Annotated in this window: 54 protein-coding genes, 1 other RNA gene and 1 pseudogene (1 of these 56 only partly in view); 31 read left to right on the forward strand and 25 right to left on the reverse strand. The window is 49.8% G+C overall.

Features of this window, described 5'->3' with window-relative positions:
- Positions 1-61 precede the first annotated feature (61 nt).
- Positions 62-1,240, reverse strand: coding sequence for a phosphoglycerate kinase (locus HMPREF3022_RS08985; RefSeq protein ID WP_036493913.1), 1,179 nt, complete (start codon positions 1,238-1,240; stop codon positions 62-64).
- 194 nt (positions 1,241-1,434) lie between these two features.
- Between HMPREF3022_RS08985 and HMPREF3022_RS08990 the strand changes: the two genes are divergently transcribed.
- The 3 genes from HMPREF3022_RS08990 to HMPREF3022_RS09000 all read left to right on the forward strand — a co-directional run bounded on the left by HMPREF3022_RS08990 (position 1,435) and on the right by HMPREF3022_RS09000 (position 4,674).
- On the forward strand, positions 1,435-2,784 hold the full coding sequence (locus HMPREF3022_RS08990; protein WP_049333151.1) for a M16 family metallopeptidase: 1,350 nt from the start codon (positions 1,435-1,437) through the stop codon (positions 2,782-2,784).
- 58 nt (positions 2,785-2,842) lie between these two features.
- Positions 2,843-4,141 (forward strand): M16 family metallopeptidase, encoded by a 1,299-nt coding sequence (locus HMPREF3022_RS08995; protein WP_070765508.1) that lies wholly within the window; start codon positions 2,843-2,845, stop codon positions 4,139-4,141.
- 128 nt (positions 4,142-4,269) lie between these two features.
- Positions 4,270-4,674, forward strand: coding sequence for a DUF2628 domain-containing protein (locus HMPREF3022_RS09000; RefSeq protein WP_049333146.1), 405 nt, complete (start codon positions 4,270-4,272; stop codon positions 4,672-4,674).
- A gap of 77 nt (positions 4,675-4,751) precedes the next feature.
- Here HMPREF3022_RS09000 and glmS read toward each other — a convergent pair whose 3' ends face one another.
- From glmS to HMPREF3022_RS09020, 4 genes are all read right to left on the reverse strand, one after another.
- Entirely contained in the window at positions 4,752-6,590 is a 1,839-nt protein-coding gene (gene glmS, locus HMPREF3022_RS09005) for a glutamine--fructose-6-phosphate transaminase (isomerizing) (RefSeq protein WP_049333144.1), read from the reverse strand.
- Positions 6,591-6,752: 162 nt separating this feature from the next.
- Complete coding sequence (glmU, locus tag HMPREF3022_RS09010) at positions 6,753-8,126, reverse strand: bifunctional UDP-N-acetylglucosamine diphosphorylase/glucosamine-1-phosphate N-acetyltransferase GlmU (RefSeq protein ID WP_070765509.1); 1,374 nt, start codon at positions 8,124-8,126, stop codon at positions 6,753-6,755.
- Between the two features lie 98 nt (positions 8,127-8,224).
- Complete coding sequence (locus tag HMPREF3022_RS09015; protein WP_070765679.1) at positions 8,225-8,509, reverse strand: membrane lipoprotein lipid attachment site-containing protein; 285 nt, start codon at positions 8,507-8,509, stop codon at positions 8,225-8,227.
- Between the two features lie 61 nt (positions 8,510-8,570).
- Positions 8,571-9,218, reverse strand: coding sequence for a pyrimidine 5'-nucleotidase (locus HMPREF3022_RS09020; protein WP_049333140.1), 648 nt, complete (start codon positions 9,216-9,218; stop codon positions 8,571-8,573).
- Between the two features lie 64 nt (positions 9,219-9,282).
- Between HMPREF3022_RS09020 and HMPREF3022_RS09025 the strand changes: the two genes are divergently transcribed.
- From HMPREF3022_RS09025 to HMPREF3022_RS09035, 3 genes are all read left to right on the forward strand, one after another.
- Entirely contained in the window at positions 9,283-10,284 is a 1,002-nt protein-coding gene (locus HMPREF3022_RS09025; protein WP_049333137.1) for a thiamine ABC transporter substrate-binding protein, read from the forward strand.
- A 112-nt stretch (positions 10,285-10,396) separates the two neighbouring features.
- A complete protein-coding gene (locus tag HMPREF3022_RS09030) occupies positions 10,397-11,242 on the forward strand; it encodes a mechanosensitive ion channel family protein (protein WP_049333135.1) in 846 nt (281 codons plus the stop codon).
- Between the two features lie 75 nt (positions 11,243-11,317).
- On the forward strand, positions 11,318-11,785 hold the full coding sequence (locus HMPREF3022_RS09035) for a CinA family protein (protein WP_070765510.1): 468 nt from the start codon (positions 11,318-11,320) through the stop codon (positions 11,783-11,785).
- A gap of 78 nt (positions 11,786-11,863) precedes the next feature.
- Here HMPREF3022_RS09035 and efeB read toward each other — a convergent pair whose 3' ends face one another.
- The 3 genes from efeB to efeU all read right to left on the reverse strand — a co-directional run bounded on the left by efeB (position 11,864) and on the right by efeU (position 15,268).
- Entirely contained in the window at positions 11,864-13,129 is a 1,266-nt protein-coding gene (efeB, locus tag HMPREF3022_RS09040) for an iron uptake transporter deferrochelatase/peroxidase subunit (protein ID WP_049344915.1), read from the reverse strand.
- A 135-nt stretch (positions 13,130-13,264) separates the two neighbouring features.
- Positions 13,265-14,431 carry an iron uptake system protein EfeO gene (efeO, locus tag HMPREF3022_RS09045; RefSeq protein WP_049333129.1) on the reverse strand — a complete coding sequence of 389 codons (1,167 nt, stop codon included), beginning with the start codon at positions 14,429-14,431 and terminating at the stop codon, positions 13,265-13,267.
- Between the two features lie 12 nt (positions 14,432-14,443).
- On the reverse strand, positions 14,444-15,268 hold the full coding sequence (gene efeU, locus HMPREF3022_RS09050) for an iron uptake transporter permease EfeU (RefSeq protein WP_036492490.1): 825 nt from the start codon (positions 15,266-15,268) through the stop codon (positions 14,444-14,446).
- A 395-nt stretch (positions 15,269-15,663) separates the two neighbouring features.
- Here efeU and HMPREF3022_RS09055 point away from each other — a divergent pair, with 395 nt between their 5' ends.
- The 3 genes from HMPREF3022_RS09055 to HMPREF3022_RS09065 all read left to right on the forward strand — a co-directional run bounded on the left by HMPREF3022_RS09055 (position 15,664) and on the right by HMPREF3022_RS09065 (position 17,682).
- On the forward strand, positions 15,664-16,839 hold the full coding sequence (locus HMPREF3022_RS09055; RefSeq protein ID WP_070765511.1) for a cytochrome-c peroxidase: 1,176 nt from the start codon (positions 15,664-15,666) through the stop codon (positions 16,837-16,839).
- Positions 16,840-16,978: 139 nt separating this feature from the next.
- Positions 16,979-17,308, forward strand: a complete 330-nt coding sequence (locus HMPREF3022_RS09060; protein ID WP_094192864.1) for an FKBP-type peptidyl-prolyl cis-trans isomerase — start codon at positions 16,979-16,981, stop codon at positions 17,306-17,308.
- Positions 17,309-17,433: 125 nt separating this feature from the next.
- The gene (locus tag HMPREF3022_RS09065; RefSeq protein ID WP_003686612.1) at positions 17,434-17,682 is read left to right on the forward strand and encodes a BolA family protein; all 249 of its coding nucleotides are present in this window, start codon (positions 17,434-17,436) and stop codon (positions 17,680-17,682) included.
- A gap of 66 nt (positions 17,683-17,748) precedes the next feature.
- Here the strand turns inward: HMPREF3022_RS09065 and HMPREF3022_RS09070 are convergent, their stop codons facing one another.
- Together HMPREF3022_RS09070 and bioH are read right to left on the reverse strand one after the other, a co-directional pair.
- On the reverse strand, positions 17,749-18,555 hold the full coding sequence (locus tag HMPREF3022_RS09070) for a class I SAM-dependent methyltransferase (RefSeq protein ID WP_070765512.1): 807 nt from the start codon (positions 18,553-18,555) through the stop codon (positions 17,749-17,751).
- 60 nt (positions 18,556-18,615) lie between these two features.
- On the reverse strand, positions 18,616-19,362 hold the full coding sequence (gene bioH, locus HMPREF3022_RS09075) for a pimeloyl-ACP methyl ester esterase BioH (RefSeq protein WP_070765513.1): 747 nt from the start codon (positions 19,360-19,362) through the stop codon (positions 18,616-18,618).
- On the opposite strand from bioH, the gene HMPREF3022_RS09080 reads away from it, so the two are divergent.
- The 7 genes from HMPREF3022_RS09080 to rnpB all read left to right on the forward strand — a co-directional run bounded on the left by HMPREF3022_RS09080 (position 19,361) and on the right by rnpB (position 23,484).
- Positions 19,361-20,077: a ComF family protein gene (locus HMPREF3022_RS09080; protein WP_070765514.1), complete on the forward strand. Its 717-nt coding sequence runs from the start codon at positions 19,361-19,363 to the stop codon at positions 20,075-20,077. The two genes, bioH and HMPREF3022_RS09080, sit on opposite strands and share 2 nt — an antisense overlap.
- A gap of 64 nt (positions 20,078-20,141) precedes the next feature.
- Positions 20,142-20,606: a tRNA (uridine(34)/cytosine(34)/5-carboxymethylaminomethyluridine(34)-2'-O)-methyltransferase TrmL gene (gene trmL, locus HMPREF3022_RS09085; RefSeq protein ID WP_036492475.1), complete on the forward strand. Its 465-nt coding sequence runs from the start codon at positions 20,142-20,144 to the stop codon at positions 20,604-20,606.
- Between the two features lie 48 nt (positions 20,607-20,654).
- Entirely contained in the window at positions 20,655-21,374 is a 720-nt protein-coding gene (locus HMPREF3022_RS09090) for a septal ring lytic transglycosylase RlpA family protein (RefSeq protein ID WP_070765515.1), read from the forward strand.
- 98 nt (positions 21,375-21,472) lie between these two features.
- The gene (ruvA, locus tag HMPREF3022_RS09095) at positions 21,473-22,057 is read left to right on the forward strand and encodes a Holliday junction branch migration protein RuvA (protein ID WP_049349161.1); all 585 of its coding nucleotides are present in this window, start codon (positions 21,473-21,475) and stop codon (positions 22,055-22,057) included.
- A gap of 13 nt (positions 22,058-22,070) precedes the next feature.
- Positions 22,071-22,304: a methionine-binding protein gene (locus HMPREF3022_RS09100; protein WP_070765516.1), complete on the forward strand. Its 234-nt coding sequence runs from the start codon at positions 22,071-22,073 to the stop codon at positions 22,302-22,304.
- 54 nt (positions 22,305-22,358) lie between these two features.
- The gene (locus HMPREF3022_RS09105; protein ID WP_070606574.1) at positions 22,359-23,069 is read left to right on the forward strand and encodes a hypothetical protein; all 711 of its coding nucleotides are present in this window, start codon (positions 22,359-22,361) and stop codon (positions 23,067-23,069) included.
- Between the two features lie 53 nt (positions 23,070-23,122).
- Positions 23,123-23,484, forward strand: an RNA gene (rnpB, locus tag HMPREF3022_RS09110) — RNase P RNA component class A.
- Positions 23,485-23,591: 107 nt separating this feature from the next.
- Here the strand turns inward: rnpB and HMPREF3022_RS09115 are convergent.
- The 4 genes and pseudogenes from HMPREF3022_RS09115 to HMPREF3022_RS11425 form a co-directional block, all read right to left on the reverse strand.
- Entirely contained in the window at positions 23,592-24,914 is a 1,323-nt protein-coding gene (locus tag HMPREF3022_RS09115; RefSeq protein WP_070765517.1) for a murein transglycosylase A, read from the reverse strand.
- Positions 24,915-25,004: 90 nt separating this feature from the next.
- A pseudogene (locus HMPREF3022_RS09120) lies at positions 25,005-25,362 on the reverse strand (RDD family protein); the annotation flags it as partial.
- 36 nt (positions 25,363-25,398) lie between these two features.
- Positions 25,399-27,228, reverse strand: a complete 1,830-nt coding sequence (locus HMPREF3022_RS09125; protein ID WP_070765680.1) for a monovalent cation:proton antiporter-2 (CPA2) family protein — start codon at positions 27,226-27,228, stop codon at positions 25,399-25,401.
- A gap of 19 nt (positions 27,229-27,247) precedes the next feature.
- Entirely contained in the window at positions 27,248-27,466 is a 219-nt protein-coding gene (locus tag HMPREF3022_RS11425) for a hypothetical protein (RefSeq protein ID WP_283119069.1), read from the reverse strand.
- A 241-nt stretch (positions 27,467-27,707) separates the two neighbouring features.
- Here HMPREF3022_RS11425 and asd point away from each other — a divergent pair, with 241 nt between their 5' ends.
- The gene (gene asd, locus HMPREF3022_RS09130) at positions 27,708-28,823 is read left to right on the forward strand and encodes an aspartate-semialdehyde dehydrogenase (protein WP_063076326.1); all 1,116 of its coding nucleotides are present in this window, start codon (positions 27,708-27,710) and stop codon (positions 28,821-28,823) included.
- Between the two features lie 89 nt (positions 28,824-28,912).
- On the opposite strand, the gene HMPREF3022_RS09135 is transcribed toward asd, so the two are convergent.
- Positions 28,913-29,710: a factor H-binding protein gene (locus HMPREF3022_RS09135; protein ID WP_070765518.1), complete on the reverse strand. Its 798-nt coding sequence runs from the start codon at positions 29,708-29,710 to the stop codon at positions 28,913-28,915.
- 197 nt (positions 29,711-29,907) lie between these two features.
- Between HMPREF3022_RS09135 and HMPREF3022_RS09140 the strand changes: the two genes are divergently transcribed.
- Positions 29,908-30,390 (forward strand): dihydrofolate reductase, encoded by a 483-nt coding sequence (locus HMPREF3022_RS09140; RefSeq protein WP_049333102.1) that lies wholly within the window; start codon positions 29,908-29,910, stop codon positions 30,388-30,390.
- Positions 30,391-30,472: 82 nt separating this feature from the next.
- Here the strand turns inward: HMPREF3022_RS09140 and HMPREF3022_RS09145 are convergent, their stop codons facing one another.
- The gene (locus HMPREF3022_RS09145) at positions 30,473-30,739 is read right to left on the reverse strand and encodes a DUF3079 domain-containing protein (RefSeq protein ID WP_003686685.1); all 267 of its coding nucleotides are present in this window, start codon (positions 30,737-30,739) and stop codon (positions 30,473-30,475) included.
- 167 nt (positions 30,740-30,906) lie between these two features.
- Here HMPREF3022_RS09145 and HMPREF3022_RS09150 point away from each other — a divergent pair, with 167 nt between their 5' ends.
- Complete coding sequence (locus HMPREF3022_RS09150) at positions 30,907-31,362, forward strand: GNAT family N-acetyltransferase (RefSeq protein ID WP_049333100.1); 456 nt, start codon at positions 30,907-30,909, stop codon at positions 31,360-31,362.
- Between the two features lie 69 nt (positions 31,363-31,431).
- Here the strand turns inward: HMPREF3022_RS09150 and dinG are convergent, their stop codons facing one another.
- Together dinG and HMPREF3022_RS09160 are read right to left on the reverse strand one after the other, a co-directional pair.
- Entirely contained in the window at positions 31,432-33,582 is a 2,151-nt protein-coding gene (dinG, locus tag HMPREF3022_RS09155; RefSeq protein ID WP_049333099.1) for an ATP-dependent DNA helicase DinG, read from the reverse strand.
- Between the two features lie 164 nt (positions 33,583-33,746).
- Positions 33,747-33,965, reverse strand: a complete 219-nt coding sequence (locus HMPREF3022_RS09160; RefSeq protein WP_070826381.1) for a DUF2061 domain-containing protein — start codon at positions 33,963-33,965, stop codon at positions 33,747-33,749.
- A gap of 128 nt (positions 33,966-34,093) precedes the next feature.
- Between HMPREF3022_RS09160 and HMPREF3022_RS09165 the strand changes: the two genes are divergently transcribed.
- Complete coding sequence (locus tag HMPREF3022_RS09165; protein WP_049333097.1) at positions 34,094-35,044, forward strand: D-2-hydroxyacid dehydrogenase; 951 nt, start codon at positions 34,094-34,096, stop codon at positions 35,042-35,044.
- A 195-nt stretch (positions 35,045-35,239) separates the two neighbouring features.
- On the opposite strand, the gene gnd is transcribed toward HMPREF3022_RS09165, so the two are convergent.
- On the reverse strand, positions 35,240-36,688 hold the full coding sequence (gene gnd, locus HMPREF3022_RS09170) for a decarboxylating NADP(+)-dependent phosphogluconate dehydrogenase (protein WP_049333095.1): 1,449 nt from the start codon (positions 36,686-36,688) through the stop codon (positions 35,240-35,242).
- 482 nt (positions 36,689-37,170) lie between these two features.
- On the opposite strand from gnd, the gene ggt reads away from it, so the two are divergent.
- Positions 37,171-38,940 carry a gamma-glutamyltransferase gene (ggt, locus tag HMPREF3022_RS09175; RefSeq protein WP_049333093.1) on the forward strand — a complete coding sequence of 590 codons (1,770 nt, stop codon included), beginning with the start codon at positions 37,171-37,173 and terminating at the stop codon, positions 38,938-38,940.
- A 239-nt stretch (positions 38,941-39,179) separates the two neighbouring features.
- Here ggt and lpxC read toward each other — a convergent pair whose 3' ends face one another.
- Positions 39,180-40,094 (reverse strand): UDP-3-O-acyl-N-acetylglucosamine deacetylase, encoded by a 915-nt coding sequence (gene lpxC, locus HMPREF3022_RS09180; protein WP_070765519.1) that lies wholly within the window; start codon positions 40,092-40,094, stop codon positions 39,180-39,182.
- Positions 40,095-40,744: 650 nt separating this feature from the next.
- Here lpxC and gap point away from each other — a divergent pair.
- Complete coding sequence (gene gap / locus HMPREF3022_RS09185) at positions 40,745-41,749, forward strand: type I glyceraldehyde-3-phosphate dehydrogenase (protein ID WP_049333089.1); 1,005 nt, start codon at positions 40,745-40,747, stop codon at positions 41,747-41,749.
- 303 nt (positions 41,750-42,052) lie between these two features.
- Here the strand turns inward: gap and HMPREF3022_RS09190 are convergent, their stop codons facing one another.
- Positions 42,053-42,322, reverse strand: a complete 270-nt coding sequence (locus tag HMPREF3022_RS09190) for a hypothetical protein (protein WP_049333086.1) — start codon at positions 42,320-42,322, stop codon at positions 42,053-42,055.
- Between the two features lie 177 nt (positions 42,323-42,499).
- Positions 42,500-43,177: a tRNA (N6-threonylcarbamoyladenosine(37)-N6)-methyltransferase TrmO gene (gene tsaA / locus HMPREF3022_RS09195; protein ID WP_070765520.1), complete on the reverse strand. Its 678-nt coding sequence runs from the start codon at positions 43,175-43,177 to the stop codon at positions 42,500-42,502.
- A 170-nt stretch (positions 43,178-43,347) separates the two neighbouring features.
- Between tsaA and HMPREF3022_RS09200 the strand changes: the two genes are divergently transcribed.
- The 5 genes from HMPREF3022_RS09200 to HMPREF3022_RS09220 all read left to right on the forward strand — a co-directional run bounded on the left by HMPREF3022_RS09200 (position 43,348) and on the right by HMPREF3022_RS09220 (position 47,548).
- Entirely contained in the window at positions 43,348-43,983 is a 636-nt protein-coding gene (locus HMPREF3022_RS09200) for a nicotinamidase (protein WP_070765521.1), read from the forward strand.
- A 46-nt stretch (positions 43,984-44,029) separates the two neighbouring features.
- Positions 44,030-44,998 (forward strand): lipopolysaccharide heptosyltransferase I, encoded by a 969-nt coding sequence (gene waaC, locus HMPREF3022_RS09205; protein WP_070765522.1) that lies wholly within the window; start codon positions 44,030-44,032, stop codon positions 44,996-44,998.
- Between the two features lie 184 nt (positions 44,999-45,182).
- Positions 45,183-45,932: an electron transfer flavoprotein subunit beta/FixA family protein gene (locus tag HMPREF3022_RS09210; RefSeq protein WP_049333075.1), complete on the forward strand. Its 750-nt coding sequence runs from the start codon at positions 45,183-45,185 to the stop codon at positions 45,930-45,932.
- A gap of 10 nt (positions 45,933-45,942) precedes the next feature.
- Positions 45,943-46,875, forward strand: coding sequence for an electron transfer flavoprotein subunit alpha/FixB family protein (locus HMPREF3022_RS09215; RefSeq protein WP_070765523.1), 933 nt, complete (start codon positions 45,943-45,945; stop codon positions 46,873-46,875).
- A 61-nt stretch (positions 46,876-46,936) separates the two neighbouring features.
- Entirely contained in the window at positions 46,937-47,548 is a 612-nt protein-coding gene (locus tag HMPREF3022_RS09220; RefSeq protein WP_049333071.1) for an IMPACT family protein, read from the forward strand.
- 54 nt (positions 47,549-47,602) lie between these two features.
- Here HMPREF3022_RS09220 and HMPREF3022_RS09225 read toward each other — a convergent pair whose 3' ends face one another.
- Positions 47,603-47,914 (reverse strand): DUF4298 domain-containing protein, encoded by a 312-nt coding sequence (locus tag HMPREF3022_RS09225; RefSeq protein ID WP_003747758.1) that lies wholly within the window; start codon positions 47,912-47,914, stop codon positions 47,603-47,605.
- Between the two features lie 140 nt (positions 47,915-48,054).
- Between HMPREF3022_RS09225 and purD the strand changes: the two genes are divergently transcribed.
- Both purD and HMPREF3022_RS09235 read left to right on the forward strand, forming a co-directional pair.
- The gene (gene purD / locus HMPREF3022_RS09230) at positions 48,055-49,326 is read left to right on the forward strand and encodes a phosphoribosylamine--glycine ligase (protein WP_070765524.1); all 1,272 of its coding nucleotides are present in this window, start codon (positions 48,055-48,057) and stop codon (positions 49,324-49,326) included.
- A gap of 72 nt (positions 49,327-49,398) precedes the next feature.
- Entirely contained in the window at positions 49,399-49,968 is a 570-nt protein-coding gene (locus HMPREF3022_RS09235; RefSeq protein ID WP_049333173.1) for an L-threonylcarbamoyladenylate synthase, read from the forward strand.
- Positions 49,969-50,345: 377 nt separating this feature from the next.
- Here HMPREF3022_RS09235 and HMPREF3022_RS09240 read toward each other — a convergent pair whose 3' ends face one another.
- Positions 50,346-50,786: a surface-adhesin E family protein gene (locus HMPREF3022_RS09240; protein ID WP_049333067.1), complete on the reverse strand. Its 441-nt coding sequence runs from the start codon at positions 50,784-50,786 to the stop codon at positions 50,346-50,348.
- A 212-nt stretch (positions 50,787-50,998) separates the two neighbouring features.
- Between HMPREF3022_RS09240 and purB the strand changes: the two genes are divergently transcribed.
- Positions 50,999-52,369 (forward strand): adenylosuccinate lyase, encoded by a 1,371-nt coding sequence (purB, locus tag HMPREF3022_RS09245; RefSeq protein WP_049333065.1) that lies wholly within the window; start codon positions 50,999-51,001, stop codon positions 52,367-52,369.
- 129 nt (positions 52,370-52,498) lie between these two features.
- Here the strand turns inward: purB and msrAB are convergent, their stop codons facing one another.
- Complete coding sequence (gene msrAB, locus HMPREF3022_RS09250; protein ID WP_049333062.1) at positions 52,499-54,067, reverse strand: bifunctional peptide-methionine (S)-S-oxide reductase MsrA/peptide-methionine (R)-S-oxide reductase MsrB; 1,569 nt, start codon at positions 54,065-54,067, stop codon at positions 52,499-52,501.
- A gap of 145 nt (positions 54,068-54,212) precedes the next feature.
- On the opposite strand from msrAB, the gene ftsY reads away from it, so the two are divergent.
- Positions 54,213-55,305, forward strand: partial view of a signal recognition particle-docking protein FtsY gene (gene ftsY / locus HMPREF3022_RS09255; protein WP_049333059.1) — the 5' portion only. The gene runs 320 nt beyond the window's last position; the window shows 1,093 of its 1,413 coding nt (coding positions 1-1,093); its start codon is at positions 54,213-54,215; the stop codon falls past the right edge of the window.

Raw genomic sequence — 55,305 nt, forward strand, 5'->3', positions numbered from 1 at the left:
GTCTGAAACCTGATTTCCAGATTTCAGACGGCCTTTATTCAGCCATCGATATTAAAACCGATTACGCGCCGCGTTTTTCCAAAGCGGCTACGGCAGGCAACTCTTTGCCTTCCAAGAATTCGAGGAATGCGCCGCCGCCGGTGGAAATGTAGCTGATTTGGTCGGTTACGCCGAATTTGGCAATCGCCGCCAGAGTGTCGCCGCCGCCTGCAATCGAGAACGCATCGCTTTGGGCAATCGCTTCGGCCAATACTTTGGTACCGCCGGCAAATTGGTCAAACTCAAACACGCCGACCGGGCCGTTCCATACGACAGTGCCTGCGGCTTTGAGCAGCTCGGCCAAAGCAGCGGCGGATTTCGGGCCGATGTCCAAAATCATGTCGTCTTCGGCAACGTCGGCAATGTCTTTCACCACAGCTTCCGCATCGGCGGCAAAGGCTTTAGCGACAACCACATCGGTCGGCAGCGGTACAGAGCCGCCTTTGGCCGCCATTTTCGCCATGATTTTTTTGGATTCTTCCACCAAATCGTGTTCGGCCAAAGATTTGCCGATGGCTTTGCCTTCTGCCAGTAAGAATGTGTTGGCAATGCCGCCGCCGACAATGAGTTGGTCGACTTTGTCGGCCAAAGATTCGAGGATGGTCAGCTTGGTGGACACTTTGCTGCCGGCAACGATGGCAACCATCGGATGAGCCGGTTGTTTCAGGGCTTTGCCCAAAGCGTCGAGTTCGCCCGCCATCAATACGCCGGCGCAGGCAACCGGTGCGGCTTGGGCAACGGCTTCAGTCGAAGCTTGGGCGCGGTGGGCGGTACCGAATGCGTCATTGACGAACACATCGCACAAAGAAGCGTAGGCTTTGCCCAGCTCCAAGTCGTTTTTCTTCTCGCCTTTGTTGATGCGCACGTTTTGCAACATCACGACATCACCGGCGTTCAAAGTCGGTTTGTTTTCACGCCAGTCGTTCAATACTTTCACGTCTTTGCCCAACAGTTTGCCCAAATGCGCGGCAACAGGCGCCACATCGTCTTCAGGATGGAATTCGCCTTCGGTCGGACGGCCGAGGTGGGTCATCACGATCACAGACGCGCCGTTGTCCAAGCAGTATTTGATGGATGCGAGCGAAGCGCGGATACGGGTGTCGTCGCTGATGTTGCCGTCTTTAAACGGTACGTTCATATCGGCGCGGATCAGAACGGTTTTGCCTTGAACATTTTGTTCGGTCAGTTTCAAAAATGCCATGATGATTCCTTTGTGATGGTTGGAAACGGGAATGTTTGGGATTATCCGCGAATGAGGCGCGACGGTAAAGATTGGCAACGGCCGCGCTTGATGTGAATCAGCAGATAAGGCCCGGGCCGTCTGAAACATTCGGCCAATCTTTGTAGATTTTCCGCTATACTTTGGCGATTGATTTTCATTTTACGGATTAAACCATGTTACGCCGAATTGCTTTAATGCTTGCCTTTGCGCTGCCTGTCGCCTCATGGGCGCAGACGCTTTCTGAAACCCTGCCCAACGGTCTGAAAATCATCGTCAAAGAAGACCATCGCGCACCTGTGGCCATTTCGCAGATTTGGTACAAAATCGGCAGCGTGGATGAGAAACCGGGCAAAAGCGGCCTGAGCCACGCTTTGGAACACATGATGTTTAAAGGCACGAAAGACGTTCCCTCCGGCGAGTTCAATCGCCGCGTGTCCGAGCTGGGTGGGCAAAACAATGCCTATACCAACCGCAATGAAACGGTGTATTACGAAAACGTCGCCGCCGCCAACCTGCCCGAGATTCTGAAGCTCGAAGCCGACCGCATGCACAACCTCAACTTCAGTGACAAAGAATTCCTCAACGAGATGAACGTCATCCGTGAAGAACGCCGCCAACGCACGGAAGACACGGCCGACGGCAAAATGTGGGAGCAAGCCTATCTTGCCGCCTTTACCCAACCGTCCATGCGCGCCTCCGTCATCGGCTACATGAAAGATTTGCACACCCTAAAAGCCGACGACTTGCGCGCGTGGTACAAACAATATTACGCGCCCAACAATGCCGTATTGGTCATTGTCGGCGATGTCGATGCCAAACAAACGCTTCAGACGGCCGCCAAACTCTTTGGCGATATTCCGGCCAAAGCCCAGCCGCCGCGCAACAAACTCCATACCGAACCCTATTTGCGCAAGCCTGTTACGGTCAAAGCCACTTCTCCGGTTACACACCAGCCGCTGATTGCCATCAACTTCCGTGTGCCGAAACTCCAAAAACTCGATGACACGATGCCTTTCGCCCTCGACATCCTCTCCGATATTTTGGCAGGCAACGCATCCAGCCGTTTTGATAAAAACCTCGTGCGCGGCAAGCAAACCGCATTGAACGCAGGAACGCATTACGACATCATCAGCCGTGAAATGCCGCTGTTCAGCGTAATGGCCATGCCTGCCGAAGGCGTGAAAACCGATACTCTGATTGCCCAGCTGCGCCAAGAGATCAAAGACATTGCCGACCACGGCGTTTCCGAAGAAGAATTGCAGCGCGTCAAAACCCAGGCAGCAGTCAACGAAATCTACGCCAAAGACTCCATGTCTTCCCAAGCCTCCATGATGGGCCGCCTCGAAGCGCGCGGTTTCCAATATACCGACGAACAAGAAATCCACCGCCGCTTACAGGCAGTCAGTGCGCAAGAAGTACAGGCCGCCGCCCGAATGTTGACCGACGAGCGCATGAGTACCGTCATCATCGAGCCGCAAAAACCTGCCGCCGCGCCAAGCAAAAAAGCTGCCAAACGCCGATAAACATCAGGCCGTCTGAAAGCCCATACCCTTTCAGACGGCCTTAACAGAAAGCCACAACATGAAACCCACCCTGCTCGCCCTTGCCCTCCTCCTGCCCTTAAGCGTCCAAGCCGCCACCGACATCCAACGCTGGCGCAACCGCGACGGCACCCAAATCCTCCTTGTCGAACGCCACGAAAACCCCATCATCGACCTTGAAGTCAGCTTCAAGGGCGCAGGCAGCGTCGCCAATCCGGACGGCAAAAGCCAAGTTGCCGAATTTACCGCCGCCCTTCTGACCGACGGCACCCAAGAGCTGGACGAAGAAGCCTTTAATGCCGAAGCCGACAACATCGGCGCACAAATCAGCAGCGACAGCAATGCCGAAAGCGCGTCCGCAGGCTTCCGCAGCCTCAGCAAAGCCGACATCCGCGACAAAGCCGCCAACTTGCTCAACCACTCGCTAACCCGTCCACGCTTTGACGAAGCCGTTTTCCGCCGCCGTCAAACCCAATCCATCACCGGCTTGCAACAACAAGAAACCACTCCCGACTACACCGCCACGCGCGAACTGACCAAACTCATCTATCCGAACCATCCCTACGGCAGCGGCGCAAACATAACCGTTGACAGCCTCAAACGCGTTAGTCTGGACGACATCCGCGCCTTCCACCGCACCCACTACGGCAAAGACAACGCCATCGTCGCCATCGTCGGCGACCTCAACCGCAAACAGGCAGAGCAACTGGTCGAGCGCGTCCTCAAAGATCTGCCGGCCAAAGCCACCGCAACCCACGCCATTCCACCCGTTCCCAAACAAACCGCCCAACGCCGCGACATCCCCTTTGCCGGCACACAGGCACAAGTCCTGCTCGGCACCTCACTCTTCAAACACCACGACCCCGACTATTACGCCCTCGTTGCCGGCAACTACATCCTCGGCGGCGGCGGCTTCGACAGCCGCCTCATGAAAGTTTTGCGCGACCAACACGGCTACACCTACGGCGTATACAGCAGCCTCGCCCCGGCGACAGAAGAAGGCACGTTTGCCGTTTCCTACTCCACCCAAAAGAAAAACACCAAAGCCTCACTGGCCGACACCCAAGCCGTCATCGAGCAGTTTATCGCCGAAGGCCCGACCGAAGCCGAGCTGAAACAGGCCAAGGCCAACATCGTCGGCGGCTTCCCCCTGCGCTATGATTCCAACGACAAACTGCTCAACTACCTGAGCCTGATCGGCCTCTACGACCTGCCCAACGACTACTTGGAAGCCTACCCCAAAGCCATTAACAGCCTGACCGTCGAACAAGTCCGCGACGCATGGCAACGCCGCATCAAATTCAAAGACCTTAACACCGTCGTTGTCGGTGCAGAATAAAACGCTTTAAAACAACAGGCCGTCTGAAAGATTTTTCAGACGGCCTGTTGTTTGACAATTATTCAGATTAGTTATGCACTATGATACAATTTCTTACTTTTTAAATATTAATCATAAAAGGGGTTTTCATGAAAGTATATAAGATATTTAAAGATTCAATAGGCCAATATGAAGCGGTCAAACAAGGCTGGTCTTGGCCTGCATTTTTCTTTGAAGGTATCTGGGCATGTGTAAAAAAAATTTGGGGATTAGGTATTGTGCTAATTATTTTAGCTCTATTTGCATTTGCTCCAATCCCAATTTCAGTTACTGATACTGGAGAAATGGAAATTTCTGGTAGCGCAATTTTTCTGATAATAATTAAGCTTGCATCTCTCATAATTAAATTTATTCTTGGAGCATATGGAAATGAGCTACGTGAAAAAAATTTGATAAGCCGAGGCTATCAGTATCAAAAAAAAGATACTGAATTTATTATTGCTCAGAATCCTCAAATGGCCATTATTCAGTATATTTCAAAATACGAAAAATAAATCGGATTCTTAAAACATAAAGGCCGTCTGAAACCTGTTTCAAGGTTTCAGACGGCCTTTTTGAACCGGTCAATTGCTTATTCAACCGTTACCGATTTAGCCAAGTTGCGCGGTTTGTCCACGTCTGTACCGCGTGCGAGGGCGGCGTGGTAAGACAGGAGTTGCACGGGGATGGTGTGCACAATCGGCGAGAGTACGCCGACGTGGCGTGGGGCGCGGATAACGTGCACGCCTTCGGTGGCGTTGAAGTTGCTGTCAAGGTCGGCGAAGACAAAGAGTTCGCCGCCGCGTGCGCCGACTTCCTGCATATTGGCTTTCACTTTGTCCAACAGGCTGTCGTTCGGAGCAATTACGACAACAGGCATGTTCTCGTCCACCAAGGCCAACGGGCCGTGTTTCAGCTCACCCGCAGGATAAGCTTCGGCGTGGATATAGGTAATCTCTTTCAGCTTCAATGCGCCTTCAAGAGCGATTGGGAAGTGGATGCCGCGACCCAGGAAGAGTGCGCTGGTTTTCTTGGCAAATTTTTGTGCCCAAGCGGCGATTTGCGGTTCAAGATTGAGAACGTGCTGAATGCTGCCGGGCAGTTGGCGCAATTCTTCAACGTATGCAGCTGCTTGCTCATCGGAAACCAGACCGCGCTGTTTACCCAGGGTAACGGCCAGGCCGAACAGGACAACCAGTTGGGTCGTGAACGCTTTGGTAGAGGCAACGCCGATTTCTGCACCGGCGCGTGTGTACAGTACCAATTCGCTTTCGCGCGGCAGGGCGGATTCCATCACGTTACAAATAGACAAGCTGTGTTTGTGTCCCAAGGATTGCGCGTATTTCAGGGCTTCCATGGTGTCCAAAGTTTCGCCGGATTGGGAAATGGTGATGACCAATTGTTTCGGATCGGCAATCACGTCGCGGTAGCGGTATTCGCTGGCGATTTCGACATCGGTCGGCACTTTGGCGATGGATTCGAGCCAGTATTTGGCGGTCAGCGCGGCATAGTAGGACGTACCGCAGGCAAGGATTTTGATGCTGTGGATATCGTCGAACACTTCGCGTGCATTTGCACCGAAGTTTTCAGGTTCGAAACCGCCGTCCAAGAAGACTTCGGCAGTATCGGCGATGGCGCGGGGCTGTTCGTGGATTTCTTTTTGCATGAAGTGGCTGTATGGGCCCAACTCCAAAGAAGCCAAAGACAATTCGGACACTTTAATCGCGCGCTCGGTTTGCGCACCGGTTTTATCGAGCAATTTTTCGATGCCGTTTGCGTTCAGCAGGGCGATGTCGCCGTCTTCCAAGTAAGCGATGCGGCGGGTAAAGGCGATCACGGCGGATACGTCGGAAGCGATAAAGGTTTCTTGCTCGCCCAAGGCCACCAACAGCGGGCAGCCCATGCGCGCAACAACCATTTCTTCAGGGTTGTCTTGTGCGATAACGGCAATGGCGTATGCACCGTGGAAACGGGCAGTCGCAGCTTGGACGGCTTCAAACAGTTTGCCGCCGTTTTGTGTGTATTCGTGGTTGACGCTGTGGGCGATGACTTCGGTATCGGTTTGTGATTCGAAGGTATAACCCAACGCTTGCAGGCGTTCGCGTTCGGCTTCGAAGTTTTCGATGATGCCGTTGTGGACGACAGCAATCATGCCGCCGGAAATGTGGGGATGGGCATTAGGCTCGGTTACACCGCCGTGGGTTGCCCAACGGGTATGGCCGATGCCGATATGGCCGAACACGCCTTTTTCGCGTGCTGCATCTTCCATCAGCTGCACACGGCCGACACGGCGGACGCGTTTGATTTTGCCGTCCATGTTGACGGCGATACCCGACGAATCGTAGCCTCGGTATTCAAGGCGTTTGAGACCGTCGGTCAGAAAATCGACTACATTGTGATTGGCGCGAATAGCACCTACGATACCGCACATATAAGTTCCTTAGTATCAAAAGTTTGAGAAAATGACTGCTGCTCCGGCTCCCGAAAGCGGCAGTCGGAAAACGCCGTTTTATATTCATTAAAACGGCAAATCTGGATTTCAGACTGCCTGTTGTTTCTCAAGGCCGTCTGAAAACAAATATAAAGATCAACCTTACTTCTTATCGCCTTTTTCCGGACGCACCCAGCCTTCGATGACGGTTTGGCGTGAACGGGCAAGAACGAGTTTGCCGTCTTCGCAGTTACGGGTAATCGCGCTGCCCGCGCCTGTCGTCACTTTGTTGCCGAGGGTAACGGGAGCAACCAGTACACAGTTTGAACCGATGCGCACTTCGTCGCCGATGACGGTTTTGTGTTTGTTCACGCCGTCGTAGTTGGCAATAATCGTGCCGGCGCCGAAGTTGGTTTTGCTGCCGATTTCGGCATCACCGATGTAGGTGAGGTGGTTGGCTTTGGTGCCGTTGCCGATGGTGGCGTTTTTAACTTCGACGAAGTTGCCGATGTGTACGTCGTCGGCCAGTTTGGCTTGCGGACGCAGGCGGGCGTATGGGCCGATTTGGTTGTTTTCGCCGACTTCGCAACCTTCAAAATGGGAGAATGGGGCGATTTTGGTGTTGGCACCGATTTTGGCGTTTTTAATCACGCAGTTGGCACCGATTTCGACGTTGTCGCCGAGCTCGACTTCTCCTTCGATCACGACGTTGACGTCAATCACGACATCTTGTCCGTGTTTCAGACGGCCTCGTAAATCAAAACGCGCCGGATCGCGCAGGGTTACGCCTGCTTTGAGTAATTCTTGCGCCTGCTCGGTTTGGAAAATACGCTCGAGTTCGGCCAGTTGGAGTTTGTTGTTCACGCCGGCGGCCAGATAGGAGGCGCGGACTTGGACGGGATGAACTTTAATACCGTCGGCAACGGCTTTGGCGATGAGGTCGGTCAGATAGTATTCGCCTTGGGCATTGTTGCTGGAAAGGCTGTTCAACCAAGCTTCGAGTTTGGCGTTGGGCAGAACCAAAATGCCGGTATTGATTTCTTTCACGGCTTTTTGGGCGGCATCGGCATCTTTTTCTTCGACAATGGCGGTTACGCTGCCGTTGCTGTCGCGGATGATGCGGCCCAAACCTGTCGGGTCGTTGGGCACGTCGGTCAACAGGCCGACTTCGTCGCCTGCGGCTTCGAGCAGGATTTCAAGGGTGGCTGCGTCAATCAGGGGGACGTCGCCGTACAACACCAGCGTGCGGCCTTCGGCAGACAGGTGCGGCAGGGCGGTTTTGACGGCGTGGCCGGTACCGAGCTGTTCGGTTTGTTCAACCCAAACGACATCGCGTTTGACGGTGTCCAAGACTTGCTCTTTGCCGTGGCCGATGACGACGCAGATGTTTTGGGGATTCAGGGAGGCGGCGGTGTCGATAACGCGCTCAACCATGGGAAGGCCGCCGATGCGGTGCAGCACTTTGGGCATTTTGGAGTACATGCGTGTGCCTTTGCCGGCGGCAAGGATGACGATATTTAAAGCTGTCTGAGCCATGATACGGTTTCCGTTGTCGTTGTTTGAGGCCGTCTGAAAAGTGTGGCAACAAGTGTTGGTTGTTTTTCACTCCGTTTCAGACGGCCTTGGGGATATTGTTATTCGGTTGCTGGCTGTTGGTTGGCAAATTGCGGTTTTTGCCAGTGCTGGCCGCGTTCGCCGTGTTCAGCATGATCCGCTTGATTGGATTGGACGGCGCGGCGCTCAGGGCGGAATTGGTTGTAATTCATGTTTTTAGAATAAGTACCGTCCTGATAAACGATAGGCGTGCCGGTAGCATATTTTTGGCGTACGGCGGTACGGCCGGATTCGTTGGTGTAGGTTTCCCAAGAGCAACCGGCCAAAACGGCGGCGGCGGTCAGAATTAAAGCGAATTTACGCATGATGTTGTCCTTGTTTTTAAATGTCGGCAATACCGTGTATTGTACTTGTTTTTTCAAAACTTCACGGCAGTTTTGTGCAAAATTCAAGCAAACCCTGCATATCTTTCGCTATGCCGTCGGCAAATGGCAACGGATGGGCTTTTTCGCCGTACCAAACGGTCTTCATGCCCAAGGCTTTGGCTTGGTGCAGATTGTCGGCGCTGTCGTCCACCATAATGCACTGTTCGGGTTTGACGCCCAATAGGCGGCAGACGTTGAGATAGGCCTGCGGATTGGGTTTGTAGAGCAGGCCGAAGTCGTCCGTGCCGAACAAGCCGTCAAAATGCGCTTCCAAGCCCAACGCCTCAACCAATGCGCGGACATAAAACGAAGGCCCGTTGGAAAATACGGCTTTTCGCCCTTTCAGACGGCCTAAAACGTCATCAGTTCCATCCATACCCTCCACCTTTGCCAAAATTTGCTTAAGCGGGTGACTTTCACGCAAAAATTCATCGATATCGACTTCGGGATGGTGGATTTGCAAACCGGCAAGCGTCGCGCCGTATCGGTGCCAATAATCTTGGCGCAGGTGGGAGGCGGCTTCTTCGGAAAGTTTCAGACGGCCTGCCATGTATTCGGTCATGGCGCGGTTGATGATGTAGAAAATGCCGGCTTCGGCATTGTGCAAAGTATTGTCGAGGTCAAACAGCCAAACGGGGGAATGATTCATATCGTGCCTTGATATGCAGATTTTGTTATGATATTTCGTATTTTACCCGTACAAAGGAAAGAGAATGAAACTGAAATTGTCCGCCCTCGCCCTGTTGCTGGCTTCGGCAAACCTGTACGCCCAAACCGAAGTGCGTCTGGCCGTGCACAAATCCTTCAGCCTACCCCAATCTGTCATCGTGCAATTTGAAAAAGCCAACGATGCCAAAGTGTCCGTCATCAAGGCAGGCAGCGGCAACGAAATGCTCAACAAGCTGATTTTGAGCAAAGCCAACCCGATTGCCGATGCGGTTTACGGTTTGGACAACGCCAACATCGGCAAAGCCAAAGCCGCCGGCATCCTCGCCGCCAGCCAACCCAAATCCGCGCCCGTAACCGCTTCCCTGCCCGATGCGCTGGCCGTCGATTACGCCTATGTCGCCATCAACTACGACAAAAAATGGTTTGAACAGAAAAAACTGCCCCTGCCGCAAACCCTGCAAGACCTGACCAAACCGGAATATAAAAACCTTCTGGTGACCCCGTCTCCCGCCACATCTTCGCCCGGCCTCTCCTTCCTCTTGGCCAACATCGGCGGCATGGGTGAAGAGGGCGCGTTCAAATGGTGGGCGCAAATGCGCCAAAACGGCGTGAAAGTCGCCAAAGGCTGGAGCGAAGCCTACTACACCGACTTCACCCAAAACGGCGGCGCCTATCCCCTCGTGGTCAGCTATGCCACCAGCCCGGCGGCCGAAGTCCACTACTCCAAAGGCAAATACAGCACCCCGCCCACCGGCAATCTCTTCCTCAAAGGCGGCACATTCCGCCAAGTTGAAGGCGCGGCCATTTTGAAAGGCGCAAAACAACCCGAGCTGGCGGCCAAACTGGTGAGCTGGCTGCAAAGCGGCGAAGTGCAACAAGCCCTTCCTGCCGAAATGTGGGTTTATCCGGCTGCCAAAAACACGCCGCTGCCCAAAGTATTCGAGTTTGCCCAAACACCGAAACACAGCGATTCCCCCAATCGCGCCGACATCAACACCAAACAAAAACAATGGGTGAGCCGTTGGAGCAAAACCGTTTTACGTTAAGCTGAAAAAGATTAAGAAAGATTAAAGGCCGTCTGAAAAACCAAATCATTAGGTTTTCAGACGGCCTTGTTTTACAATAACCTTTTAAACAACTTCACACGCACACACAATTATGAATTTCGATCTTCAAGTCCTCTCTTCGTTCTCCGGCTGGGAACAACTCGCCCAAACCGGCATGTCTTTCAGCACGAACCTGCTGGCCGCCTTAGCCATCTTCTTTATCGGCCGCTGGGTCGCCACGCGCGTGGTGACACTGATGAAAGCCGCGCTGACACGCGCCAAAGTCGATAAAACGCTGGTCAGCTTCCTCGGCAACGTCGCCAACATCGGCCTGCTGATCCTCGTCATCATCGCGGCACTGGGCAAACTCGGCATCCCGACCACTTCCGTTACCGCCTTGATCGGTGGCGCAGGCTTGGCCGTGGCTTTATCTTTGAAAGACCAACTGTCTAACTTCGCCGCCGGCGCGCTGATTATCCTGTTCCGCCCGTTTAAAGTCGGCGACTTTATCCGCGTCAACGGTTTTGAAGGCATCGTCCGCGAAATCAAAATGGTGCAGACCTCTTTAAGCACGCCGGACAACGAAGAAGTCGTCCTACCCAACAGCGTGGTCATGACCAACAGCATCACCAACCGTTCCTCCCTACCCCTGTGCCGCGCCCAAGTCGTTGTCGGCGTCGATTACGCCTGCGACTTGAAAGCCGCCAAAGCCGCCGTATTGAGAGCGGCAACCGAGCATCCATTGTGTGTTCAAACCGAAGAACGACCTGCCGTCGTATACATTACCAACCTTGGCGACAGCGCCATCGAAATTACCCTTTGGGCGTGGACGCAAGAAGAAAATCTCGGCCCATTCCGATTCGCCCTGAACGAGCAAGTGGTTGAAAACCTGCGTGCCGCCAACATCAACATCCCGTTCCCGCAACGCGATGTCCACCTCATCCAGCCGAAAGACTGATTTCAACTTTCAGGCCGTCTGAAACCCGGCGGGTCAAACGCCCGCCTCATTCCACCATTTCCATAAGGAGCCGCCATGTCCCATCTGCAAACCATCGCCGAACACCTGACCAGCTGCCGTCAAACCGTTACCTGCGCCGAGTCCTGCACCGGTGGTCTGCTTGCAGGTGCGCTAACCTCCCTCTCCGGCAGCTCGCAGTGGTTTCACCAAAGCTTCGTCACATACAGCAACCAAGCCAAACAAGACCGCCTCGGCGTCATGCCTGACACCTTGCTGAAACACGGCGCGGTCAGCCGCGAGACCGTCTATGAAATGGCACGCGGCGCAAAAGCCGTCGCGCAGGCAGATTACGCCTTGAGTATTTCCGGCATCGCCGGCCCCGGCGGCGGCAGCGCGGCCAAACCAGTCGGCACAGTCTGGTTCGGCCTGGTCACGCCCGAAGGCTCGTTTGAGCAAACCGCGCTTTTCACAGGCGATCGCGAAGCAGTAAGGGCGCAAGCCGTCGAATACGCATTGGCTTTCTTGGCGGAACATTTGGTTTGATAGAAAAAACTCAGGCCGTCTGAAATCTGGAAATCAGGTTTCAGACGGCCTTTTTATCTATTCAAACCATCGGCGGATTTATACGCCCAAAAGTTCTTTGCCGAGGAAGCTGCCTTTTTCGACACCCGGCAGGACGAAGAAATAGCCGCCGCCAAATGGGCTGATGTATTCCTCCAGCGGCTCGCCGTTGAGCAGGTTTTGCACGAAGATGAAACCGTCGGCAAGGTTGGCCTGATAGCAGATAAACACCAAGCCGACATCGAGCTGGCCGTTGGCGGCGAGGCCGCGCGAGTAGTTGAAGGCGCGGCGGTAGAGCAAGTGTTTTTTCATGAACTCAGGATCGCGCGGATTGGCAAGGCGCATATGGCTGTCTTTGGGCGTGATTTTGCCGTCGGGGTCTTTGGCGAAATCGGCGGTGTCGCCCTCTTTTTTACCGTCCATGGGCGCGCCGCTGTATTTGCGCCGGCCGAAAATATCGGTTTGTTCCTGCATCGGGGTGCGGTCCCAAAACTCGACAAAGTGACGGATGAGGCGGACGGCCTGATAGCTGCCGTTTTTCGCCCATGCCGGTTCGTCCAAGCTGTTGGCGGCAACGCCCGTCCACAGGACTTGATCGGCGACTTTGGGATCTTCGACTTTGGGATTGCCTGAGCCGTCGCGGAAACCTAAAAGATTGCGCGCGGCAATGGCGCCGGGTTCGGCTTTAGGGAGCCAACCGTCTATGCTCCAGCGGATGACGGCAAACTGGGCGGTGTTTTTGATGATGTCGCGCAGGGCGGCTTGACAGGTTTCAGGGGAAAACGCGCAAATTTGTAGGCTGAGGTCGCCATCGCACCAAGATTTTTGGAGTTTGTCATTAGGGAAGTCGCGCATTTCTTGTAGGTGTTTCGGCTTTTTGTCTTTGAGGCCGAAGCGGTCGTCAAAGAGGCTGCTGCCGACGCCGACGGTAACTGTCAGCCCGTCGGGGCGGAATTGTTTGCCGAGGATGCCGCTGCCCGCAGGCGGGAGTTTGTCGTCGCCGTCTTGGTATTCGCCGCCTTGGGTGAGGAATTCGATGCGGGCGGTCAGGGCGCGGAACAGGTTTTCAAGTTGTTTGGCGTCTTTGGCGGTAACGTCAAAGGCACACATGATGCCGAAGAGCTGGTGTGGCGTGACGATGCCTGCCTGATGCTCGCCATAACACGGATAGGCCAGCTCGGAATGTTGGTTGTTTTGGGTCTCGGCGGCGGCTTCGCCTTGTTTTTTACCGGCAAAATAACCGGCAACGCCGATGGCACCGGCGGCAAGGGCAGTTTTGAAAAGGGTTCGTTTTTCGGGTTGTGCCGGTTGTTTGTTTTGGCTCATGGTCTGCTCCTTGGCAGGGAACGGAAAGATTGCAATCGTGTGAAGTAAGGTTGGTTTTCAAGCATATTTTGTGTGGACGACAATAAGATTCAGACGGCCTTTCAATATCCAAAGGCCGTCTGAAAACGCGTTATCTTATTTCAAACCCAAAATGCCGCGCAGTTTGGCCAAATCTTCTGCCAAGGCATTAATCGGCGCCTGCAGGGCTTTGCGGTCTTCTTCGCTCAGTTTGTCGTACAGCTCGAAGCCGTCTTGTTTTTTGTATTTCGCCAAAATGTCTTCAACCTGTTTGAAGTTGGCATCGGTTTTTTCCAACAACGCTTTGTCTTTGGCTTCGATCAGCGGACGGAACAAATCAACGATTTTTTTGGAGCCTTCCACATTGGCTTGGAAGTCGCTCAAGTCGGTATGGCTGTAACGGTCTTCTTCGCCGCTGATTTTGCTGCCGGCCACTTCTTCAATCAGTTCGGACGCGCCGCCGACCACTTTGCCTGGAGGGAATGCCAATGCGTCGATTTCTTTTTGCAGGGCTTCAACATCGGTCATCAGTTTCGCTGCAATTTCCTTCACGCCGGATACGTCTTTTTCTACCCAAAGGGCGTGTTCGATACGGTGGAAGCCTGTAAACCCGGCATCTTTCGCACCGTCTTTGAAGTCGTCTTCACGCGCATCGATGACGGGGTCGAGTTCGCTGAAAAGCTCGGCAATCGGTTCGATACGTTCGTAATGGACGCGGGTGGCGGCAAACAGGGATTTGGCCTTTTCAATGTCGCCGGCTTTAACGGCTTCGGTAAAGGTTTTGGTTTTCGCCACCAGCTCTTTAACCTCGCCTTGAACGTAAGCTTTATAGTCGGCGAGCGGTTGGGACAGTTTTTCCAAATCCGCTTCGTTGGCAGTGTCTTTGAAGCCGCTGTCGGTAACAATCAGCTTACCGCGCGGATTTGTCAACAGGCCGCAAGTCATTTCGTATTCGCCCGGCAGTAGGGTAACGGTCATTTTGTCGGATAAACCCGGGGCGATGTTTTCACGCTCGTCCACCACCATCACGCCTTTCAGGATTTCCCATTCCAGCTTGCGGCCGCTGTCGTTTTTAATGTTGAACACGACTTGGCCGCTGGGGACGGTCAATTCCATCGGTTCGCAGGCAGTATCGTTCACACCGATATTGACCGAACCGTCGGCATTGGCGGCAGCGGATGCGCCTGAAGCGGCAGGCGCGGCTTTTTCGGCTTCAGGCGGCTGACACGCGGTCAAACCCAGAGCCAACATTACGGACAAAGCAGTTAGATTGAATTTTTTCATTTTCATTCCTTTTTATTTAGTTAACGTTTTTGCCGGCGCACTGCCGCGCAAAAACCAAATCATGACGGGAACCAGATACAGCAGCCAAATCAGGACTTCGCCTTCGGTCGGGTGGTCGGTATAGCCGAAGAAACCGCCGAGCAGCACGCCTAAAGGGCTGTCTTCATGCAAATATTTCGATGTATCGAAAGCAATATCCTGCATCACATTCCATACGCCGGCCTCATGCAGCGCGCGAAACGAACCGGCCAGCAGACCGGCCGCCACCACAATCAAAAACGCGCCCGTCCAACGGAAAAACTTCGCCAAGTTCAGGCGCATACCGCCCTGATAAATCAGCGTACCGATGACAACCGCCACCAACAGCCCCAATACCGCGCCTATCGGCATAGACCACGTCGGGCTTTGCTGGAACACGGCCAGCAGGAAAAACACACTCTCCAAACCTTCGCGCGCCACAGCCAAAAACGCCATGCCGACCAAGGCCCAACCCTGGCCGCTGCCGCGGTTTAAGGCCGACTGAACAGAATCCTGAAGATGCTGTTTCATCGAACGCGCGGCCTTCTTCATCCACAAAATCATGTACGTCAGCATCGCCACAGCCACCAGGCCGATGGCGCCGACCACCAATTCCTGTTCTTTTTGCGGAATCTCGCCGGTAGCGGAATGAATGCCGTAACCAATACCCAAACACATGACCGAAGCCAAAAACACGCCCAGCCAAACCTTCGGCATCAGCTCGCTGTGTCCCGACTGTTTCAAAAAACTGGCAACAATGCCGACGATCAGGGCGGCTTCGATGCCCTCGCGCAGCATAATCAATAAAGCAATCAGCATAAAAAACTCTAAAGTGAAATGTTCATTTGTTAACGCATTTATAACGCTTTATGCTTAATAACGCAAATTATTTTTATTTTTTAATAACCCCATATTTATTAAGATTTTTTAAAATAAAATAACGGACGTAATCAATAAAAACTAAAAGGCCGTCTGAATAAGGCCGTCTGAATTTTATTTTTTCAGACGGCCTTAATTTATCTAAGCAATTGTAAATAAATAATAAAAAAGTTCCATAGTATAAATTTCCCTATCAGTGATATTTTCAGAATTTATCAAATTTAAAAGGTTGATTTACAACAAAAATTAAAACCGCCTTATCTTTTATAGTTGGCATATTGCTGGTGCAATCAGCAATCCATGACATAACAAACGCATAACAAAGAAACCCTCCTATGCCACGTTTAAAACTCCACCAAATCGCTTTGGCTTTGGCCGTTTCTGCCGCGCTGACCGCCTGCGGCGAGAAAACGGCTCAAACAACCGAAACCCCTCAAGCGGCTTCTGCCGCGAGCACTGCCGATGCTGTCGCAAGCACCGCCGCCGTTTCAGCCCCTCAAAATTCCGCCGATGTTTCTGCCGAAGACAAAGCCCTGTTGGAACGCGCGCAAGCCGTGTTCAAACCTTTGCCTGATGCGGCCGAAATGCAAAAAATCCGTCCGTTTACCGAAGAGCAGGTCAAACTCGGCCAACAACTTTGGTACGAAACCCGCCTGTCCAAAGGCAACACTGTCAGCTGTAACTCCTGCCACAACTTGGCAACGGCCGGCGTGGACAACATGCCGACCAGCGCGGGCCACAAAAGCCAATTCGGCGCCCGTAACCCCCCGACTGCCCTGAATGCCGCCTTGTTGGGCAGCCAATTCTGGGATGGCCGTGCCGCCGATGTGGAAGAACAAGCCGGCGGCCCATTGCTCAACCCGGTTGAAATGGCCAACGCGACCGAAGCCGATGCCGCCGCCAAAATCGCCGGCATTCCCGAATACCAAGAGAAATTCAAAGCCGCATTCCCTGAAGACGGCGCGGTTTCCTTCAAAAACATCACCGCCGCATTGGGCGCATTTGAACGCACCCTGCTGACCCCGACCCGTTGGGACGACTACCTCAAAGGCAACGTATCGGCCCTGAGCGAACAAGAACGCAAAGGCGTACGCGCATTTATGGACAACGGCTGTATGTCCTGCCACAGTGGTGTCAACTTGGGCGGTACCATGTTCCAAAAATTCGGTTTGGTGGACGGTCCTTACTGGAAACACATCGACGATCCTAAACACGACAAAGGCCGTGCGGACGTAACCAAAAAAGCCGAAGACGAATTCTTCTTCCGCGTTCCCGGCTTGAGAAACGTTGAGCGCACCTACCCATACTTCCACAACGGCAGCGTTTGGGAACTGGATAAAGCCGTCAACATCATGGCGAAAGCGCAATTGGGTAAAACCCTGGCTCCGGAAGACACTGAAAACATCGTTGCCTTCTTGAAAGCCCTCTCCGGCAATGTTCCGGAGTCTGCCCGAACCATGCCTGAGCTGCCCATCTCCCACGATGTCAAATCCCAACCTGACAACAAATAAGGTTTAGCACAAAACAAAGGCCGTCTGAAAATCCGTTTCAGACGGCCTTTTTGTTGCCGGCCATATGGGCGCATTTGTTTCACGATTCCACACAATATGGTAATCTTGAGCCGATTTTCACCATACATCCGAAAGGAACATCATGAGCCTGATTATTGAAGACTTGCAAGAAGGCCACGGCAAAGAAGCCGTCAAAGGCAAAGAAATCACCGTACATTACACCGGCTGGTTGGAAGACGGTACCAAATTCGACTCCAGCCTCGACCGCCGTCAACCGCTGACCATCACTCTGGGCGTCGGCCAAGTAATTAAAGGTTGGGACGAAGGCTTCGGCGGCATGAAAGAAGGCGGCAAACGCAAGCTGACCATTCCTTCCGAAATGGGCTACGGCGCACACGGTGCCGGCGGCGTGATTCCTCCGCACGCGACTTTGATTTTTGAAGTCGAGCTGCTGAAAGTGTACGAATAAGCATTTGACGCTTCCAAAGGCCGAGGCCGTCTGAAACCCGAAGTTTGGTTTTCAGACGGCCTGTTTTTATCAAGATTCGGTATAATGCCCTCTTTTACAAGCAAACCATTTCCCAAGGAACCCCCATGCTTTTACCCGAACAAGTCAAAACCCTGATTGAAGGCGTTACCCCTTGCGAACACGTCGAAGTCGAAGGCGACGGCCATCACTTCTTCGCCGTAATCGTTTCCTCCTCATTTGAAGGCAAAGCCCGCCTCGCCCGCCACCGCCTGATTAAAGACGGCCTCAAGCCGCAACTCGAAAGCAACGAATTGCACGCGCTGTCGATTTCCGTTGCCGCCACGCCGGCCGAATGGGCGGCCAAACAGGCTTAATTCGGAATCAAACAAAAGGCCGTCTGAAACTTCAGACAGCCTTTTTGCATTCAAACCCAAGCAGCCTCAGCTTCCGGCCTGCATCTGTTTTTTCGGAAAAAACTGCACCACGTTCTCCCCTTGCGGCAACACCAATTTTTTCACGGCATGGCCGTACACAGTTTCAAGCGTGATGTTCAGACGGCCTTCGTTGGCAAAAATCTTATCCACACATTCCTTTGCCGCTTGCGGATTGCTGAACTTCAACGCATTCCATAATCCCAAGGTTTCCATGTCCTGCCAAAACGTCCCGGCTTTTTTATAGCTCAACTCAAGCTTGGCCGTGTCGGTTACCGGATCGTAAAAGCCGTTGTCGGCGAGCATATCGCCCAAGTCGTGCATATCAATCAGCGTGGGTGCTTCGCATTCGATGCCTTCATGGTTCAGACGGCCTGTCAGCTCGCTCAGGCTGTCGCGGCCAAAGTGCGTGAAAAATAATAATCCGTCGGTTTTCAAAGCAGCGGCCCAGTTTTTCAATACCGGCAAAATATCGTCGGCGCGGCTGAGGCTGAGGTTGGCCCACAGCATATCGGCGGCGGCTTCAGGCAGCGGCGTGGTCAGGGCTTGGCAATGTTGCGGAATGGTTTTGCCGGTCAGCTTCTGCCAGAAACCGCCTTTGCGCGCGGCGGCGGCGGTTTTCAAAAAGTCGGCATTCGGATCGTATTCTTCAAACACGGCGTCGGGATAACGCGCGGCCAGCAGGCTGCGGCTGATGTCGGCATCGGCACCAATCAGCATGATGCGTTTGGGTGCATTGCGGACCAGCTGTAGGCGCTCGTCGGTGTCTTGGGCGAGATGGCGGTGAATCTGCCAGCGTTTGTCTTGTTCGGTCATGGTGGGTCGTGTCAGCGGGCTTTGCCCGACAATATTCTGTTTTTATGGTTGAAGGCTGTTTCAGACGGCCTTTTCGACAAAATTGCGGTAGGTTTCGGCAAACTCGTCGGCATGGCTCAAAAAGGGCGCGTGTGCGGCTTTGTCGATAAGGACCAGCTCGCTGTTGCTCAAATGGCGGTGTAAATATTCGCCCATGCGCGGCGGCGTAATGGCGTCTTTCTGTCCAAACACCAGCAATGACGACGTTTGAATAAGCGGCAACAACGGACGCGCGTCGGCATGGTTGACCGCTTCAAGCGCGGCCTGTAAGGCGGAAGGCGTGCCGCAGCGCGCCAAATCGGGCAGCACCCGGTTTAAGATTTCGCCGGAATGCGGTGTGTGCAGCAGTTGCAGTTGTAGAAACTGTTTAATATGTTTGGCATAATCCTGCTGGAATGCGCCGACCATCTTGCCCAAGGCAGGTTGCGCCAAGCCTTCGGGATAATCCGTGTCGGCAGTCAATCGGGCAAAACTTGCCGTCAGGCAGAGCGATTGGATTTTGTCGGGATAAAGCGCGGTCAGATACAGGGCAACCAATCCGCCCAGCGACCAGCCGAGAATGTGTGCCGGCGTGTCGATTTGTCCGGCGAAGGCTTCGGCAACGGCGGCAATATCAAACGGCTCGGTAAAAGGCGCATCGCCGTGTCCGGGCAAATCAAGCGCGCGGACGTCCCAACCGGCAGGCAGGCGCGGTATCAAATCGTCGAATACATGGCGGTTCGCCGCCCAACCGTGTATCAGATAAACTTTTTTGGCGGAGTGTGGCATGAATGTTCTTTCTTGGTGGCGCAATTTGAAACGGCTCGATGCGCGACGTTGCGTATTATGCCACGATTCCGTTTCAGACGGCCTTTGCCGAGGCTGCGCAAACGATTTGACGGAATATTTTATCGACGCGGCACAAAGCTGCCCTTTGTGTTTCCGCCATGTCGCGGGTGGAGCAGTGTGCGGCAGTTGTCAGAAAAAGCCGCCCGCATTTGATAGAATGTGGGCCTCGCTGTATTACGAACCGCCCGTCAGCAGCATGATACGCGAGCTGAAACACTTGGCCGACTTGGGTATGAGCCGTCCGTTGGCGGATTTAATGTGCCAAAACGCACCGGACTGGCTGGCAACGGAACACTTCGATTTCGTCCTACCCATGCCTTTGAGCAAAGAGCGGCGGCTCAAGCGCGGATTCAACCAAAGCGAGGCGTTGACGGATATTTTGGCGAAACGCTACGGCTGGACGCTGCTGCCGCGCCACGCGGTTTTCAGACGGCACGGCGAGCCGCAAAGTACGCTGAAAAGCGACGAACGTCGGCGAAATATCAAGAATGCATTTAAAATCAAAGCCGAATTGCCGAAGGCGTGTAATATTCTGTTAATTGACGATGTCTTTACCACCGGTTCGACTTTGGACGAATTGGCGAAAACGCTGAAAAAATCAGGCGCAGGTAAGATTTTTTGCTGGAGCTTGGCGCGTCCGCCAATGAAAAAATAGCTTAAAGTTTTTGACACCCATGGAACATTTCGGCATTATGCCACTCTATAAGTGATTGATTTATATGTTTACCATAGTTTTGTACCAACCCGAAATCCCGCCCAATACGGGCAATATCATCCGCCTGTGCGCCAATACCGGTGCCGATTTGCACTTGGTCAAGCCGCTTGGTTTTCCTCTGGATTCGTCCAAAATGAAACGCGCGGGCTTGGATTATCACGAGTTTGCCAAACTGACGGTACATGAGAATTTCGAAGACTGCCTCAAGGCACTCGAAGGCCGCCGCATTTTCGCGCTGACCACCAAAGGCTCTACCCGCCCCGACGAAGTTTCCTTCCGCGAAGGCGACGTGTTGCTGTTTGGTCCCGAAACGCGCGGCCTGCCTGCCGAGATTCTCGACAGCCTGCCTGCCGGACAAAAAATCCGCCTGCCGATGATGCCCGGCAGCAGGAGCATGAATCTTTCCAATACCGTCGCCGTGATTCTGTTTGAAGCATGGCGACAAAACGGTTTTGCCGGCGGCGTATAGCAGGCCGTCTGAAACCGCTGCGTTATCAACTCAAGAACGGAACCCGTTTTGACTTTTACCAAAAAAACCCTCCTTTCCTTAGCCGCCGCCACCATCGGCGTCCTTTCCATCAATGCCGCTGTTGCCGACAGCGTGGTCCGAGTCGAAAAACTGCATCCTTCTGCCAACCGCAGTTACAAAGTTGCCGGCAAACGCTACACGCCGCTGACCCAAGTTTCCTCTTTCAGCCAAACCGGCAAAGCCTCATGGTACGGCAACCAATTCCACGGCCATAAAACTTCCAGCGGCGAGCGTTACAATATGAACGCCCTCTCCGCCGCCCACAAAACCCTCCCTATTCCCAGCTACGCGCGCGTGACCAATATACAAAACGGCAAAAGCGTCATCGTCCGTGTCAACGACCGCGGCCCTTTCCATGGCAACCGCGTCATCGATGTTTCCCGCGCCGCCGCCCAACAATTGGGTTTCATCAACCAAGGCACGGCCAACGTCAAAGTTGAACAAATCATCCCCGGCCAAACCGCCGCTCAAACCATTGTTTCCCCAAACAACAAAGAATTTTTTGTTGATTTGAAATCCTTCGGTACCCAACGCGAAGCACAGGCTTATCTGAACCAAGCCGCACAAAGCCTGCCGTCAGACAGCAAAGTCATGCTGGAAAAACGCAACTACGAATACGTTGTCAAAATGGGTCCGTTCAGCAGCCAAGAACGTGCCGCTGAAGCAGGCGAACGCGCCCGTCATTTGAACCTGGTATCCGCCATCTGATTTCGTCCGCGTTAGCGCTGAAGTTTGATACAATACAAGGCCGTCTGAAACCCGATTGCAAGGTTTCAGACGGCCTTTTTTAATCACAGGGGAACACCATGATCAGCAGGCTCACAGGCAAATTGATTGAGAAAAATCCGCCGCAGGTCGTTATCGACGTCAACGGCGTCGGTTATGAAGCCGACGTTTCTATGCAGACTTTCTACAACCTGCCTCCCGTTGGCGAAACCGTCCATCTCTACACCCAGCTTGTCATCCGCGAAGACGCGCATTTGCTGTTTGGTTTCGCCTCGGCCGAGGAACGCGCCACCTTCCGCCAACTGGTCAAAGTCAGCGGCATCGGTGCCAAAACCGCATTGGGTATCTTGTCGGCCATGAATGCCGACGAGCTGGCGCAAGCCGTCGCTGAAGAAGACGTCAAACGCCTCTCCTCCGCCCCCGGCATCGGCAAAAAAACCGCCGAGCGCATGGTGTTGGAACTGCGCGGCAAACTCGTGTCCCATACCGTTTCAGACGGCCTGTTTGCCCCTGATGCCGTTGCCGACGAAAGCCAAGACATCATCAACACCCTGCTTGCCCTCGGCTACAACGAACGCGAAGCCAAAGCCGCCACCAAGGGCATTCCCAAAGGTACGGAAGTCGGCGAAGGCGTGCGCCTGGCCTTAAAAAACCTGCTCAAATAAGGCCGTCTGAAACATGAAAACCGCCGTCCTGAGTGCCGCCTTGCTTCTAAGCGCGTGCGTTTATACCGAGACTCCGTACGGGCGCACCGCCGTCTTAGATCTGCCCGTCCACGCGCAAACCACCGTCAACAAAACCGTGACCATCAACGCCCCGCCCGGGACGACCGTCATCTATCAAGACAGCGAACCCGTCCGCAATTACCCGGCCTATCCCGTTTATCCCCGCCGAATTTATCGTTATCGATAAACAACGCTGACCGTTTGAAACCATAGGTTCAGACGGCCTGTTGAGAGACCAACCATGAAATACATCCTTCCCCTGCTTTTACTCCTGAGCGCCTGCACACCGGACACCAAGACCACCACGGATGCCGCATCCGCCCCCAAAACACACGGCTTCGCACACCGCCTGACCGAAGGCGAAAAACTGCTGACCCAAGCCCTCATCAAACAAGACCTCGCCGCCTACTTCAAACACGAAACCGGCGGCGCATTTGCCGAACAAGCCCCCTTATTCTCGGCCCAGCAACTTGCCGAACAGAAAAACATCCCCCAAAACGATGCCATCGGCGTTTATGGCAAAATCATCAAAACCCAAGGCCGCACCGCCTGGCTGCAAACCGACAAGCAAACCCTCAAACTCGATTTGGCCGAACCGCTGCAAGAAGCAGAAGGCGAAGTTACCCTCGTCTGCCAACATGAAAACACCGCATTCCAAGACTGCCAAACAGAAGAAAACTTCGCCCGACGCTTTACCGAACAAATCTTCTCGGCGGTCGAGTCCGGACGCGTATCCGCCCAAACAGACGCACCGGCCGAAGAAATCATGGCCGGCCGCCTCATCCCGTTTTTGAGTGCCGCCAGCGACTTTACCGGCAACTTCAAAGCCTGCGCCACCACCATGACCGAATACTGCACCAGCCGCCTGGCACGCGAAATGCCCGAATCCGCAGTCCGCAAAAAAGCACAGGAATTGGGTTTGACCGAAATAGCATTTAAAAAGAAAAAATAAATATTTAGGCCGTCTGAACCTTATGGCGGCTGTGTTATAATCCGCACCTCATACAGGTCGGACAGACAGTCGCCGCGTATCGCGTAAGGCATACGGGGAGGAAAGTCCGGGCTCCACAGAGCAGAATGCCGGCTAACGGCCGGGCGCGGCAACGCGACGGAAAGTGGAACAGAAAGCAATACCGCCGATGATTGCCTTCGGGCAAAACAGGTAAGGGTGAAAAGGTGCGGTAAGAGCGCACCGTGCATTTGGTAACAAAGCGCAGCAGGCTAAACCCCATTCGGAGCAAGACCAAACAGAACGCGATGACGCTGCTCGCCGAGCGTTCGGGTAGGTTGCTTGAGCACACCAGCAATGATGTGCCTAGAGGAATGACTGTCCGCGACAGAACCCGGCTTACCGTCCGAGCTGTATGTCCCCATACCGCGGCAGGTTTTAAAAACCTGCCGCATTTTTATCGAAATAAAAAGGCCGTCTGAAACCTGAATCTTGGTTTCAGACGGCCTTTTTTAAAACCGCTGTTTATGGGCGGTATTCCGGTTTCATGCCGTTGGGCAGAAGCTGCCATACATAGCCGGTGGTTTTCATTTTGCCGGCCACTTCGCCTGCCTCGTCGCCATAGCCCCAGAAATAATCCACACGGACCGCGCCTTTAATCGCGCTGCCGGTGTCTTGCGCCATAATCAGGCGGTTGAGGGCTTTTTTGGTGATCGGATGGGCAGTGGCGACAAATAACGGTGCGCCAAGCGTGATGTAGTGGCGGTCAATGGCACCGGCGTATTCGCCCATCAACGGCGTACCCAATGCGCCCACCGGGCCGGAATCGCCGCTGCCGGTCAGCTCGCGGAAGAAAACGTAGCTTGGGTTTTGCCCCAAAACTTCGGCAAGGCGACCAGGGTTTTGCTTCATATAGGCCTTGATGCCCTGCATACTGGTCTGACCCAGCGGCAGATAGCCTTTGTCCGCCATATAGCGGCCGATGGAAACATACGGATGCTCGTTTTTATCGGCAAATCCGACACGGATGTATTTGCCGGACGGCGTTTTCAGACGGCCTGAACCTTGAATGTGCATAAAGAAAAGTTCGACCGGATCATCTGCATAACCCAAAATCGGCGCTTTGCCGTTAAGCGCGCCGCCGTTGATTTGGCTGCGGGTGTAGTAAGGAACGAAACGGCTGCCTTCAAAACGGCCTTTCAGCGCGGTGCTGCGTGCTGTAATCGGGAATCTGGACAAGTCGGCCGTGTATGTGCCGCTGTTGTCGATGACGCCGCTGTTTGGGCCGGTTTGGCGGATGCGGACGGTGGCTTTGCTGCCCCTCAAGTTTGCAGCCAACGGAACGGAAACAAAATCGTTCGGAATGCCGTAAATAGGAAAACGGGATTGGCTCGTGGATTTGTCATCGCCGCGCAGGACCGGTTCGTAATAGCCGGTAATGGTGCCGGCAGGATTGCCGCCGTTATCGACGCGCCATGCGGTGAAATAGCGCTCGAAAAAGTGCTTGGCTTGGAAATGGTGCACCGGTGTTTGCATGGCTTGGATACAAACGTCCTGCCAGCCTTGGCGGTTTTTAAGCTTTTCACAGCCTAAACGGAAAGACTGCAGGCTTTTGGTAAAGTGTTGGAGGTCCCAGTGCGGCAATTCGTTGTAGGAAACTACGGTGTAGTTTGCTCCTCCCCCGCTCACTGTCGTACCGACGGGATCGGGCGTACCAGTGGGGCGGTCGGGGCCTTTGATAACGCTGGTGTCGGTTTCAGGAAGATTTTTAATGCTTTTGCTCGGACAGGCGGCAAGAATGGCCGCGGCAATGCTGACGAGCGTAATGCGGTACAGATGTTTTTTCATGGAATCAATAGCGTGTCGAAAGGCCGTCTGAAAGCTATTTTTTCAGACGGCCTATGTTGGAAAGTGCTGATTTTAACACAAAAAAGCCATTTATCGGCGCGGTGGCAATTTGACGACAACCGTATCGGCCAGCATATCATAGAGCGTGCGGCGGTCGCGTTTGACGGAAAAGAGCATGATGAAGTTGATGAAGGCTATAAGCAGAGAAATCAGGTTTCCACCCGTGCGTGTCATTTACTGCCAACATTACTGCAATGACTATAATACCGACAATAAATGACCAAGCCACTTCGCGTATCAAAACCGTACCACCAAAACCTGGATTGCTCCCGTCACTTTTTAACACCCGAATGCCCATAATTTTTTTACCTAAAGACTGACCGTCCCGGCTCATGTAATACAGTTGGAAGATACCAAAAACCAAATAGACAGCCAAAGAAATAAAAAATGTTATGACAAAATATTCAGAGGTATTTGTTGCATTTTAAGCTTCATGCTCTTCTAATTCTTCATACTTAGGTTCAGTACTTAAAAGAATCTCTTGAATATTCTCTGCCATTTTTTGATCGCATTCACGAGCAATATCAACCATAGCTGGATTTTTAAATATGCCTTTGTCAGGATCATAAACTTGCGACATTAAGGCCACTTCATGGCGATCTGCGTCAAAATAATATTGACTGACTGCTTTTGCCATTTTAGGGGCCATGCCTAAATTGATAAGTGCTCGTTTACCTGCTCGGACTGCTGAATCAAAGGTTTCACGAATCACATCATCAGCTCCCGCTTGATATAGTGCGAAGGTATCAAAACGATCGAATGCTCGTGCGATGATTTTTATGCGAGGATTAATTTCTCGAGCAAAATGGACGATTTGATTTGCTTGCGCCGGATTATTGATCGCTACAACAAGTAAATCAGCCTTTTCCAATCCTGCTGCAATTAAAAATTCTGGACGAGAAGCATCACCAAAATAGGATTTTATTCCGTAATCATTAAAGCCTTTAATCATGGAAGGATCTAAATCTACGACGGTGGTATCGTAACCACTTAATCGCAGTAAATCATTCACTATCTGTCCGAAACGCCCCATCCCCAGAATTAAGATTGGATGCTGTTCATCAATTTCATCTGGCTGAATATCATCTGTCTTCGGTTTAGGCATCAGTTTTTCATAAAGAATTAATATAATCGGTGTAAACACCATCGAAAGCACAACAATCGCTGTCATATTCGCATTTATGGTTTGATCTATCACGCCTTCTGCTGTAGCAGCAGCAAATAAGACAAATGCAAACTCCCCACCTTGAGCCATTAAAAATGCTCGTTCCAATGCGGTTTTATGTGAGCTTTTTGCTACGCGAGCAACCAAGTAAATACAGAGACCTTTTGTGAGCATGAGAGAAATCACACCCAATAAAATCAATGACCAGTTTTCAATAACCACATCGAGATTTAATGACATTCCCACACCAAGGAAGAAAAGACCAAGTAACAAGCCACGGAAAGGCTCGATATCGGCTTCAAGTTGATGACGGAAAGACGACTCAGATAACATGACTCCCGCCATAAAAGCGCCCATTGCCATCGAAAGCCCGGCTTCTTCCATTAATAACCCCGAACCTAATACAACAAAGAGTGCAGCAGCTGTCATCACTTCGCGTGCTTTAGAGTTTGCGAGAATTTTGAAGACTGGATTTAGAATAAAACGCCCAATGAAAACCAACGTCCCTAATGCCACCATCGCAATAAGCGCAGACTGCCACCAAACGATTTGAGATTCACGTTCAAAAGGTGATAAGAATGTAATCACCGCTAATAAAGGTACAATCAGCAAGTCTTCAAATAATAGAATTGAAACAATTTTTTGACCCGGTTTTGTTGAAAGTGCTTTTCGTTCCCCAAGCACCTGCATCACAATTGCTGTTGACGTTAAAACAAAACCCGATGAACAAACAAAAGCGACTTCCCAAGATAAGCCAAATTGAGTCGCAACAACGGTCATCAGTACCGCAGAAATGACAACCTGCAAGCTACCTAATCCAAAAATCTGACGACGTAAACTCCAAAGATGAGAAGGCTTCATTTCAAGCCCAATCACGAATAAAAACATCACGACGCCAAATTCAGCAAGATGAATAATCGCTTGTGGATCATTGATAATATGCAATCCAAAAGGCCCAATAACTAATCCTGCTGCTAAATAACCTAATACAGAACCTAATCCGATACGTTTGAATAGCGGCACAGCAACAACTGCAGCCCCCAATAGGGCTACAACCCGGATGAGATCACCCGCTCCTTCCGCAGCCATAGTTAACTCCTCAAATATTTTAAATATAAAAAAAGACCGCATAGTTAGAAAGAGAAGACTCCGAAACTAATTCTTTGCTTTCATCAAAAGTGAAAACTACCATCACAATGAATGGTACCCATATCAAAACATTAAACAAATTATTCAACAAATATGCCGCAACCCTCGCTCCCGGCGAAGCAATATGGACATCTACTATTTCTGTTTTAGGCAAATCCGACAAATTGATTTCGCTCATTTAATCTTCCTCTGTGCTATTTAATGAGATGCAATTTCATTACCATCTTAACCTATTTTTCCATCATTCTAAAAAATTTCGATAAAAACCTTTACATTTTCCGCAGACGGCGTTAAAACGTTTGTTTTCCCCTTTTTTATAGTGGGTTAACAAAAGTCTGAACAAAGCGGCAGGCGATGCCGTTCCGATTTTTGTTAATGCACTATAAACTTATCCGGATTTTCTTTGTAAGGAGTAACACATGAAAGTAGGTTTTGTCGGCTGGCGCGGTATGGTCGGCTCTGTTTTGATGCAGCGTATGAAAGAAGAAAACGACTTCGCCCACATTCCCGAAGCGTTTTTCTTTACCACTTCCAACGTCGGCGGAGCTGCCCCTGATTTCGGTCAGGCAGCCAAAACATTGTTGGATGCCAACGATGTTGCCGAATTGGCAAAAATGGACATCATCGTTACCTGTCAGGGTGGTGATTACACCAAATCCGTCTTCCAACCCCTGCGCGACAGCGGCTGGAACGGCTACTGGGTTGACGCGGCTTCTTCCCTGCGCATGAAAGACGACGCGATTATCGTCCTCGATCCTGTCAACCGCAACGTCATCGACAACGGCCTCAAAAACGGCGTGAAAAACTACATCGGCGGCAACTGTACCGTTTCCCTGATGTTGATGGCTTTGGGAGGCCTGTTCCAAAACGATTTGGTCGAATGGGCAACCAGCATGACCTACCAAGCCGCTTCCGGCGCGGGTGCGAAAAATATGCGCGAACTCATCAGCGGCATGGGCGCGATTCACGCCAAAGTGGCAGACGAGCTTGCCGATCCTTCCAGCGCGATCCTCGACATCGACCGCAAAGTGTCCGATTTCCTGCGCAGCGAAGACTATCCGAAAGCCAACTTCGGCGTACCTCTCGCCGGCAGCCTGATTCCGTGGATTGACGTAGACTTGGGCAACGGCCAGTCCAAAGAAGAATGGAAGGGCGGCGTGGAAACCAACAAAATCCTCGGTCGCAGCGACAATCCGACCGTGATTGACGGCTTGTGCGTACGCATCGGCTCTATGCGCTGCCACAGCCAAGCCCTCACCCTGAAGCTGAAAAAAGACCTGCCTGTTTCTGAAATCGAAGCCATCTTGGCAGGTGCAAACGATTGGGTGAAAGTCATCCCCAACGAAAAAGAAGCCAGCATTCACGAGCTGACGCCTGCCAAAGTTACCGGCACACTGTCTGTTCCTGTCGGTCGTATCCGCAAACTGGAGATGGGCGGCGAATACATCAGCGCGTTCACTGTCGGCGACCAACTCTTGTGGGGCGCTGCCGAGCCGTTGCGCCGCGTATTGCGCATTATCTTGGGCAGCCTGTAATTTAGGTTGGCATGAAAAATGCAACGGTTTGAGCCATTGCTTTTTTGAATAATAACAAGGCCGTCTGAACCTTTCAGACGGCCTTTTTCCTATTCTTTTTTACCGGCCAAACCGATTTCTTTGGTGGAATCGCCAACTTTAATTTGCGCCTTACCGGCAATTTCTTCAGCCTGCGGGCCGAAGAGTTTCAAATCATAACGGCCGTTTTCAATACCGTTCAAACTGGTTTTACCGCTGATGGCGGCTTTGCCGTTGTTATTGCCAATGCCTGCGGCAAGCAGGTCGACATTATTGTGGGAAGCCATGCTGCTGATTTTGCCGTAACCTTGTTTTTTATCGAAATCTACGGTGTATTTCAGACGGCCGCTGCGGTCGTCGCCATTAAACGCAATACCCGAATACTGATAGCTGCCTTGTTTGGGCAAATTGCGATACGCTGTTTCATCGCCTTGGACTTCGCCGACGGTGAATGTGTATGTATCGAGGTTTTGCAGCTTGCCTGCGTCATCGGCTTTTTGTTTGGCGTAACGCGCGGCAACAGTGGAATAATTTTGTTTATACACTTGGAAGTCGCCCGTTTCCAAAGTGATGACTTGACCGTTTACCTTAATTTTTTGGGCGTAGTCATAAGAGGATAATTTATCGGTTTTCAAAAAGCCGGTATCGAGTTTGCCGCCTTTTTGCAGGGTTTGCGTTTTACCGTTAGCCGTCAGCTCCAACGTACCGTTTTCAGGGACGGATTCGTTCAATTCAACGGACAACACGCCTTTCGGATGCGGATTGAGCGGCTCGGTCACGGCATTCGACAAGCCGCTTGTTGCGCCGCCGCAGGCAGCCAACATCAAAGACAGGGAAACAGTCAAAGCAGAAATACGGAGGGTTCTCATCATTTTTTCCTTTCCTTTTTTATTTGGTATGATATTTATCATATACCTAAAAAAATGAACAATAAATGATTTTTGTCAAAATTAAGCATTCTGAATATTGATTTTATAAATATTGAAACATTTTTAGAATATCGGGCATTCAGTCCTTCCCGCCTCCCTTCCGCTATAATCATTTTATTTTGCAAACGGATTTCATCATGCCGAAAATCACCCTTATCGCCGCCTACGCCGCCCGCCGCTGTATCGGCATCAACAACACCATGCCTTGGCATTTGCCTGAGGATTTTGCCTTCTTCAAATCCTACACCACCAGTAAACCCGTCATTATGGGCCGCAAAACATGGGAATCTCTGCCGCGCAAACCGCTGCCCGGCCGTCAAAATATCGTCATCACTCGCCAAGATTATCAGGCCGAAGGCGCGCAAACGGCGGCTTCTTTGGAAGATGCGCTGGCTTTGTGTCAGGGGGTTGAAGAAGTCATCATCATGGGCGGCGCGCAAATTTATACACAAGCCCTGCCGATTGCCACCGATTTGCGTTTGACCGAAGTCGGTTTGGATGTGGACGGCGATGCGTTTTTTCCTGAGTTTTCCACAGAAACATGGCAAGAAGCCTCTCGGGAAAACCATGTTTCCGCCAAAGGCATTGAATACGCGTTTGTGCATTATGTGAAGGCATAATCCGACAGTGCAAAGGCCGTCTGAAACCCTGTTTTTCAGGTTTCAGACGGCCTTTTTATTTCGTTTGTTTACGGCATACCGTTTAAGCCGTTTTGTTTTTCAAAGGCAGCTTGATATGCGGTTTGGCCGGCTTGGGCGCTTCTTTCAGTCCAAGTTCGATTTGCTGCTCTTCGCTCAACAAATTGCTCCAGTCGCCTTTTTTATACCAGTCGCGGCCGTCCAACTCGATGGGGTGTTGGATGCGTTCGCAACCGTTGCCGCATTGCAAATCGTCTTCTTTGCAGTATTTGTCGCAACCCCAGCAGATACGCTCGGGATTTTTCGGGAAAATGGGAAATTTCTTGGCCATGGTGTTCTTCTTTTGTTTGTGTGCGGTACGGGCAGAATTATAAGTGATTTGAATGGGGCTGGCGGCGGGTTTATCGTGTTTTACGCTGATTTTTTAAGATGTGTTAACCTTTCAGACGGCCTATACTGTAAAAATTATCCCTACGCGGTACAACAAGAGGACCTAATATGAACATATGCCGTCTGAAGCCTGAATTTGTCGAGCCTTTAGCCCTCGCGCTGTTTGAGGAATGGCACGATTTTGCGCCGTGGTCGTCTCTGGAAAAAATCCGTGCGTATTACGCGCAGTGCCTCTATGGGGATAACTTGCCACTGGCGTTTGCGGCTGTGGATAACGAAGGGCGGCTGATGGGTTCGGCGGCATTGAAGCGGTTTGATATGGCGTGTTTTCCTGAATACGAATATTGGCTGGGCGATGTGTTCGTTTTGCCGCAGTTTCGCGGTTTGGGCGTAGGCAGGCAGCTGGTTTCGTTTTGTCTGGATAAAGCGCGCGAATTGGGTTTGCCGCATCTGTTTCTCTATACGCCGGATGTGCAGGCCGTGTATGAAAAGTTCGGCTGGAAAGAAATCACACAGACTTGGCACAACGGAGAAACCGTATCCGTCATGAAATTGGATTTATAGCTTGAAAAGAATAAAAGGCCGTCTGAATATTTGGTTTCAGACGGCCTTTACCTTTTGAACAATCCACAACTACCCTATCCGTTTAAACGGCGGCAAACAGGCCAATAATTGTTGGCCGTAGCGTTGCGTTTTGACGCGGTTGTCGAGGATGGTCACGCGGCCGTAATCCTGTTCGGTACGGATAAGGCGGCCGACGGCTTGGATTAATTTGATGCTGGCTTCGGGCACCGTAATTTCGATAAAAGGATTGCCGCCGCGTTGTTCAATCCAACGGTTTTGGGTTTTCTCGATGGGGTTGTCCGGCATCGCAAACGGCAACTTGGCAATAATGACTTGTACGCAGGCCGTGCCGGGCAGGTCGAGGCCTTCGGCAAAACTGTCGAGGCCGAAAACAATGCTGGCTTTGCCTTCGGCAATAGCTTGATGATGCCTTTGTAAAAGAACGGCCTTGGGCAACTCGCCCTGCACAAGCAGAAGCGGCAAGTATTCGTCAGGCAGGCGCAAGGCGACATCCTGCATTTGCTTGCGCGAGGAAAACAACACTAGCGTGCCGATGGCTTCAACCGGCGAAACCAGCTTCGGCAACCATTCGACAATAGCAGCCGTGTGTGCATCAGGGTCTTTGGGGCTGGCATGAACCGGCGGAATATACAGCTCGCCTTGCGTATCGAAATTAAACGGGCTTTCCAAAGCAAGCGTGGTGGTTTCGGGCAGCCACAGCAGGCCGGTTTGGCGCAAAATCAGGTTGAAGCTGCCGAGCGATTGCAGGGTGGCCGAAGTCAACACCGCACCTGCCGCGCGCCGCCACAGGTTGTTGGCAAGGTGGGATGCGCTGCTGATGGGGCTGGCGTTGAAAATATAGTCGTTTTTGTCGTCGGCACGGCGGGTTATCCATTTCGCCAACGGCTCTTCGCCCTCAATGGGAACGGTGGAGAGCAAATCCCAAACCGCGCTGATTTGTTCGATACGGGCGATAAAAAGGCCGAACTCGCTGGTCAGGCGGTCGAGGAGTGCGCCGTCCTGCTCTTTTTCGCGGCGCGCGGCGGAAAGCGCATCGTTCAGCCCGATAACGTGTTTGAGCAGGCTGCGCGCAGCAATGGCTGTATTGGAAACTGTGGTTTCTAGGCCTTCGGGGATTTTGCCGTCTTCCCACAACCAAGTCGGTTCGTTGTGTTTCCGCCTGTCGTTTTCAGACGACCCCAGACTTAAAGACGGCTCTTCCGCTAAGTGAAACTGCCATTCATGCAGGCTGTCGAGTAAGGATGTGGCAGCTTCGTCGGCAAGGTTGGCAAGTTCGGCTTTATCGGTAAGCGCGGCAATTTTGCCGGTCAGCTGCGGCAGTTTTTCCAGTGTCCAAACGGCAATATTCCATGAATGTTCGGCGGCAAAGCGGCTGAGGGCTTTTTTGGGCAGGTGGTGCGCTTCGTCTATGCAATAGAAACTGTTTTCGGGCGCAGGCAGAATCACGCCGCCGCCCATGCTGATGTCGGCAAGCAGAAGATCGTGGTTGGCAACGACGACATCGACGGTTTCCAAGACATCTCGCGCCAGGTAAAACGGACATTCCGCACGGTTGGGACAGGCGGATTTCAGGCAGCCGTGGCGGTCGTTGGTAACTTTGAGCCAAATCGCGTCATCGATTTTTTCCGGCCAAGCATCGCGGTCGCCATTAAAACGGCGGGCGGAAAATTCATCGGCAATGTCGCGCAGCAGCTTTAATTCTTCGGGCTTGGGTTTGCTGTCCCACAACACAGCGGGAGCTTCAAAGCCGAGCAGGTTTTGCTGGGCGTTGCTTTGCGTGAGTTGGTAGAGTTTGTAGGGGCAGAGATAGCGGCCGCGCCCTTTGGCAAGCGCGAAGGTCAGTTCCAAACCGCTTTTTTCCACCAAAAACGGCAGGTCGCGGTCAACCAACTGCTCCTGCAAGGCAACCGTCGCGCTGCTCACAATCAGCCGCTTGCCGCGCGTCTGCGCCATAATGCCGCCCGCCAGCAGATAGGCAAGTGATTTGCCCACGCCGGTCGGCCCTTCGATCACGGCAATGCTCTCACCCTCTCGCTTGGGCGGCTCGCCGCCTTCTTCGCGCGTCAACGTCCGCGAAAAAGCGTTGGCAATCGCTGCAATCATTTCCCGCTGCGAAGCGCGCGGACGGAAACCGGGCAGGTTTTTGCCGATATTTTGGTAATGGTCGCGGATGGCGTTTTTTTCTAAATCGGTGAGCATTGAGGCCGTCTGAATGGGTTTGCAAGAATAGCGTATTTTAGCATTTTTACCTTCATGAAGCCTTCGTAAAGTCTTACTCTATTTTAGGGTTTGGCATTTTGATGGCGATGGCTAAACCGAAAAACCATAATCGGTTTTAATCAAGCAAAAGGCCGTCTGAAACTTTAGCCGCACTGATGCAGAGGCACCCACAATTTTTGCTTCTCGGATTTGTTTTTCTCGTAGCGGTTCCACGCTTTTTCGTGAAAATAAAAGACGACGGTATTGACGATGGGTTCGACCAAAGCCACCGCGCTGGAAACGCCGATACTGCCGGTCAGAATATAGGCGACACTAAATGCGACGCTGAAATGCAAAATAGCAAATGTAATGGTTTTAATCATTTTGTTTTCCTGATACATTGATGCTTTAATAACTACATAATAATTATTATCAACTAACGCGTATATTTTAAATCCTTTATCCTTATTTAGATTTTATAAATCGATATTTTATTTTTGATAGGAATTTTATGAATTCGCTCCAAATTGTCGTCCTTGACCGCGATACCCTCGTCAACCGCCCATTTGAATTTGATTTTCCACACACATTAAGCAGCTACGGCACAACCGAAGCGCACGAAACGCTGGCGCGTATCCGCGGTGCGGACATTGTGATTACCAACAAAGTCGTGATTTCCGCCCAAGCCTTTGCCGAAAATCCACAACTCAAGCTGGTTGCCGTTACCGCGACAGGCGTCAACAATGTGGATGTTGAGGCCGCCAAACAAAACGGCACGGCAGTGTGCAATATCCGCGCTTACGGCAATGAATCCGTGGCGGAACACGCGTTTATGATGATGATTACCCTGATGCGCAACCTGCCTGCCTACCAGCGCGACGTTGCGGCAGGCTTGTGGGAAAACTCACCGTTTTTCTGCCACCTCGGCGCACCGATGCGTGATTTAAACGGTAAAACGCTGGCAATTTTCGGTCGCGGCAATATCGGTAAAACGCTGGCAACTTATGCTCAGGCTTTCAAAATGAATGTCGTGTTCGCCGAACATAAACATGCCCAAAGCGTCCGCGACGGCTATGTTTCCTTTGACGAAGCCATCCGCTCCGCCGATGTCGTGTCGCTTAATTGTCCGCTTACACCGCAAACGGCAAACATGATAGGCGAAGCCGAATTGCAACAAATGAAACCCGGCGCCATCCTCATCAACTGCGGGCGCGGCGGCTTGGTTGATGAAGCCGCTTTGGTTGCCGCGTTGAAATACGGCCAAATCGGCGGGGCAGGTTTTGACGTGTTGACACAAGAGCCGCCGCGCGACGGCAATCCTCTGCTGAAAGCCCGACTGCCCAACCTCATCGTCACGCCACATATTGCATGGGCAAGCCAAGAGGCCGCCAACCGCCTGTTTGACATCCTTTTGGACAACATCAACCGCTTCGTGGCCGGCAATCCGCAAAATCTGGTTTAAGCTATGGAAAACCTGTTGATAAGGTTGTGAACAATTTTAAAGGCCGTCTGAGATATTCAGACGGCCTTTATTAATCTTTATTTATTTCATAAAGTTATCTATCAAATAGGTTAAATCGTTTCATTCTTCATTGTGGATAACCCTATAAAAAGGCCGTCTGAGTATTTCAGACGGCCTTTTGTTTGCCTATGCAAATTAAATATCGTATGTCGTTGAAGCGGTATCGCCGCCCTTGCCTGTCCAGTTGGTATGGAAGAACTCGCCGCGCGGTTTGTCGGTACGCTCGTAAGTGTGCGCGCCGAAGTAGTCGCGTTGCGCTTGCAGCAGGTTGGCCGGCAGACGCTCGGAAGTGTAGCCGTCAAGGAAGGTAATGGCAGAAGCCATGCAAGGCATCGGAATACCGCACTCTATCGCTTTGGCGACTACTTTACGCCATGCAGGCAGACAGGTTTCCAACACGCCTTTGAAATAAGGATCGGAACCCAAGAAGACCAAATCAGGATTGGCTTCGTATGCGTCGCGGATGTTACCCAAGAACGCGCTGCGGATGATGCAGCCTTCGCGCCACAAGAGGGCAGTGTTGCCGTAATTCAAAGCCCAATCGTTGTTTTCGCTGGCTTCGCGGATGAGCATAAAGCCTTGTGCATAAGAAATGATTTTGGATGCCAACAGGGCTTGGCGCAAAGCATCCACCCATGCGGCTTTATCGCCTTCAATCGGGGGAATAGTTTTGCCAAACAGGCTGTTTGCTTGGGCGCGTTGGTCTTTAAATGCGGACACGCAACGTGCAAATACGGCTTCGGAAATCAAGGTCAACGGGATACCCAAATCGAGGGCATTGATGCCGGTCCATTTGCCTGTGCCTTTTTGACCTGCGGTATCGAGGATTTTTTCGACCAAAGGTTCGCCGTTTTCATCTCGGTAACCCAAAATCGCGGCGGTAATTTCAACCAGATAAGAATCCAGTTCAGTTTTGTTCCACTCGTTGAAGATTTGATGCATTTCGTCATAAGACAGGCCCAAACCGTCTTTCATGAATTGGTACGCTTCACAAATCAACTGCATATCGCCGTATTCGATGCCGTTGTGCACCATTTTGACGAAATGGCCTGCGCCGTCGCGGCCGACCCAGTCGCAGCAGGGTTCGCCTTGCGGGGTTTTGGCGGCAATGGCTTGGAAGATGGGTTTGACGGCGGGCCATGCGGCTTCGTCGCCGCCAGGCATGATAGACGGGCCGTGACGCGCGCCTTCTTCGCCACCGGATACACCGGCACCGATAAAGCGGATGCCTTTCGCGGCCAGCTCGTGTGTACGGCGGGTGGAATCAGGATAGTTGGCATTACCGCCGTCAATAATGATGTCTCCTTCGTCCAAAAGTGGAACGAGTTGCTCGATAAAATCGTCAACAACAGAGCCAGCACGAACCATCATCATGATTTTGCGTGGTTTTTCTAATTTATCAACCAGATCTTGCAGTGAATATGCGCCGATAATATTGGTATTTTTGGCTGCGCCGTTTAAAAAATCATCTACTTTGCTGGTCGTACGGTTGAATGCAACAACTTTAAAACCATTGTCGTTCATGTTGAGAATCAGGTTTTGCCCCATTACGGCAAGGCCGATTACGCCAATGTCGCCTTTCATTTGGTGAAACTCCGTTATTGATTAATTTTATCAAGCGTAACTCTAGCTGATTTACACGTTTTTAACAATCCTTAACTTTTTAATTTTTTGAAAAGATGCCTTTACGTTTCAGACGGCCTTTGCCTTTGGGAAAACAAACTATAAATTAGATTTTAAATAATAAATAGAAGATGATATTGAATGCTGCCACAGCTTGTTGATAACTTTGATTACAAAATTTTTTCAAATACTTAGCTGATATTTTTTGATAAGGATAAAGTAAGGTCAGCCTTGTTTGCAGATGTGGATAAAATTTTCCTGCTGCTCCATTCTGTGGGTAACTTTTTGCCTGTACACAATCTTAGCTTGTTTTATACTTCTCCAATCGGAACTGATTGACTAGAGAAATAGTCAAATGGTTTTTTATTTCAAGCTATTTTCATATTTCCTTTTGTTTAAGTTGGGAAAAGGTCGTCTGAAAATATTTCAATAAGGGTGTGCATATGAAGTTTTCCTTTAGTATTAAACTGTTATCCGTTTTGATTTTGGCCGCTTGTGCGCAACAGCCGGTTCTGAAACCTCAAGCTACCCTACCCTCCGTATCTGTGGATAACCATGCGCCGGAACAAGGGACGGGGCTGACCGAGCAGAAATTGATCCGCGCCAAGCATTATATGGCAGCATCTGCCAATCCGTTGGCAACCGAGGCGGGATATGAAATTTTGAAACGCGGCGGCAGCGCGATAGATGCAATGATTGCCATGCAGACGACCTTAGGTCTGACCGAACCGCAGTCTTCCGGTTTGGGCGGCGGCGCGTTTCTGGTGTATTGGGACAATAAGGCGAAAAAACTGACGACGTTTGATGCCCGTGAAACGGCGCCGAAAGCGGCAACGCCGGCGCTTTTTTTGGATGAAAACGGCAAACCGATGGGCTTTATGAAAGCAGTGGTCGGCGGCCGTTCGGTCGGTGTGCCGGGGATTCCAAAGCTGCTCGAAGATGTCCACAAGCGTTACGGCAAATTACCGTGGGCAAGTTTGTTTGAGAAACCGATTACTTTGGCGGAACAAGGTTTTGCTGTTTCTCCGCGTATGGCGAAATCCATCGAGCAAAATTTGGAACCCTTGCAACGTTATCCGCAAACCGCCGCTTACTTCCTGCCTGACGGCAAACCTTTGGCTGCGGGAATGGTGTTGAAAAACCCTGAATTTGCGCGTTCCGTACGCCTGTTGGCGGAAAAAGGCAGCGCGCCGTTTTACCAGGGAATGCAGGCGCAGAATATTGTTCGTTCCGTTACCGGTGCTGTGGATAATCCCGGCAAAATCAGCATGGCGGATTTGAAAAACTACCGCGTTATCGAGCGTGAACCGGTTTGCGCGCCGTATCGTGAATATGAAGTTTGCGGCATGGGCGCGCCAAGTTCGGGCGCAATCGCTTTGGGGCAGATTTTGGGCGTATTGCAAAATCAGGATATGAAGGCGTTGGGCGCGGAAAATATCCACAGTTGGCGCTGGATAGGCGATGCGTCGCGGATTGCGTTTGCCGACCGTGATTATTATGTCGGCGATCCTGCGTTTGTAAACGTTCCGACCCGTGCCATGATTTCTCAGGCTTATTTGAAACCGCGTGCCGAAGAAATCCGCAAGGCTGACAAGGCATTGGAAACTATTCAGGCAGGCAAGTTTGGCAAAGCATACGCGCAGGGTATGGCGGTCGAGCTGCCGTCCACCAGCCATTTGGTGGTTGTGGATAAAGACGGCAACGTCGTGTCGATGACGACTTCGATTGAAAACGCGTTCGGTTCAGGGCTGATGGCAAACGGCTATCTGCTCAACAACGAATTAACCGATTTTGCCTTCAACCCTGTTGGAGAGGATGGTAAAACGGTGGCCAACAGCGTTGCCGGTGGAAAACGTCCGCGTTCTTCGATGGCGCCGACCATTGTGATGAAAGACGGAAAACCTTATATGGCGGTCGGTTCGCCGGGTGGCAGCCGCATTATCGGTTTCGTTGCTAAAACGTTGGTGGCGCATATCGACTGGGGTATGGACATTCAGACGGCAATTTCACTGCCGAATATGCTCAATCGCGGCAGCCAGTATGAAATCGAGGATAAAACGGCAGCGGCGGATAAAGCGGTTGCATTGGAAAAATTGGGCTACAAAGTCCAAATCCGCGATTTGAATTCCGGCGTACAAGGCATTGTGATCGGCAAAGACGGTTTGCTTGGCGGCGCCGACCCGCGCCGTGAAGGCAAGGTCATGGGTGATTGATATTGTCGGTTTGACATGAAAAAGGCCGTCTGAAACCTAGTTGTTCAGACGGCCTTTTTAGTTTGGGAAAATATATGGATAAGATGTGTATAAGAATAACGTTAAATTTTAATATTTTTATTTTTCAATAAGATAAAAGGGATGAATATGTGGATAATTACTTGTGGAAAAACGACATGATTTAGGCCGTCTGAACCTTTCAGACAGCCTTTTTATTGGACTGTTTTGTCTATTTTCTATCAGGCTGCCGGCAGCTCGTGAAAAGCACTAGGCAAGTCTTCATCATCGGCAAACTCAACCCATTCGTAAGCGCTTTCATCTGCCAAAACGGCACGCAACAGCGCATTATTGATGGTATGTCCTGATTTGTAACCTTCAAATGCGCCGATAATCGGATGGCCGACAATGTACAAATCGCCGATGGCATCGAGAATTTTGTGGCGGACAAATTCATCGGGATAACGCAAACCTTCCGGATTCAAAACGTCCATGTCGTCAATCACGATGGCGTTATTCAAATTGCCGCCTAGTCCGAGATTGTGGGCGCGCATCATTTCTACTTCGTGCATAAAGCCGAAGGTACGGGCGCGGGCAATCTCATCGATATAGGATTTTCCTGCAAAATCAATTTCGAAAGTAGGTGCGCTGCGATTGAATACAGGATGGTCAAATTCGATGGTTAAAGTAACTTTAAAGCCGTCATAAGGCGTAAAGCGTACCCATTTTCCGGTTTCTTTGATTTCAACGGGTTTGAGGATTTTTAAAAAACGTTTTTGGGCTTTTTGATCAACCACGCCTGCATCTTGTAAAAGGTAAATAAACGGCAGGCTGGAGCCGTCCATAATCGGAATTTCAGGCGCGTTCAATTCAATCAAGGCATTGTCGATGCCGTAGGCAGACAGTGCCGACATAATGTGTTCAATCGTACCGATGCGCACGCCTTTATCGGTAACGATGGTTGAAGAGAGGCGGGTATCGTTGATCAAATAAGGATTTAATTTGATTACTTCGCCCATTTCCCCACTTAAATCAGTACGGCGGAACGAAATACCGCTGTTTTCTTCGGCAGGATGCAAAGTCAGAGCGACCCTTTCGCCCGAATGCAGGCCGACGCCGGTAACGCTTACTGATTTGGCTAAAGTCCGTTGCAGCATAATTGCTTCCTTTTAAAAAGTCTGATGGGCAAATGATACGTTAAAAAGGAAAAAACAAGCCATCATTTTTAATAGTATTTGCCAATATGGATGTTTTGCGAGAGAAACTTCTAGATTTAAATTATCCACAATAGCATGTGAAATTGAAGTGGGTAATTTGGGTTTTATCCACAGATAAATAGGGAAATTAAGATTCTATCCTTTTTTATTCCGGCATTCAGTTGGGGTTGGCCTCAAAGATAAAAAGGAATTATCAAATTGGTTTTAAAGAAGGTTATCCCGTTATCCACAGATAGTTTGGTTCTTCATTAAAATCATCATTTTAAAAATTAAAATATTATGATTTGAAGAAAACACTGAATGATCAACACAAAAATGGCAAAATACGGAGGAAATAGAACTAAGTTTATGATTTCCATAAACTTATGAAACTTTTAAGATTGGAAAATGGTTTTTATGAAATAAAATATCAAAAGCTAAGTCTGATTCGATTTACTTGATATTTTCCTACAAACAAGAATTTCATGTTTTCTTTATTTAAATCAAACAACTTAAAAGTAATCATCTGAAATCCTAGAAAGTAATTTTATTTCAGGATACAATGGCCTTACTGAAAAATTTTTCCCATTCCATCTAATAGGAGTAGCAAAATGAGTATTAAAGTAGCGATTAATGGTTTTGGCCGCATCGGTCGTCTGGCATTGCGTCAAATTGAAAAAGCCCAAGGTATCGAAGTCGTTGCTGTTAACGACTTGACTCCTGCCGATATGCTGTTGCACCTCTTTAAATACGACAGTACTCAAGGCCGCTTTGAAGGCTCTGCCGAATTGAAAGATGATGCGATTGTTGTGAACGGCAAAGAAATCAAAGTATTTGCCAATCCTAATCCTGAAGAATTGCCTTGGGGCGAGCTGGGTGTGGACGTCGTCCTCGAATGTACCGGTTTCTTTACCAATAAAACCAAAGCAGAAGCTCATATCCGTGCCGGTGCGCGCAAAGTTGTGATTTCTGCCCCTGGCGGCAATGATGTTAAAACCGTTGTATACGGCGTAAACCAAGATATTTTGGACGGCAGCGAAACTGTTATCTCAGCCGCTTCTTGTACGACTAACTGTTTGGCCCCTATGGCTGCAGTATTGCAAAAAGAATTCGGTATTGTTGAAGGCCTGATGACTACCATCCACGCTTATACCGGCGACCAAAACACCCTTGACGCGCCACACCGCAAAGGCGACTTCCGCCGCGCCCGTGCTGCTGCCTTGAATATCGTACCGAACAGCACCGGTGCCGCGAAAGCCATCGGCTTGGTTATCCCTGAATTGAACGGCAAACTTGATGGTTCTGCCCAACGTGTTCCTGTTGCTACCGGCTCTTTGACTGAACTGGTTTCTATTCTTGAACGTCCTGTTACCAAAGAAGAAATCAATGCAGCCATGAAAGCTGCTGCCAACGATGCTTTAGGCTACACTGAAGATCAAATCGTATCTTCCGACGTCATCGGTATCGAGTACGGCTCACTCTTCGATGCGACTCAAACCCGCGTAATGACTGTTGGCGACAAACAATTGGTGAAAACCGTTGCTTGGTACGACAATGAAATGTCTTACACTTGCCAATTGGTTCGTACCTTGGAGTTCTTTGCTAGTAAAATCTAAAAGCTTCAGGGTAATTAGAATTTAAAAGTCGTCTGAAAAAACTAAATCTAGTTTTTTCAGACGACTTTTATTTATTATCCAAATTATTCACTTTTATATGCTGTAATTAAGCATCCTATAATAATTGCGCATAACCAAACCCACCATGGTGTTAAATCAATACTGAAAAGCCAGAGAAGGCTTCGACCTATATTAAATGGCATATTTGCGTGTTTTAAAATTGAATGAAAAAAATTCAAATAAATAAACTGGCCAAATATGCCGCCAATATAAAAATAGACAAAGAATTTTCCCATAATTACCTCATTGGTTCTTAATTGCACAAGATCGAATCAGATTTACATTTTCTTCGTCATTAAGTATTGCAAAAGCTTTTTGTACATTATTATTTTGGACCGCTTCCTCCATGTAGTTTTCTCCATATTTGGTTTCAAGTGCATCATAGATACATGAACATGTGGATTTATTAGCTCCTCCAATAGTACATTGTTCTATAAACTCTTGTTTTGGACCTCCGCACCCTGCTAAAATTACAGAAGACGTCATTAATAAAACAAATTTAATTAAATCCATATTTAATTTTCCTTTCGCTTAGTATATAAGGCATAGTTTATATTTTAAAATTTTAAATCAAAGTTTATCAAAAAAACAAGTGTTTGATGAAACATGCATAATTATATATTAATAATGAGTTTTAATCTACTTGATTTTTAAAAAATCCAAAATTTATTATAAATTAGTATATAAACTTTAAATAATATTATTTATTTCAATAATTATTGCACAGTTTTCCTTAATTTGAAATCTGACTTCATAATCTGCAATATTCATTACATAAACCCGTTCGGGAATATCTTGATAGGCAGGGCGGGGATCTTGAGCAATGCTTTGCTCAATGAGATGTTTTTCTTCTGTGGATAAATGTTCTGCAAGCGTACTTTCTGCCCAGACTACACTCAATTCTTCAGGTTTACCACTGACAAAGCCTGATGATGCGTCAGGTTTGGATTCGACAAAGGGGATGTAGGGTTTGATATCCACTACCGGGGTACCGTCCAATAGGTCTGCACCGCTGCAATAGATGCGGACAGGTTTGCCTGTTTCGATTCGTTTGAGTTTCAGCAGGGATAAACCGAGATGGTTGGGGCGGTGCGGGCTGCGCGTGGCAAATACGCCCATTTTTTGTTTGCCTCCAAGCCGTGGCGGACGCACCATTTGCGCCCAACCTTCATCCAATACGCCGTGGAAAATAAAATTTATCCACACATAGTCGAAATCTTCCAAGCCCCGAACGCTGTCAGCGGTAAATTCAGGAGTGAGTTCAATGCAAATTTCTGCCGCAGGAACCAAACCGGGTTGGCGGGCAATGCCGAATTTTTGTTTGTAGGGGGAATGAACGGTTGCAATAGGCGTAATCGAATAGGACATAATTTGTGGATAAATATTCTGTGCAAACTGTCATCATATCACAGATGTTTTCCCACATTTTGCGGTAGTAATTTGTTATAATACAAAGAATTTATTCCAAATGTCCGTACATTGGCAATAAATGCTTAATTCGAATAATATAAAATAAAATCAATAGGTCATATTAATCCATGATTGTTTCTATCGATGTAGATGCACAAAAAACGTTTACGCCTTTGTGCCCGAAAGAATTGCCCGTTGCCGAAGGTCATCTGATTGCGGATGAACTCAATGCCCAAGCTGCATTGGCGGATTTGCGTGTGATGACGAAAGATGCGCATCATGCTGCGGCAAAATGGCTTGTGGATAATCCTGTTGATATGTTGAAACCGACGGGTTTACCCGATGCGGATTTGACTTGGGTATCGCATGCGATGGTTGGAACATATGGCTATGAGTTGTTGGATGGCCTGCCTTCAGCCAAGGAATACGATTATTGCGTTTGGAAAGGCGTTGATCCTGAGTTGCATCCTTACGGCGCATGTTTTCACGATATTGAAGAAAAGCTCAGTACAGGTTTGATCGAATGGTTGCGCTGTCAAAATGCAGATACAGTTATTGTCGGCGGTTTGGCAACGGATTATTGTGTGAAGACAACGGTTTTACAGTTGCTTAAAGGCGGGGCTTGGAAAGTCATCGTCAATCAGGCGGCTTGTCGCGGCATTGCTCCGGAAACGGTTGAATCTGCATGGCGTGAAATGCATTCTGCCGGGGCTGTTATTTTAGAAAACGCCGAAAAAATAAAAGAATACATTAATAATCAATAAATTATATTTGAAATTCTATTGTTTCACGTGAAACATTTTCCAAAATATGAAGATTTTACTTGTCCGCTTGTCCAGTATGGGCGATTTAATTCATACGTTGCCCGCAGTTGAAGATTTGGCGCGACAATGTCCTGAGGTAGAGCTCCATTGGCTGTGTGAGGCAGGGTTTGCAGATATTGCCCGCTTACATCCTTTTGTCAAAAAGGTTCATGTAATGAAATGGCGGCAGTGGCGCAAACACCTTTTTCAGGCTGAAACATGGCGTGAAATAGGCCGTCTGAAAACGGATTTACAGGCTGAATCTTTTGATTTTATTTTAGATAGTCAAGGACTGATTAAAAGCGCATGCTTTGCCAAAATGGCGAAATCCCCTATTTACGGTTTGGATAAACACAGCGCGCGTGAAAGTTTGGCTGCCCTTGCATACAGTAAAGCGTTTGCCGTGCCGAAAGGCAAAAATGCGGTCTGGCGAAACCGTGAATTATTCGCCCAAGCATTTGGTTATACAATGTCTGAGACGCAGGTATTTGGTTTGTCGGTTCCTGAATCAGGCCGTCTGAAAAATGTGCAATCCCCTTATTACGTTGCTTTGCATGCAACCAGTCGAGACAGTAAATTATGGCCGGTAGAACACTGGCGTGCACTATTGAAAAAGTTGAATGAAAAGCAACACTGTAATGTGTATCTGCCATGGGGAAATGAAACCGAAAAAATGCGTGCGGAGCAGATTTCAAGCGATTTACCGTTTGCTTCGGTTTGCGACAAAATGAATTTATTACAGGCTGCATTTTTATTGAAAAACGCAGAGGGTATTATTGGCGTAGATACCGGGTTGCTGCATCTTGCCAATGCGTTGGAAAAGCCTGTTGTAGGAATTTATACAGATACAGATCCGGCCAAAACCGGCGTTCAAGTTTCGGCTTATGCAAAAAATTTAGGCGGTATTGCTCAAATTCCCAATGTTGACGAGGTTTATCAAACCTTGATGGATTGTGTTGCAGCATATAGTAAATAATTGCTGGAGAGTTGGATTTATTTTCTGAGTAAATGCTTTAGAAATGATATAATTCCGCTCTATTTGCCAAGATTTATACAAATTTGGTTTTATCATATTGGTGAAAACCGAATTGGATTTTATATAAAGAATGTATCAAAAGCAGTATGCTTGATTTGATGGGCATTCTTTTTAGGAGAATTGAATGAAAGCACTGGTCGCAGTAAAGCGCGTAGTGGACTACAACGTCAAAGTTCGTGTGAAAGCCGATGGTTCCGATGTGGATATCGGTAATGTCAAAATGTCGATGAACCCGTTTGATGAAATCGCGGTAGAAGAAGCTGTCCGTTTGAAAGAAGCCGGAAAAGTAAGCGAGATTGTTGCTGTTTCTCTTGGCGAGAAAAAATGCGAAGAGACGTTGCGTACAGCTTTGGCGATGGGTGCCGACCGTGCGGTTCATGTTGAGACTGATGCGAAGTTGGAGCCTTTGGTCGTTGCGAAATTGCTGAAAGCTATTGCAGATAAAGAAAATCCGCAAATTTTACTGCTGGGCAAACAGGCAATTGACGATGACGCCAACCAAGTTGCCCAAATGTTGGCGGCCTTGTTGAATGCGGCTCAAGGTACTTTTGCATCAAAAGTGCAAATTGAAGGTGAAGAAGCATTGGTAACCCGTGAAATTGACGGTGGTGAAGAGACTGTTGCATTGAAACTGCCTGCAGTCATCAGTGCAGATTTGCGTTTGAACGAACCACGCTTTGTCAAACTTCCTAATATCATGGCGGCAAAGAAAAAGCCTTTGGAAAAATTAAGTCCTGCCGATTTGGCTGTGGATATTTCTCCGCGTTTGAATACCGTGAAATTTGCCGAACCTAAAGCACGTCAAGCTGGTGTGAAAGTGGCTGATGTTGCCGAGTTGGTTGAAAAGCTGAAAAACGAAGCCAAAGTGATCTAAGGAGTATGAAATGAGCGTATTGATTATTGCGGAACATAATAACCAACATTTGAATCCTGCCACTTTGCATGCGGTAACGGCTGCCGCCAAATTGGGTAATGTAGATTTAGTGGTTGCCGGCAGCAATGCTGCTGCGGTGGTTGAAGAGGCGAAACAGGTTGCAGGCGTAGCGAAAGTTTTGGTAGCCGATGCACCCTATTACGCTGAAGGTTTGGCAGAAGAATTAGCGCCTTTGGTTGTTAAACTGGCTGCGGACTACCGCTATGTGGCTGCGACTGCAACTGCGTTTGGTAAAAATCTGTTGCCCCGAGTAGCTGCTCTGTTGGATGTGCCACAAGTTTCGGATTTAACCGAAGTTGTGGATAACTCGACATTTGTCCGTCCAATTTATGCTGGTAATGCTTTTGAAACCGTTCAATCCAATTCTGAGAAACTGGTGCTGACTTTCCGTGCAACCGCATTTGATGCTGCCGGACAAGGCGGTAATGCAGAAGTGGTCAATGTTGAGTCAACGCCTGCTCAAAACCTGAGCCGTTTCGTAAACCGTCAACTTTCCCAGTCTGACCGTCCTGAATTGACTCAGGCAAAAGTGATTGTTTCCGGTGGCCGTGCATTGGGCAGTACTGAAAAATTCAATGAAGTGTTGACTCCTTTAGCGGATGTTTTGGGTGCGGCGATTGGTGCTTCCCGTGCGGCAGTGGATGCCGAGTATGCGCCAAACGATGCCCAAGTCGGACAAACCGGTAAAGTAGTTGCGCCGCAACTGTACTTTGCTATCGGTATTTCTGGAGCTATCCAACACGTTGCCGGTATGCAGGACAGTAAAGTGATTGTTGCCATCAACAAAGATGCCGATGCTCCGATTTTCAATGTAGCAGATTACGGCTTGGTTGGTGATTTGTTTGAAGTTGTGCCTCAATTGACTGAAGCACTGAAAAACTGATGTTTCACGTGAAACGTTCAGACGGCCTTTTATAACAAAGGCCGTCTGAAAATATTTTGGCATGATTACGACCTATAAAACCATTACCACACCGACACAGGCTGAATTTAAAGATAAAGGCAGTCGCTTCATTGCATACGCCTATCCGATCCGCACTTTGGCCGATGTGAAGAAATATCTCGACCCATTAAAGGAAGAGCATCACAAGGCACGACATTGGTGTTACGCCTATCGATTGGGTGTGGATGGAATGCAGTTTCGCGCAAACGATGATGGAGAACCGTCCGGAAGCGCGGGCCGCCCTATTTTGGGGCAAATTGATTCTGTCGGCGTAACGGATGTGTTGGTTGTGGTTGTACGCTATTTTGGTGGTACGCTATTGGGTGTTCCCGGTTTGATTCATGCTTATAAGGAATCGACAGCTCAGGCATTGGCGATAGCTGAAGTTGTTGAAAAGAACGTCGAAAAGACAGTTTGGTTGAAGTGTGAATATCCTGTTTTGAATGAGGCTATACGGATTGCCAAACAATATCAGGCCGATATTGTGGAACAGGATTTGCAGTTGGATTGTAAGTTGACAGTGAAAATAGCGTTGGCCGATTATGAAGCCTGTATTGCTGCTTGGAAAAATACGCGCCAAATTGAAGTAGATACTGAGAAGCCGTTTGAATAAAAGGCCGTCTGAACATATTTGAGAAATCAAAAGTTTCAGACGGCCTTTGATGTTTTAGCCTTGGTATCTGTCTAAAGCATTTACGCTTGAGCGCAAGTGTTCCCAAGCCAGTTGATGAAATTCCCCCAGTGCGTTCCATAGGGCATCTTCGCTCATAATGCTGTATTCGCCCTGTGTACGCAAATCAACATCTGCCCCTTCTTCAATGGCTTGATGGCATGCTTGGTATTCGTTGGTATAGAAGTCATCCATGTCTTGCATGAGGCTTGCAGCATGTTTCCAGCGGGCGATATCTGCTTCCAGTTGCGGCAGTAATTCGCACCATTCGCGGTATTTGCTTTGAATTTCGTCAATACGTTTTTGCATGATTTGTCCTTTCGTTGTTTGAAATTAGAGTATGGTTGTCTTGGTGCAATATTATTCTTAATTTGAAACAGCTATGCAAGATGGAACAATATTCCATCGATTAAATTTTATTTACAACATCTATTCTTCAAGGAGATGGTATGAAATTGCTCGTTATTGGTAATGGTGGACGTGAACACGCACTGGCTTGGAAATTGGCGCAGTCGTCTAAAGTAGAAATTGTCTTTGTTGCACCTGGTAATGCCGGAACGGCAATTGAGCCTAAACTGCAGAATATCGCATTAACGGCGCATCAAGATTTGATTGATTTTTGCCGTAATGAAAATATTGCCTTTACCGTAGTCGGCCCTGAAGCGCCTTTGGCTGCGGGTGTGGTGAATGACTTCCGTGCTGCCGGATTGAAGATTTTTGGCCCGACTCAATACGCGGCTCAGTTGGAGAGTTCAAAAGATTTTGCTAAAGCATTTATGGCAAAATATAAGATTCCAACCGCGCAATACCAAACCTTTGAAAATGCCGATGCGGCACATGATTACGTCAATCAAAAAGGTGCGCCGATTGTTATTAAGGCAGATGGTTTGGCTGCCGGTAAAGGCGTGATTGTCGCCATAACTTTGGATGAAGCCCATGCCGCTATTGACGATATGTTGTTGGGCAATAAAATGGGCAATGCAGGCGCGCGTGTTGTAATTGAAGATTTCCTGCAAGGCGAGGAAGCGAGCTTTATCGTTATGGTGGACGGCAATCATGTTTTACCGATGGCAACCAGTCAAGACCATAAACGCCTTCTGGATGACGACAAAGGCCCTAATACCGGCGGTATGGGCGCATACAGCCCTGCTCCGGTGGTAACGCCTGATGTGTACGAGCGCGCAATGAATGAAATTATTTTGCCGACCGTGGCCGGTATGAAAGCAGAAGGTCATGAATTTACCGGCTTTTTATATGCAGGCTTGATGATTGATAAAACCGGTGCGCCTTATACCATCGAATTCAACTGCCGTTTCGGCGACCCTGAAACCCAGCCGATTATGAGCCGTTTGGATAGCGATTTGGTGGCCTTGGTTGAAGCGGCAATCGACGGCAAACTGGATAGTGTTACTGCCGAATGGAATCCGCAGACTGCAGTAGGCGTGGTGTTGGCTGCACAAAACTATCCTGACTCTCCGAAAAAAGGCGATGTGATCTTCGGCTTGGATAAGGCCAATCAAATCGGTAAAGTTTTCCATGCCGGTACTGCAACGAATGAAAAAGGCGAAGTTGTAACCAACGGCGGCCGTGTGTTGTGTGTAGTCGGTTTGGGCGATGATGTTGCACAAGCTAAAAGCAAGGCTTATGAGGCATTGGAAACAATCCGTTTTGACGGTATGCAATACCGTAAAGACATTGCCGATAAAGCCATCAACCGTTGATAATGAATAGAAACAGGCCGTCTGAATACAGATTGACCGTCAATCGCAGTTTCAGACGGCCTTGGTATTATGATGATGTTCCCCAGAATTTTATCGGCTGTAGCCCAACGCAGGTTGCAGGCGCATCTTAAAAAAGGCGGTTTGGTCGCCTATCCTACCGAGTCTTGCTATGGCTTGGGCTGTATCCCTACTTTGCCCAAAGCACTCAATCAACTGATTCATCTGAAAAAACGACCGCAACACAAAGGCATGATTGTCATTGGCCATAGCTTGGAACAGTTGCAACCTTTGCTGCAAAGGCCGTCTGAAAATATCCAAACCATGCTGCATGAAGCATGGCCTGCTCCGAAAACTTTTTTATTGCCGGCCGGCAAAAAAGTATTGCCCTCATTGCGGGGAAAAAGACGCAGTAAATTAGCTGTCAGGGTTCCTGCGCACGCAGGTGCAAGACGTTTGTGTCAGGTTTTGGAAATGCCTTTAGTCTCTACTTCATGCAATCGCGCAGGAAAACGGGCGTGCAAAACGGAAAGGGAAGTCAGAAGACAGTTTGGCAGGAAAGTCTGGGTTGTAGGCGGATTGATAGGTAAGCAGAAAACGCCTAGCCAGATTATTGACGGAGAAACAGGGGCAAGGCTGCGTTAACGAAGGGCTATATCATCAAAGGAAAGGTATTTATTTGGAGAAGCAAATATTTTCAAAAAGATTGGGATACTTGTGTGAAAAGTATTTAACGCAGATCCAGTTTGATGTATAGCAGTCTGTAAGTACAGATCAATTAAGCAGATAGTAAATAGAGTATAAAGCAGTATTTTGTGAAATGCTCTTGCAAAGAATGAAGCAAACTTTGAGCGTAAATGAATCGCTGTAATAAATTATTTTTGAATAAACAAATTTTGTGGATAAATTGGAAGATAAATTTCCATCAAAACATAAAAAGGCCGTCTGAAACTTGATATTCAAAGCATTCAGACGGCCTTTTAAATATTTAAACTGTGGATAACTTTGTGAATAAGTATGGATTAAAGCTTATGTCCGCACACTGTTTCGTATTGTTTTTCAGTAATCGTACCGCTCATGACGCTCATTGGGCGGATGCTGGTCGGCGTATAGCTTTGGTTGGAAATTACCCGGCCGTGTTCGTCCATCAGTTGCAGCGCTGCCAGACGATAGGTTTTGTTTGAGCAATGAATTTCCCAGCTGCCGATGGCCGTTTTATAGGCAGGCGTGTTGACGAAACGTTCCTCTTTCAGTTTGGAAACGGTTTTTTTATCGCGGAAAGTAACCAGTGCGCCATTTCTTTTAATGCTGCTTCTATCAATGGCAACTTTGATATTGCCTTCAGAGATGGTGCCGATATTGGTCCAGCTGCCACCGCCGCTCGACGTGGTGGTTGTTTCACAGGCACTCAACACCAAAGCCGCAAATGCGGTTGCAACTAGGGAAAAACGTTTGATATTCATAAAACCTCATTATTTACAGAAAGTCAGCCGATATTATCCGTGAAGATGGCATATATCGTAAATCGATTTTGCAAAGTTGAACCTCTGAAAAGAATTTTATGAAAAATACGCTGAAAAGGCCGTCTGAAACCTGTCTTTCAGACGGCCTTGGAGTGTAAAATCATGTATAATTACAAACAATATTTGGTTTTCATCCCATAGGAAGATCCGACATGATTAACCCTATCGCTGCACTTTCCCCATTAGATGGCCGCTACGCCAAATCCGTTGAAGCATTGCGTCCGATTTTCTCCGAATACGGCCTGATGCGTGCGCGTGTCAAAGTTGAATTAAACTGGCTCAAAGCCCTTGCCGCCGAGCCTAAGATTGTAGAAGTTCCTGCTTTCAGCGATTTTACGCTTGCCGAAATTGACAAAGTGATCGAAAACTTCTCACTTGAAGATGCCGCCGCCGTCAAAGCCATTGAGGCGACCACCAATCACGACGTCAAAGCCATCGAATATTGGCTTAAAGAACGCTTCTCCGGCGTGCCTGAAGTGGCTGCTGCCAGCGAGTTCATCCACTTTGCCTGCACCAGCGAAGACATCAACAACCTGTCCCACGCTTTAATGCTGCAAGAAGCGCGTGAGGCTGTTTTGCTGCCGAAACTGGCCGAAATTATCGAAAAACTGACCGGTATGGCGCATGAGTTGGCTGCCGTCCCTATGATGAGCCGTACGCATGGCCAGCCTGCTACACCAAGCACACTGGGTAAAGAAATCGCCAATGTCGTGTACCGCCTGCAACGTCAGTTTAAAAACCTGCAAGCGCAAGAGTTCCTCGGCAAAATCAATGGCGCAGTCGGCAACTACAATGCCCATATGGTCGCTTATCCCGATGTGGATTGGGAAACCCATTGCCGCAACTTTGTTGAAATCAGCCTCGGCCTGACCTTCAACCCCTACACCATTCAAATCGAGCCGCACGACTATATGACGGAATTCTTCCAAGCCATCAGCCGTGTCAACACGATTCTGATCGACTTCAACCGCGATGTTTGGGGCTACATTTCTTTGGGTTACTTCAAACAAAAAGTCAAAGCAGGCGAAGTCGGTTCTTCCACCATGCCGCACAAAGTCAATCCGATCGACTTTGAAAACTCCGAAGGCAACCTCGGTATGGCCAATGCCGTATTGGGCTTTTTGTCCGAAAAACTGCCGATTTCCCGTTGGCAGCGCGACCTGACCGACAGCACCGTATTGCGTAATATGGGCGTAGGCGTGGGCTATACCGTATTGGGCTTTGCCGCCCATCTGCGCGGTCTGAACAAGCTTGAGCCGAATCCTGCCGCCCTTGCTGCCGATTTGGACGCTACTTGGGAGCTGCTGGCCGAGCCTATTCAAACTGTAATGCGTCGTTACGGCGTGGCTAATCCTTACGAGAAGCTGAAAGACCTGACGCGCGGTAAAGACGGCATTACGCCTGAAGTGTTGAGACTCTTTATCGAATCGTTGGAAATTCCGGCAGGAGCCAAAGCCAAATTGCTTGAGCTGACCCCTGCGTTGTATGTGGGTAAAGCCGAAGAGTTGGCAAAACGAATTTAAAAGGTTTTTGTAGGGCGCACTTTCTTAGTTATTGAGATTTTTTGATAGATAAGAACCAGCTTTCTACATTCGACAAATTAAAAAGGCCGTCTGAAATCTCTTTCAGACGGCCTTTTTCGATTCAAACCGTTATTTCACTTTGTCTTTCAATGCACCGTAGCCGGCAGCGTCCATTTCTTCCAAAGGAATGAATTTCAAACTTGCGCCGTTGATGCAATAGCGCAGGCCGCCTTTGTCTTTCGGACCGTCGGCGAAGACGTGTCCCAAGTGCGAGTCGGCGGCATGGCTGCGCACTTCGGTGCGGCGCATGTTGTAGCTGAAATCGTCGTGTTCGGTAACGGCGGCGGCATTAATCGGGTGGGTAAAGCTCGGCCAGCCGCAGCCGGAATCGAATTTGTCGGCAGAGCTGAACAGGGGTTCGCCGCTGACAATGTCCACATAAATACCGGGTTTGAACAAGTGGTCGTATTCATGACTGAAGGCGTATTCGGTCGCGCTGTTTTGAGTAACTTGGTATTGCTCTTCGGTCAGGAGGCGTTTGAGTTCGGCATCGCCGGGTTTTTTATACGTTGCCGCGTCAAAGCCTTTGCCTTGCGGGGCAGCTTTGGTTTTGCCCGGCAGCGGTTCGTCGGCTTTGCGTATGTCGATGTGGCAATAGCCGTTGGGGTTTTTAATCAGGTAGTCCTGATGGTATTCCTCGGCATCGTAGAAGTTTTTCAGCGGTTCGTTTTCGATGACGAGGGGCTGTTGGTATTTTTGCTGCTCGCGTTTGAGCGCGGCGGCAATGACGGTTTTTTCGGCAGGGTCGGTGTAGTACACGCCGCTGCGGTATTGCGTGCCGATGTCGTTGCCTTGTTTGTTGAGGCTGGTCGGGTCAACAACGCGGAAATAGTATTGCAGGATGTCGTCTAGGCTGAGTTTGTCGGCATCGTAGGTGACTTTGACAGTTTCGGCATGGCCCGTATCGCGGTAGGACACGTCTTCGTAGCTTGGGTTTTCCGTTTTGCCGTTGGCGTAGCCGGATACTGCGTCAACCACGCCGTCTATGCGTTGGAAATAGGCTTCCAAGCCCCAGAAGCAGCCGCCGGCGAGGTAGATAGTGCGCGTATTCATGATTGCTGAATCCTTTTTCTGTGTGTCAGGTTTGTAAAATGTGTTTTTCAGACGGCCTAAATCGGCATCGGGATCGCGGATTAAAGCCAATGCCTGCGCTTCGTTGATACTGCCTTTGACGATGCGCTGCACGTCGCCGTCTTTACCGATTAACGCCCATGAAGGGTAAACACTGATATTCAGGCTTTGGGCGATGGTGCCGCCGTTGTCGGTAACGACGGGCAGCTTAGGATAGTTCAAACCGGCATACCATTTTTGAAAGTCGCCGTCTTTTTTCTCGTGTAGAAAACCGGGCGAGGCAACGGTAATTAGGTTGGCAGAACCGAATTGTGCATCTTGCACCCATTTTTCGGTTTGTCCCAATTCGGACAAACACAAAGGACACCAACTTGCCCAAAATTTAATCAGGGTGGGTTTGTCTTTTTTCAGAAAAACACTGGCAGGGCGGTTGTCAGGGGTTTTCAACGAGGACAAAGCCTGCGGTATGGTTGCGGCTTCGGTATCCATCATTTTGGATGAGCAGGCACCAAGCGCAAGCAGGCAGCCGAACTTGGTGCAAAGTGAAAATAATGTGCGGGGATTCATCTCTATGTTTCCTGTATGGATGGTTTCTCTCGTTAGACGTTGGAAATGCCAAAACCTGACAACCTTGATTTTCAGACGACCTTGCCACGTAAAATACGCTACAATACTCCCTATTTCAAGTTTCTAAAATTAAAAGGAAAATTTAATGTTCAGCTTCTTCCGTCGCAAGAAAAAACAGGAAACTCCGGCTCCTGAGGAGGCTCAAGTTCAGGAAACCGCAGCAAAAGTAGAATCTGAAGTTGCTCAAGTAGTTGAAAATATTAAAGAAGATGCCGAATCTTTAGCAGAAAGCGTCAAAGGGCATGTTGAATCAGTTGTTGAATCGGCTGTTGAAACTGTCAGCGAAACCGTCGAACAGGTTCGGGAAGCTTTGACCGAAACGCCGTCTGAAACAGTCGAAAAAGTAGAAGAACACGTTGAAGCGGCAAAAGAAGCGGCTGTTGAAACCACCAGCGAGGCTCTTGAACAGGTAAAAGAAACCGTTGCCGAAATCCCGTCTGAAGCGGCTGAAACTGTTGAGGAAGCAGCGGAACAGGCCGAAGCAGTCAAAAAAGAAGCTGTTGAGGCAGTTAGTGAGACTGTCGAGCAAGTTCAAGAAGTTGTTGCAGAGGCTTCAGCCGAAGCCCCTACTCCGGTAGAAGAACCCAAGCTCGGTTGGGCTGCGCGTTTGAAACAAGGCTTGACCAAATCACGCGACAAAATGGCAAAATCATTGGCCGGCGTGTTCGGTGGCGGACAAATCGACGAGGATTTGTACGAAGAGCTGGAAACCGTGCTGATTACCAGCGATATGGGCATGGAAGCCACCGAATACTTGATGAAAGACGTGCGCGACCGCGTCAGCCTCAAAGGCCTCAAAGACGGCAACGAATTGCGCGGTGCGCTGAAAGATGCGCTGTACGATTTGATTAAGCCTCTGGAGAAGCCTTTGGTCTTGCCGGAAACCAAGGAGCCTTTCGTGATTATGCTTGCCGGTATCAACGGCGCAGGCAAAACCACTTCTATCGGCAAACTGGCCAAATACTTCCAAGCGCAGGGTAAATCTGTATTGCTGGCGGCAGGCGATACTTTCCGTGCCGCCGCGCGTGAGCAGCTTCAGGCTTGGGGCGAACGCAACAATGTAACCGTGATTTCGCAAACTACGGGCGATTCCGCAGCCGTTTGTTTTGATGCCGTCCAAGCCGCGAAAGCGCGCGGGATCGATATCGTGCTGGCTGATACTGCCGGCCGTCTGCCGA

Origin of the sequence: Neisseria sp. HMSC065C04, from assembly GCF_001815375.1 — a bacterium.
Taxonomy (GTDB): Bacteria; Pseudomonadota; Gammaproteobacteria; order Burkholderiales; family Neisseriaceae; genus Neisseria; species Neisseria flavescens_D.

Coding starts and splice junctions, on each gene's coding strand:
- HMPREF3022_RS08985 (WP_036493913.1), bottom strand. CDS start 1,240: ATGGCATTTTTGAAACTGACCGAACAAAATGTTCAAGGCAAAACCGTT.
- HMPREF3022_RS08990 (WP_049333151.1), top strand. CDS start 1,435: ATGTTACGCCGAATTGCTTTAATGCTTGCCTTTGCGCTGCCTGTCGCC.
- HMPREF3022_RS08995 (WP_070765508.1), top strand. CDS start 2,843: ATGAAACCCACCCTGCTCGCCCTTGCCCTCCTCCTGCCCTTAAGCGTC.
- HMPREF3022_RS09000 (WP_049333146.1), top strand. CDS start 4,270: ATGAAAGTATATAAGATATTTAAAGATTCAATAGGCCAATATGAAGCG.
- glmS (WP_049333144.1), bottom strand. CDS start 6,590: ATGTGCGGTATCGTAGGTGCTATTCGCGCCAATCACAATGTAGTCGAT.
- glmU (WP_070765509.1), bottom strand. CDS start 8,126: ATGGCTCAGACAGCTTTAAATATCGTCATCCTTGCCGCCGGCAAAGGC.
- HMPREF3022_RS09015 (WP_070765679.1), bottom strand. CDS start 8,509: ATGCGTAAATTCGCTTTAATTCTGACCGCCGCCGCCGTTTTGGCCGGT.
- HMPREF3022_RS09020 (WP_049333140.1), bottom strand. CDS start 9,218: ATGAATCATTCCCCCGTTTGGCTGTTTGACCTCGACAATACTTTGCAC.
- HMPREF3022_RS09025 (WP_049333137.1), top strand. CDS start 9,283: ATGAAACTGAAATTGTCCGCCCTCGCCCTGTTGCTGGCTTCGGCAAAC.
- HMPREF3022_RS09030 (WP_049333135.1), top strand. CDS start 10,397: ATGAATTTCGATCTTCAAGTCCTCTCTTCGTTCTCCGGCTGGGAACAA.
- HMPREF3022_RS09035 (WP_070765510.1), top strand. CDS start 11,318: ATGTCCCATCTGCAAACCATCGCCGAACACCTGACCAGCTGCCGTCAA.
- efeB (WP_049344915.1), bottom strand. CDS start 13,129: ATGAGCCAAAACAAACAACCGGCACAACCCGAAAAACGAACCCTTTTC.
- efeO (WP_049333129.1), bottom strand. CDS start 14,431: ATGAAAAAATTCAATCTAACTGCTTTGTCCGTAATGTTGGCTCTGGGT.
- efeU (WP_036492490.1), bottom strand. CDS start 15,268: ATGCTGATTGCTTTATTGATTATGCTGCGCGAGGGCATCGAAGCCGCC.
- HMPREF3022_RS09055 (WP_070765511.1), top strand. CDS start 15,664: ATGCCACGTTTAAAACTCCACCAAATCGCTTTGGCTTTGGCCGTTTCT.
- HMPREF3022_RS09065 (WP_003686612.1), top strand. CDS start 17,434: ATGCTTTTACCCGAACAAGTCAAAACCCTGATTGAAGGCGTTACCCCT.
- HMPREF3022_RS09070 (WP_070765512.1), bottom strand. CDS start 18,555: ATGACCGAACAAGACAAACGCTGGCAGATTCACCGCCATCTCGCCCAA.
- HMPREF3022_RS09080 (WP_070765514.1), top strand. CDS start 19,361: ATGAATGTTCTTTCTTGGTGGCGCAATTTGAAACGGCTCGATGCGCGA.
- bioH (WP_070765513.1), bottom strand. CDS start 19,362: ATGCCACACTCCGCCAAAAAAGTTTATCTGATACACGGTTGGGCGGCG.
- trmL (WP_036492475.1), top strand. CDS start 20,142: ATGTTTACCATAGTTTTGTACCAACCCGAAATCCCGCCCAATACGGGC.
- ruvA (WP_049349161.1), top strand. CDS start 21,473: ATGATCAGCAGGCTCACAGGCAAATTGATTGAGAAAAATCCGCCGCAG.
- HMPREF3022_RS09100 (WP_070765516.1), top strand. CDS start 22,071: ATGAAAACCGCCGTCCTGAGTGCCGCCTTGCTTCTAAGCGCGTGCGTT.
- HMPREF3022_RS09105 (WP_070606574.1), top strand. CDS start 22,359: ATGAAATACATCCTTCCCCTGCTTTTACTCCTGAGCGCCTGCACACCG.
- HMPREF3022_RS09115 (WP_070765517.1), bottom strand. CDS start 24,914: ATGAAAAAACATCTGTACCGCATTACGCTCGTCAGCATTGCCGCGGCC.
- HMPREF3022_RS09125 (WP_070765680.1), bottom strand. CDS start 27,228: ATGGCTGCGGAAGGAGCGGGTGATCTCATCCGGGTTGTAGCCCTATTG.
- HMPREF3022_RS11425 (WP_283119069.1), bottom strand. CDS start 27,466: ATGAGCGAAATCAATTTGTCGGATTTGCCTAAAACAGAAATAGTAGAT.
- asd (WP_063076326.1), top strand. CDS start 27,708: ATGAAAGTAGGTTTTGTCGGCTGGCGCGGTATGGTCGGCTCTGTTTTG.
- HMPREF3022_RS09135 (WP_070765518.1), bottom strand. CDS start 29,710: ATGAGAACCCTCCGTATTTCTGCTTTGACTGTTTCCCTGTCTTTGATG.
- HMPREF3022_RS09140 (WP_049333102.1), top strand. CDS start 29,908: ATGCCGAAAATCACCCTTATCGCCGCCTACGCCGCCCGCCGCTGTATC.
- HMPREF3022_RS09145 (WP_003686685.1), bottom strand. CDS start 30,739: ATGGCCAAGAAATTTCCCATTTTCCCGAAAAATCCCGAGCGTATCTGC.
- HMPREF3022_RS09150 (WP_049333100.1), top strand. CDS start 30,907: ATGAACATATGCCGTCTGAAGCCTGAATTTGTCGAGCCTTTAGCCCTC.
- dinG (WP_049333099.1), bottom strand. CDS start 33,582: ATGCTCACCGATTTAGAAAAAAACGCCATCCGCGACCATTACCAAAAT.
- HMPREF3022_RS09160 (WP_070826381.1), bottom strand. CDS start 33,965: ATGATTAAAACCATTACATTTGCTATTTTGCATTTCAGCGTCGCATTT.
- HMPREF3022_RS09165 (WP_049333097.1), top strand. CDS start 34,094: ATGAATTCGCTCCAAATTGTCGTCCTTGACCGCGATACCCTCGTCAAC.
- gnd (WP_049333095.1), bottom strand. CDS start 36,688: ATGAAAGGCGACATTGGCGTAATCGGCCTTGCCGTAATGGGGCAAAAC.
- ggt (WP_049333093.1), top strand. CDS start 37,171: ATGAAGTTTTCCTTTAGTATTAAACTGTTATCCGTTTTGATTTTGGCC.
- lpxC (WP_070765519.1), bottom strand. CDS start 40,094: ATGCTGCAACGGACTTTAGCCAAATCAGTAAGCGTTACCGGCGTCGGC.
- gap (WP_049333089.1), top strand. CDS start 40,745: ATGAGTATTAAAGTAGCGATTAATGGTTTTGGCCGCATCGGTCGTCTG.
- HMPREF3022_RS09190 (WP_049333086.1), bottom strand. CDS start 42,322: ATGGATTTAATTAAATTTGTTTTATTAATGACGTCTTCTGTAATTTTA.
- tsaA (WP_070765520.1), bottom strand. CDS start 43,177: ATGTCCTATTCGATTACGCCTATTGCAACCGTTCATTCCCCCTACAAA.
- HMPREF3022_RS09200 (WP_070765521.1), top strand. CDS start 43,348: ATGATTGTTTCTATCGATGTAGATGCACAAAAAACGTTTACGCCTTTG.
- waaC (WP_070765522.1), top strand. CDS start 44,030: ATGAAGATTTTACTTGTCCGCTTGTCCAGTATGGGCGATTTAATTCAT.
- HMPREF3022_RS09210 (WP_049333075.1), top strand. CDS start 45,183: ATGAAAGCACTGGTCGCAGTAAAGCGCGTAGTGGACTACAACGTCAAA.
- HMPREF3022_RS09215 (WP_070765523.1), top strand. CDS start 45,943: ATGAGCGTATTGATTATTGCGGAACATAATAACCAACATTTGAATCCT.
- HMPREF3022_RS09220 (WP_049333071.1), top strand. CDS start 46,937: ATGATTACGACCTATAAAACCATTACCACACCGACACAGGCTGAATTT.
- HMPREF3022_RS09225 (WP_003747758.1), bottom strand. CDS start 47,914: ATGCAAAAACGTATTGACGAAATTCAAAGCAAATACCGCGAATGGTGC.
- purD (WP_070765524.1), top strand. CDS start 48,055: ATGAAATTGCTCGTTATTGGTAATGGTGGACGTGAACACGCACTGGCT.
- HMPREF3022_RS09235 (WP_049333173.1), top strand. CDS start 49,399: ATGATGTTCCCCAGAATTTTATCGGCTGTAGCCCAACGCAGGTTGCAG.
- HMPREF3022_RS09240 (WP_049333067.1), bottom strand. CDS start 50,786: ATGAATATCAAACGTTTTTCCCTAGTTGCAACCGCATTTGCGGCTTTG.
- purB (WP_049333065.1), top strand. CDS start 50,999: ATGATTAACCCTATCGCTGCACTTTCCCCATTAGATGGCCGCTACGCC.
- msrAB (WP_049333062.1), bottom strand. CDS start 54,067: ATGAATCCCCGCACATTATTTTCACTTTGCACCAAGTTCGGCTGCCTG.